This is a genomic window from Blautia sp. St.27G3 (assembly GCF_059728505.1).
Map to the genome: position 1 here is coordinate 1670903 of NZ_BAAGFO010000001.1, position 57671 is coordinate 1728573.

The 57671-nt window shown below is 47.5% G+C and carries 53 protein-coding genes and 1 other annotated feature (2 of these 54 running past the window's edge); of the genes, 11 read left to right on the top strand and 42 right to left on the bottom strand.

What is annotated here, in order from left to right:
* The 4 genes from AC6I2O_RS07810 to AC6I2O_RS07825 form a co-directional block, all read right to left on the bottom strand.
* Positions 1–373, bottom strand: the start of a protein-coding gene (locus AC6I2O_RS07810; RefSeq protein ID WP_120391264.1) for a ribonucleoside triphosphate reductase. 2081 nt of this gene lie to the left of the window's left edge; only the first 373 of its 2454 coding nucleotides appear in the window; it begins with the start codon at positions 371–373; the stop codon falls past the left edge of the window.
* A gap of 269 nt (positions 374–642) precedes the next feature.
* The gene (gene hflX / locus AC6I2O_RS07815; RefSeq protein ID WP_497742315.1) at positions 643–1890 is read right to left on the bottom strand and encodes a GTPase HflX; all 1248 of its coding nucleotides are present in this window, start codon (positions 1888–1890) and stop codon (positions 643–645) included.
* 76 nt (positions 1891–1966) lie between these two features.
* Positions 1967–3085, bottom strand: coding sequence for a tetratricopeptide repeat protein (locus AC6I2O_RS07820; protein ID WP_497742316.1), 1119 nt, complete (start codon positions 3083–3085; stop codon positions 1967–1969).
* A gap of 80 nt (positions 3086–3165) precedes the next feature.
* A complete protein-coding gene (locus AC6I2O_RS07825; RefSeq protein ID WP_497742317.1) occupies positions 3166–4530 on the bottom strand; it encodes an MATE family efflux transporter in 1365 nt (454 codons plus the stop codon).
* Positions 4531–4775: 245 nt separating this feature from the next.
* Between AC6I2O_RS07825 and AC6I2O_RS07830 the strand changes: the two genes are divergently transcribed.
* Complete coding sequence (locus tag AC6I2O_RS07830) at positions 4776–5717, top strand: peptidoglycan-binding protein (RefSeq protein ID WP_497742318.1); 942 nt, start codon at positions 4776–4778, stop codon at positions 5715–5717.
* A gap of 65 nt (positions 5718–5782) precedes the next feature.
* Here AC6I2O_RS07830 and AC6I2O_RS07835 read toward each other — a convergent pair whose 3' ends face one another.
* The 7 genes from AC6I2O_RS07835 to AC6I2O_RS07865 all read right to left on the bottom strand — a co-directional run bounded on the left by AC6I2O_RS07835 (position 5783) and on the right by AC6I2O_RS07865 (position 12026).
* Positions 5783–6949, bottom strand: a complete 1167-nt coding sequence (locus tag AC6I2O_RS07835; RefSeq protein ID WP_497742319.1) for a hypothetical protein — start codon at positions 6947–6949, stop codon at positions 5783–5785.
* A gap of 56 nt (positions 6950–7005) precedes the next feature.
* Entirely contained in the window at positions 7006–7419 is a 414-nt protein-coding gene (locus AC6I2O_RS07840; RefSeq protein WP_120391269.1) for an HI0074 family nucleotidyltransferase substrate-binding subunit, read from the bottom strand.
* On the bottom strand, positions 7400–7876 hold the full coding sequence (locus AC6I2O_RS07845; RefSeq protein ID WP_497742320.1) for a nucleotidyltransferase family protein: 477 nt from the start codon (positions 7874–7876) through the stop codon (positions 7400–7402). Before AC6I2O_RS07845 ends, AC6I2O_RS07840 begins: the two co-directional genes overlap by 20 nt.
* A gap of 239 nt (positions 7877–8115) precedes the next feature.
* Positions 8116–9183, bottom strand: a complete 1068-nt coding sequence (locus tag AC6I2O_RS07850) for a sulfate/molybdate ABC transporter ATP-binding protein (protein WP_497742321.1) — start codon at positions 9181–9183, stop codon at positions 8116–8118.
* An 18-nt stretch (positions 9184–9201) separates the two neighbouring features.
* Positions 9202–10044: a sulfate ABC transporter permease gene (locus AC6I2O_RS07855; RefSeq protein ID WP_120391370.1), complete on the bottom strand. Its 843-nt coding sequence runs from the start codon at positions 10042–10044 to the stop codon at positions 9202–9204.
* Positions 10045–10136: 92 nt separating this feature from the next.
* On the bottom strand, positions 10137–10985 hold the full coding sequence (gene cysT / locus AC6I2O_RS07860) for a sulfate ABC transporter permease subunit CysT (RefSeq protein WP_497742322.1): 849 nt from the start codon (positions 10983–10985) through the stop codon (positions 10137–10139).
* 12 nt (positions 10986–10997) lie between these two features.
* Positions 10998–12026 (bottom strand): sulfate ABC transporter substrate-binding protein, encoded by a 1029-nt coding sequence (locus AC6I2O_RS07865; RefSeq protein WP_497742323.1) that lies wholly within the window; start codon positions 12024–12026, stop codon positions 10998–11000.
* A gap of 330 nt (positions 12027–12356) precedes the next feature.
* On the opposite strand from AC6I2O_RS07865, the gene AC6I2O_RS07870 reads away from it, so the two are divergent.
* On the top strand, positions 12357–13394 hold the full coding sequence (locus AC6I2O_RS07870; RefSeq protein WP_497742324.1) for a LacI family DNA-binding transcriptional regulator: 1038 nt from the start codon (positions 12357–12359) through the stop codon (positions 13392–13394).
* 146 nt (positions 13395–13540) lie between these two features.
* Here AC6I2O_RS07870 and AC6I2O_RS07875 read toward each other — a convergent pair whose 3' ends face one another.
* The 9 genes from AC6I2O_RS07875 to AC6I2O_RS07915 all read right to left on the bottom strand — a co-directional run bounded on the left by AC6I2O_RS07875 (position 13541) and on the right by AC6I2O_RS07915 (position 24075).
* The gene (locus AC6I2O_RS07875) at positions 13541–14419 is read right to left on the bottom strand and encodes a methylenetetrahydrofolate reductase (RefSeq protein WP_497742325.1); all 879 of its coding nucleotides are present in this window, start codon (positions 14417–14419) and stop codon (positions 13541–13543) included.
* Positions 14420–14457: 38 nt separating this feature from the next.
* The gene (locus tag AC6I2O_RS07880) at positions 14458–15081 is read right to left on the bottom strand and encodes a methylenetetrahydrofolate reductase C-terminal domain-containing protein (RefSeq protein ID WP_497742326.1); all 624 of its coding nucleotides are present in this window, start codon (positions 15079–15081) and stop codon (positions 14458–14460) included.
* 1 nt (position 15082) lies between these two features.
* Positions 15083–17047: an electron transport complex subunit RsxC gene (rsxC, locus tag AC6I2O_RS07885; RefSeq protein ID WP_497742327.1), complete on the bottom strand. Its 1965-nt coding sequence runs from the start codon at positions 17045–17047 to the stop codon at positions 15083–15085.
* A gap of 201 nt (positions 17048–17248) precedes the next feature.
* Entirely contained in the window at positions 17249–18061 is an 813-nt protein-coding gene (locus tag AC6I2O_RS07890) for a hypothetical protein (RefSeq protein ID WP_120391275.1), read from the bottom strand.
* 51 nt (positions 18062–18112) lie between these two features.
* Positions 18113–18748 (bottom strand): hypothetical protein, encoded by a 636-nt coding sequence (locus tag AC6I2O_RS07895; protein WP_120391276.1) that lies wholly within the window; start codon positions 18746–18748, stop codon positions 18113–18115.
* Between the two features lie 5 nt (positions 18749–18753).
* Entirely contained in the window at positions 18754–19206 is a 453-nt protein-coding gene (locus tag AC6I2O_RS07900) for an RNA polymerase sigma factor (protein ID WP_497742500.1), read from the bottom strand.
* A gap of 4 nt (positions 19207–19210) precedes the next feature.
* Positions 19211–19342, bottom strand: a complete 132-nt coding sequence (locus AC6I2O_RS07905) for a hypothetical protein (RefSeq protein WP_497742328.1) — start codon at positions 19340–19342, stop codon at positions 19211–19213.
* A gap of 143 nt (positions 19343–19485) precedes the next feature.
* Entirely contained in the window at positions 19486–21231 is a 1746-nt protein-coding gene (locus AC6I2O_RS07910) for a S8 family peptidase (protein WP_120391278.1), read from the bottom strand.
* Positions 21232–21504: 273 nt separating this feature from the next.
* Positions 21505–24075 carry an FAD-dependent oxidoreductase gene (locus AC6I2O_RS07915; protein ID WP_497742329.1) on the bottom strand — a complete coding sequence of 857 codons (2571 nt, stop codon included), beginning with the start codon at positions 24073–24075 and terminating at the stop codon, positions 21505–21507.
* 236 nt (positions 24076–24311) lie between these two features.
* Between AC6I2O_RS07915 and AC6I2O_RS07920 the strand changes: the two genes are divergently transcribed.
* Positions 24312–25277, top strand: coding sequence for a LysR family transcriptional regulator (locus AC6I2O_RS07920; RefSeq protein ID WP_497742330.1), 966 nt, complete (start codon positions 24312–24314; stop codon positions 25275–25277).
* Here AC6I2O_RS07920 and AC6I2O_RS07925 read toward each other — a convergent pair.
* The 4 genes from AC6I2O_RS07925 to AC6I2O_RS07940 form a co-directional block, all read right to left on the bottom strand.
* Entirely contained in the window at positions 25274–26260 is a 987-nt protein-coding gene (locus AC6I2O_RS07925) for a S66 peptidase family protein (protein ID WP_497742331.1), read from the bottom strand. The genes AC6I2O_RS07920 and AC6I2O_RS07925 overlap by 4 nt on opposite strands.
* A 134-nt stretch (positions 26261–26394) precedes the next feature.
* Positions 26395–27003: an ATP-binding cassette domain-containing protein gene (locus AC6I2O_RS07930; RefSeq protein ID WP_497742333.1), complete on the bottom strand. Its 609-nt coding sequence runs from the start codon at positions 27001–27003 to the stop codon at positions 26395–26397.
* Between the two features lie 32 nt (positions 27004–27035).
* Positions 27036–27467, bottom strand: a complete 432-nt coding sequence (locus AC6I2O_RS07935) for an ABC transporter permease (protein WP_497742334.1) — start codon at positions 27465–27467, stop codon at positions 27036–27038.
* The gene (locus AC6I2O_RS07940; RefSeq protein ID WP_497742336.1) at positions 27421–27780 is read right to left on the bottom strand and encodes a hypothetical protein; all 360 of its coding nucleotides are present in this window, start codon (positions 27778–27780) and stop codon (positions 27421–27423) included. The genes AC6I2O_RS07935 and AC6I2O_RS07940 overlap by 47 nt, the downstream gene beginning before the upstream one ends.
* Positions 27781–28043: 263 nt before the next feature.
* On the opposite strand from AC6I2O_RS07940, the gene AC6I2O_RS07945 reads away from it, so the two are divergent.
* Complete coding sequence (locus AC6I2O_RS07945) at positions 28044–29426, top strand: M20 metallopeptidase family protein (protein ID WP_497742338.1); 1383 nt, start codon at positions 28044–28046, stop codon at positions 29424–29426.
* Between the two features lie 137 nt (positions 29427–29563).
* Positions 29564–30358 carry a M55 family metallopeptidase gene (locus AC6I2O_RS07950; RefSeq protein WP_497742339.1) on the top strand — a complete coding sequence of 265 codons (795 nt, stop codon included), beginning with the start codon at positions 29564–29566 and terminating at the stop codon, positions 30356–30358.
* 252 nt (positions 30359–30610) lie between these two features.
* Here the strand turns inward: AC6I2O_RS07950 and AC6I2O_RS07955 are convergent, their stop codons facing one another.
* The 12 genes from AC6I2O_RS07955 to AC6I2O_RS08010 all read right to left on the bottom strand — a co-directional run bounded on the left by AC6I2O_RS07955 (position 30611) and on the right by AC6I2O_RS08010 (position 43465).
* The gene (locus AC6I2O_RS07955; protein WP_497742340.1) at positions 30611–31039 is read right to left on the bottom strand and encodes a hypothetical protein; all 429 of its coding nucleotides are present in this window, start codon (positions 31037–31039) and stop codon (positions 30611–30613) included.
* Positions 31040–31310: 271 nt separating this feature from the next.
* Positions 31311–32249, bottom strand: coding sequence for a GDSL-type esterase/lipase family protein (locus AC6I2O_RS07960; protein ID WP_120391285.1), 939 nt, complete (start codon positions 32247–32249; stop codon positions 31311–31313).
* 55 nt (positions 32250–32304) lie between these two features.
* Positions 32305–32946 carry a cytidylate kinase-like family protein gene (locus tag AC6I2O_RS07965; RefSeq protein ID WP_120391286.1) on the bottom strand — a complete coding sequence of 214 codons (642 nt, stop codon included), beginning with the start codon at positions 32944–32946 and terminating at the stop codon, positions 32305–32307.
* Positions 32947–33135: 189 nt separating this feature from the next.
* Positions 33136–33846: an ABC transporter ATP-binding protein gene (locus tag AC6I2O_RS07970; RefSeq protein WP_120391287.1), complete on the bottom strand. Its 711-nt coding sequence runs from the start codon at positions 33844–33846 to the stop codon at positions 33136–33138.
* Positions 33847–33859: 13 nt separating this feature from the next.
* On the bottom strand, positions 33860–34621 hold the full coding sequence (locus tag AC6I2O_RS07975; protein WP_497742341.1) for an ABC transporter ATP-binding protein: 762 nt from the start codon (positions 34619–34621) through the stop codon (positions 33860–33862).
* A 1-nt stretch (position 34622) separates the two neighbouring features.
* Positions 34623–35675: a branched-chain amino acid ABC transporter permease gene (locus tag AC6I2O_RS07980; RefSeq protein WP_497742342.1), complete on the bottom strand. Its 1053-nt coding sequence runs from the start codon at positions 35673–35675 to the stop codon at positions 34623–34625.
* 9 nt (positions 35676–35684) lie between these two features.
* Entirely contained in the window at positions 35685–36569 is an 885-nt protein-coding gene (locus AC6I2O_RS07985; RefSeq protein ID WP_497742343.1) for a branched-chain amino acid ABC transporter permease, read from the bottom strand.
* Positions 36570–36664: 95 nt separating this feature from the next.
* On the bottom strand, positions 36665–37810 hold the full coding sequence (locus tag AC6I2O_RS07990) for an ABC transporter substrate-binding protein (RefSeq protein ID WP_120391290.1): 1146 nt from the start codon (positions 37808–37810) through the stop codon (positions 36665–36667).
* A gap of 176 nt (positions 37811–37986) precedes the next feature.
* Complete coding sequence (gene proS, locus AC6I2O_RS07995; RefSeq protein ID WP_120391291.1) at positions 37987–39426, bottom strand: proline--tRNA ligase; 1440 nt, start codon at positions 39424–39426, stop codon at positions 37987–37989.
* Between the two features lie 131 nt (positions 39427–39557).
* Positions 39558–39755: a binding site (T-box leader), on the bottom strand.
* Between the two features lie 32 nt (positions 39756–39787).
* Positions 39788–42085, bottom strand: coding sequence for a xanthine dehydrogenase family protein molybdopterin-binding subunit (locus AC6I2O_RS08000; RefSeq protein WP_497742344.1), 2298 nt, complete (start codon positions 42083–42085; stop codon positions 39788–39790).
* On the bottom strand, positions 42082–42549 hold the full coding sequence (locus AC6I2O_RS08005; RefSeq protein ID WP_497742345.1) for a (2Fe-2S)-binding protein: 468 nt from the start codon (positions 42547–42549) through the stop codon (positions 42082–42084). Before AC6I2O_RS08005 ends, AC6I2O_RS08000 begins: the two co-directional genes overlap by 4 nt.
* A 106-nt stretch (positions 42550–42655) precedes the next feature.
* The gene (locus tag AC6I2O_RS08010) at positions 42656–43465 is read right to left on the bottom strand and encodes an FAD binding domain-containing protein (RefSeq protein WP_497742346.1); all 810 of its coding nucleotides are present in this window, start codon (positions 43463–43465) and stop codon (positions 42656–42658) included.
* 196 nt (positions 43466–43661) lie between these two features.
* Between AC6I2O_RS08010 and AC6I2O_RS08015 the strand changes: the two genes are divergently transcribed.
* From AC6I2O_RS08015 to AC6I2O_RS08040, 6 genes are all read left to right on the top strand, one after another.
* A complete protein-coding gene (locus AC6I2O_RS08015; protein WP_497742347.1) occupies positions 43662–44702 on the top strand; it encodes an ABC transporter substrate-binding protein in 1041 nt (346 codons plus the stop codon).
* Positions 44703–44748: 46 nt separating this feature from the next.
* Complete coding sequence (locus AC6I2O_RS08020; RefSeq protein WP_497742501.1) at positions 44749–45690, top strand: FecCD family ABC transporter permease; 942 nt, start codon at positions 44749–44751, stop codon at positions 45688–45690.
* Positions 45687–46475: an ABC transporter ATP-binding protein gene (locus tag AC6I2O_RS08025; RefSeq protein WP_497742348.1), complete on the top strand. Its 789-nt coding sequence runs from the start codon at positions 45687–45689 to the stop codon at positions 46473–46475. Before AC6I2O_RS08020 ends, AC6I2O_RS08025 begins: the two co-directional genes overlap by 4 nt.
* A 30-nt stretch (positions 46476–46505) precedes the next feature.
* Positions 46506–46844, top strand: a complete 339-nt coding sequence (locus AC6I2O_RS08030; RefSeq protein WP_497742349.1) for a winged helix-turn-helix domain-containing protein — start codon at positions 46506–46508, stop codon at positions 46842–46844.
* A complete protein-coding gene (locus tag AC6I2O_RS08035) occupies positions 46774–47469 on the top strand; it encodes a nucleotidyltransferase family protein (protein ID WP_497742350.1) in 696 nt (231 codons plus the stop codon). The genes AC6I2O_RS08030 and AC6I2O_RS08035 overlap by 71 nt, the downstream gene beginning before the upstream one ends.
* 65 nt (positions 47470–47534) lie before the next feature.
* On the top strand, positions 47535–48263 hold the full coding sequence (locus AC6I2O_RS08040; RefSeq protein WP_497742351.1) for an anaerobic ribonucleoside-triphosphate reductase activating protein: 729 nt from the start codon (positions 47535–47537) through the stop codon (positions 48261–48263).
* Positions 48264–48274: 11 nt separating this feature from the next.
* On the opposite strand, the gene AC6I2O_RS08045 is transcribed toward AC6I2O_RS08040, so the two are convergent.
* The 6 genes from AC6I2O_RS08045 to gdhA all read right to left on the bottom strand — a co-directional run.
* Positions 48275–49438, bottom strand: a complete 1164-nt coding sequence (locus AC6I2O_RS08045) for a hypothetical protein (protein ID WP_497742352.1) — start codon at positions 49436–49438, stop codon at positions 48275–48277.
* 55 nt (positions 49439–49493) lie between these two features.
* Entirely contained in the window at positions 49494–51077 is a 1584-nt protein-coding gene (locus AC6I2O_RS08050; protein WP_120391301.1) for a sensor histidine kinase, read from the bottom strand.
* Positions 51064–51774, bottom strand: coding sequence for a response regulator transcription factor (locus AC6I2O_RS08055; protein ID WP_120391302.1), 711 nt, complete (start codon positions 51772–51774; stop codon positions 51064–51066). The genes AC6I2O_RS08050 and AC6I2O_RS08055 overlap by 14 nt, the downstream gene beginning before the upstream one ends.
* 178 nt (positions 51775–51952) lie before the next feature.
* Positions 51953–54895: an AAA family ATPase gene (locus AC6I2O_RS08060; RefSeq protein WP_497742353.1), complete on the bottom strand. Its 2943-nt coding sequence runs from the start codon at positions 54893–54895 to the stop codon at positions 51953–51955.
* A gap of 80 nt (positions 54896–54975) precedes the next feature.
* Complete coding sequence (locus AC6I2O_RS08065; protein ID WP_497742355.1) at positions 54976–56166, bottom strand: exonuclease SbcCD subunit D; 1191 nt, start codon at positions 56164–56166, stop codon at positions 54976–54978.
* A gap of 213 nt (positions 56167–56379) precedes the next feature.
* On the bottom strand, positions 56380–57671 hold the 3' portion of the coding sequence (gene gdhA, locus AC6I2O_RS08070) for an NADP-specific glutamate dehydrogenase (protein ID WP_497742356.1). It continues 46 nt past the right edge of the window; only the last 1292 of its 1338 coding nucleotides appear in the window; its start codon lies beyond the right edge, outside the window; its stop codon occupies positions 56380–56382.

The following is a 57671-nucleotide window of genomic DNA, read 5'->3' on the forward strand; positions in this document are numbered from 1 at the left end:
CGGTCGAATTTTCTTTTACGCGCCAATCCTCTACCTGCACATAGCTATTTACGATTTCTTTATAATCCAAAATCGTGGACTTCATATTGCGGATTTTTTCCCGCTGTTTGCGGTACAGAATATAAGCCTTTGCCACATCTGCATAACCTGCCTGGATCAGCACCTGCTCGACGCTGTCCTGTACACTCTCCACATCAATCAGTCCATCTTTAATTTTTTTCTGAAAATCTGCAGTCACCCGAAGTGCCAGCAAATCCACCATATCGTTGTTGTATTCCATCTGCCGCGCCTCAAATGCCTTTGCAACTGCACCGCTGATTTTTGATAAGTCAAATTCTGCAATCTCTCCGTCACGTTTTACAACCTTAAACACTATATAGTCCTCCTGTTGTTACATATATCACTATATCTTGTATCTCCAAGTTACGGTACGGCTATCAGTATAGCACTGGCCCTATGCGAAGTCAATGACAAAACCACCATATATATGTTTCAAATTTATTACAGACAGCTATATATAGCATGCAAAAATACCGCAAAGCCCGATACTCCATAGCTTTCACGGTATTCACTGCATTTTGTATTTTTTTTATACAAAAACATCGTCTGCTCTCTTCTGCGCCTCATACTGTTTCTGAATTTTCACACACTCATGTAAATACTCTCCGGAACATATGCACGCACAAAAATGCCATCCTCCTGATATTTTTCCTCCAAGAGCTCTCCTTTTTTCCGGATCAACTGAATCAAACCGGCCTTGTCATACGAATATAGGCGTTCAATATAAATCTTCTGCGCCCGCAGAAGGTCACTGATTGCCTGACGCAGCTCTTCCATCCCCTCACCCGTATGCGCAGAGCCTGAAATACTTTGTTCTGCACGGTAATCGCGAAAACCGTGTTTTTCCTCCAATAACAACAAATCCTGCTTGTTAAAAACTGTTATCACCGGCTTTTTATCTGCCTCCAGATCCCGCAGCGTCTCATAGACCACATGCATCTGCGCCTCCATCTGTACGCTCGCAGAATCCACCACGTGCACCAAAATGTCCGCACAGCACACCTCCTCCAGTGTACTCTTAAATGCGTCCACCAGATGATGCGGCAGCTTGCGGATAAAACCAACTGTATCGGTCAGCAAAATCTCCTGACTACCTGAAATCCGAATCCCACGCGTAGTCGTATCAAGCGTCGCAAACAGTTTTGCATCCTCCAGCACGTCCGCCCCTGTCAGAGTACGGAAAATTGCTGACTTTCCGACAGAAGTATACCCCACCAGTGCCACAATCTTCTGTTCTGTCTTTCTTCTCTGAGAACGAATCAGCTCTCTGTGACGGATAACTTCCTCAAGCTCTTTTTTCAAATGGCTGATTCTGGTTCGGATCATACGACGATCCATTTCCAGCTTTTTCTCACCCGGTCCCCGCGTGCCAATGCCACCGCCAAGACGGGAAAGTGAATTGCCCAGGCCTGCAAGCCTCGCTGCACGATAACGCAACTGAGCCAGCTCCACCTGGATTTTCCCTTCGCGCGACACAGCATGACGCGCAAAAATATCAAGAATCAAAAGCGTCCGGTCCATCACCTTACAGTCCAATTCCTGTTGCAGATTGTTCATCTGTGCCGGGCTGAGTTCATCGTCGCAGATAATGCCTGTCGCATCCAGCTCCCACACAAGCTGGCGCACCTCGTCAATCTTCCCTTTTCCGATATAAGTCCCCGGGTGAATATTTTCCCGGCGCTGGATGACCTGACCAACCACCTCTGCCCCGGCCGTATCCGCAAGCTCACCCAGCTCACGCACCGACTCTTCCGTATCATCTCCGGCCACCTGCTGCACGCCAACCAAAATAACACGCTCCCGAAGCTCCTTAAATTCCGTCATCTCCATAAATTATAATCCTTTTCTCCTATAGACCTCACATTCCTGATTCAAAGTTCCTGTCTTCGCTCCTGCGTTCCAGCAATCACCTAGTAGATAGAAACATCCACTCTTTCTGTCCTGCTTCATCGCCCGGATATTTCTGTACGTATTCCTGCGCCTTCGCTTTTGCTGTCCCAAAATCCAGCTTCTTTTCATAAACTATAATTTCATTGAAATACAGCTCCTGTTTTCCGCTCGTCCCTTCCAGAGCAAGTCCCTGCGCGATGTAAGAAAGCGCTGCATCATAATCACCACTCTCGATTGCACACAGCGCAAGCCCGTTGAAAGAATCTGCATCCGCGCCAAATTCCGACTGTATCTGCTGATAAACTGCCCGCGCATGCTCGTAGTCTCCCAGCTTCAGGTATACCTTTCCGATCAGATTCATGGCCGGCTGGTACTTTTCCTCCACCGGACCGATCAACAAGCTCTGTGCCTCTTCATAATTTTCCAGATAATAATGAATACGTCCCCGGTTATAATAGTGTTGCAGATCCCCGCCCGGAATATTCAATGCAGTCTGCAAATATGCCGCGCCAAGCCCTGACAGACTCCGGCTGCGGTAACACTCATAAATATTCAGATACAAGTCGTAATCCTCCGGACTCAGCTTAACCGCAGCGTCAAAATCCTTCTTTGCTTCCTCCTGGTTTCCCTCATAAAGATAACTGGCTCCGCGCAGAAAATATGCGTCTGCATTCCCTTTTGATTCTTCCCTCAGAATATCGTCGCAGGTCGTGATGGTATCTTCGTATTTTTCTGCGCGATACTGGACCGTCGCAAGATACAGCCGGATATCCTGCACATTCTCTGTCATCCGGTTATCCGTATATTCAAGCGCTGTCCGAAACGACGCCTCTGCCTCCTCGTACTTTGCCAGCCCCATATACGCCATTCCGAGTCCGCGATAAGCCACCACCTTCTGTTCGCCCTCCTGCACTGCTTCCTGGAAAAACTGCTGTGCCTGCTGATAATCTCTTTCCTCCAACGCACTGTTTCCCTGGACCGTCTTGTTCCCGGCTCCGTTTCCCATTCCGCAGCCTCCAAGAAACAACACGCCTGCCAGTACAACACCTGTACAAAATACTCTATAGCTGTCTGCACGTGCTTTTCTTACTTTTTTTTCCCTTTCAATTCTTTTTTTCATTCCCCTTTTTAACATACCCGTCCTAACTCCCGGCCTTTCTTCTATACTTCTGTGCCATTTTTCTTCATCATATCATAATCCTGCTTTTTCGTAAATTAGTTATGCGTCTCCATAATCCGTTTCTGCTTATAAATATAATAACAAATCATCGCCACAGCAGTCACAGTCCATGTAATCGGATAACATGCGACAAGCTCTCCCAGACTCCCCTGCGGCACAATCACCATCACCCACACGATACGCAGCAGACAGACACCTGTAATAGTCAGAAACGTTGTTACCAGAACACTGCCCTGCGCACGCAGAGAGCCGGAATAAATCTCAATAAAACCATAAACCCAGTAGAGAGGCGAAATAATCTGCACCATCTTCATCCCGATCGCAATCACTTCTGTATCAGAGGTAAAGATTGTAAACAAAGGGCCGCCAAACACTGTAATCAGAAAACTCAAAACCATCATGGAGCCAAGCGCCATCAGCAGGCAGTCCCGCGTCCCTTTGCGCACGCGCTCCCACTTCCCTGCCCCGAAGTTCTGTCCGACAAAAGTCGTCGCCGCAATTCCAAATGCACCGCAGATCATCCAGACAATGCCGTCTATCTTCCCAAACGCCGCCCAGGACGCCATAGCATCCACACCGAATTTATTCAGGGCAGCCTGGACAATCACATTTGAAATACTGTACATACTGGACTGGATTCCGGTCGGCAGACCGATTCTCAGCATCACGATCAGTATGTCTTTCTGAAAGCTTATCCTTTTCAGTTCCAGCTTCATCTCCGCAGTCCGGAACATCAGCGTCCAGGTCACCAGCACCGCACTGATTGCCTGCGAGAGCAGCGTCGCCAGCGCCGCGCCCAGAACGCCCATATCAAACACCAGTACCAGAAGCAAATCCAACACCGTATTAATTCCGCAGCAGACAATCAGATAGTACAGCGGGCGCTTCGAATCCCCGATTGCCCTCAAAATTGCGGAACCCATATTATAGACCAGCACAAACAAAAGGCCTGCAAAATAAATGCGCACATACAACGTAGAATCCGCCATGAGTTCCTGTGGCGTATTCATCATATCCAGAATCGCAGGCGTCGCAATCACACCACCGATTCCCACGATTATACCGAAAACAAAAGAAAAGGCATATGCCGTATGCAGCGCCTTTTCCAGCTTCTTTCGATTTTCCGCACCGAAATACTGAGAAATAATAACCGTAGCCCCGGCAGACAGACCGGTAAAAAATCCTACCACAAGATTGATAATCTGGCTCGATGAGCCACCGACACTGGAGAGCGCTTCCTTTCCTGCAAAGCGCCCGACTACCACAGCATCCACGGTATTATAAAGCTGCTGAAAAAATGTCCCGATCAGAATCGGAACAAAAAAGATCAAAATCTGCTTCCAGATCACTCCCTCTGTGATCCGGTTGCCCGTATGTTCTTTTCCACCTGTTTTTTGCATTTTTTGTTCCCCGTTTTCTTCCAAATTCTCTTCTCTTTTTCGCACATAAAAAATGCCGCGCCTGTTTTTTCGTAAGATGCGACATCAGGCTATCACACGAAGGGATATTTTGCAAGAAAAAAGAAATTGCAGTTTACATATTGAGAAGCTTTTACTCTTTATCAGATGAATCGCCGGTGATTCAAAGCCAAAACCCCAGCCCATCGGCCGGGGAACAAAATAATAAGAAAAGGAGATAAATAATTATGGCAACAGCAAATGATATTCTACGCGTCGCAGCCGCGGAGATTGGCGTGACAGAAAAAGGCGGGCAAAACCATGTCAAATACAACATAGAATTTTATGGGTATGACGCCGCATATCCCTGGTGCGTTGTATTCGTCTGGTGGGTATTTAAGCATGCCGGGGCATCCAATCTTTTCTGTGGAGGTTCCAAAATTGACAGTACACTTGGTGTGTACAACTACTATAGTAATCAGGGAAAAGTTTATCGCACTCCAAAAGTTGGCGACATTGTTGTATGTTATGACCCAACTGAATCGATTCCTTACTATCATACTGCAATTGTAAAATCTGTATCTGGCAACCGCTTCGCAACAATTGACGGTAACTCTAATGACAAGGTTGATACAAAGGAGGATCGAGAAATAACATCTACAAAGGTTACGTACTACTTCTGCCGTCCGGCATATGGCTCCAGCAGCAGCGGAGACACTGGAAGCAGCGGCAATCTCTCCATGGGTTCGACTGGTGAAGCTGTCCGTGACATGCAGAGAAAGCTGATCGCTCTTGGCTACTCCTGCGGCTCTGCAGGTGCGGACGGTGATTTTGGCCAGGGTACCTACAACGCAGTATGCGCCTTCCAGCGTGCGAACGGGCTGGATGTAGACGGCGTGATCGGACCGGCGACAAAAGCTGCGATCAATGCTGCTTACTCCGGTTCAAGCTCAGGAGGCTCTTCTACTTCAACTCTTTCTATCGGTTCCTATGGTGCCGATGTGAAGGATATGCAGAGAAAGCTGATCGCTCTTGGCTATTCCTGTGGCTCTGCAGGCGCAGACGGTGACTTCGGCCAAGGTACTTATAATGCGGTATGCGCCTTCCAGCGTGCGAACGGACTTGACGTCGACGGTATTATCGGGCCGATGACCCGTTCCAAAATCAATGCTCTTTACAGCAGACTTTAATCTGAACGCGCTATCTTTTTGACAGACATACGCAGCGGGCAGCCAGTAAATGGCTGCCCGTCTGTTTATCCTGTTTTGCCTAATCCAATAAATAAGGGATTATTTTCACTTCCCATGTAACATACTCTCACATTATGACCTACCTGAAACCATTCCGGTATACATGGAATGTATACTCCAAATTCATCCTTTATATATTCGCCCGATTCGTTCCGACAATAGTCCTCAAATCTTAAATATTCAATATTTCTTGAGTCCATTGTCCAGATTTTCCCATTGGTGTCCTGTACTTCCATTACATTGTCAGTCTTTGATACTATAACTCCTTCAAAAAAATGTTCTTCCAGTTCCGGTTCTCCGCTCTCTGTCAACTTTTCTATGCGAATTACATCGCCGCCCTGATAGGAAATCTTCAGTTTATCTCCTGGATCAAATTTATATGGCGTCTTCTCTGCCTTGCCAAAGTAAAATTCATATAATTCACATTCTTCAGTCCACAGATATATGATATCGTCATCTTTTTCAATATCTCCACCCACAAAAATACCAGTTAGTGTCCCCGAAGCTTCTTCAGGAAGAGTTTTTCCATCCATCGCTTCAACCGCAGGATTCCCCGACGGTTCTGTACCTTCCACTACCACATGCTCCGCAATCCATGAAACATCAAAATACATATCGAGCCTATCAGCCGATGCATCATCACTGCTCTCATTCGTATCCAATTCTATTCCGCACAGCAGATAATAACCGTCGTCTTTTGTACCTATAACAGACTCTATGCCAAAATTACGGATTGTCTCACAATACTGCTCTTTTATAAAATAAATGCCAAATACATATCCCCCGCCTTTTCTAGCTATACCCGGTGCATAATCCCCACCTTCCCCATCCTTTCTCCAAAATCCCACATATCCATCTGAACTGGTAACATCATAACGCCCCTCCCAGGATGATGGCAGAGTGATTTTAAGATCTTTATATTCGTAAACAATATTTCCCTGCTCATCGTATGTCTCTGGCCTGCCGGTTTCTGTCTCCGGTGAAATAATATCCGTTATTATTTCCGTTTCTCTTTCCTGATCGAAAGTCCCCTTCTCATCGGATCCCTCCAAGTGCGATTCCCGGCTGTTTCCTTCCTGCACATTCTCCTGCTCCTGTTTTTTCGTACAACCAGTTCCCAGAATCAGCAGCGTACTGATAAAAATCCCTGTGGTAATCCATCTTCGTTTCACACTCATGCCCTCCTTTTTCTTTTCGCCCGCATAATACCCCAAAGATTTCCACAGAATTAGCCCACACTTTGCTTATAATATACTTCAACACGTTCTGCCAATTTTTCAAACAGCGGATAATATACTTTTATGATATTTTGAAACATTTCTGCCGCAAAGGTACCGTCATAATCATGAGCCAGCTGGTTTCTTACCCGAAGCATCTGCATCCACTCATCATTGTCAATGATTCCGTTCATAAAAGCCTGCTTCAATGTCTCCCGCGGCGATCCAATTGCAAAATCAAGAATCCCCAGTTCCTTTATCAATATATCCTTCATTACTTTCCAGGAAATGTCAAAGGTAAGATTAAAATTCAAGACCGTTCCTTCCAGTACAAAATCCGCATCCGGATCTGCATTTACACTTTTACTCAGATTTTGCAAACTTTTGCAAAATGAATGATAACGGTTAATAGATTTGCTTTCCATATTTTTTAATATCCTCCAGTCGCTGTACATCCTCACATCCATAAACCACAAAGTCTATATCACTCGTTGAAGCTGCCGTGCCTGTTGCAAAAGAGCCAAACAGCTCCAATCGTTTTACACCATGTGCTTTACATATTGCCGCCACTTTATCAATTACTTCTGCAACCGGCATTACTCTGCTTGTCATCTCTTTTTGAATCGTTTCCAGTTCTTCCTCTGTTACATCAAACAGCTGTTTTAAGCTTTCAGGTTCAGCTCCTTTTTCCAATGCATGCCATATCAGTTCACTTCGGCCTCGGATTATTCCTTCTCTTATACCTTCCTCACGGCTTGCTTCGCGTTCCTGACGTATATGCTTTTCCTGATCGTACTCATAGATACTCACCTTTATCCCCTCCGCTCTGTTTTTACTGAGAAATTCTGCAAGAATTCCTTCCTCAATGCATTCCGATACCATTTTCCGAAATCCCCTGCTTTTCTGTGAATTGAAAGCATTGAGATTTCTGAATATTTGATGGGCCACTGAAAGGATATCAGATGCGGGAAATACCGCTGTAGAATTTAGAAAAATAATGCTTTGTAAATATTCTAACACAAAGGCATGCTGGATTCTATCGCTTTTTTTGCATGTTTCAGTGCAATTTTTTACAGATTACAGATCCATGAAATTATATTTCTGTGATAAATACATTTATCCTAAAGCGCTTCCACGTCAATTCCCTTAAGCAGCTCATTTTTACGTATCTGCGCGCCGCTTTCATCGAACAGATACACACGGTATAAAAGTACGCACATCTTTTCACCGATCTCCACATGTCGCCGTTCGAGTGAACGGTGCGTCGTCAGACGGACGCCCTTTACACGAAGCGTCAGCTCCAGATAGCTTCCGCGAAATACGATGCTTTCAATGACTCCCTCTTCCACAGCATTCATCATCTTTGCAAACTTCTGATTATCGCTCTTAAATGCCTCTACAAATTCCGGACGGACGATCACCTTTTTCCCATTTGGAATATCCTCATACCCTTTAAATCCCAAAAGGCTGTCCAGAATCACAGAGGTTCCTATGAATTGTGCCACAAAAGGTGTCTTCGGATTTTTATAAATGTCAATCGGACTTCCGATTTGCTCTAATTTTCCTTCATTGATAATCAAGATGTCATCTGCGACCTCGACCGCCTCTTCCTGGTCATGCGTAACAAAAATACTGGTAATACCAACCTTTTCGATCATTTCCTTTAACCATCTGCGCAGCTCCTTGCGAACCTTTGCATCAATTGCGGCAAACGGCTCATCCAGAAGCAAAAGCTGAGGATTCGGCGCAATCGCTCTTGCAAACGCTACCCTCTGACGCTGCCCCCCGGAAAGCTGGTTGGGATACCGTTTTTCCAGGCCCTCGAGACCGATCAGAGAAACCATTTCCTGCACCCGCTCGCGGATTTTCTGTTTTTCCATTTTCTGAACCTTCAGACCAAAGGCAATGTTATCATAGACGGTCATGTAGCGAAACAGCGCATAATTCTGAAATACAAAACCAATGCCCCGCTCGCTTGCAGGGACGTCATTTACCACCCTTCCTTTTATCATAACATCCCCGCCATCCTGCTGCTCCAGTCCGGCAAGTATCCTCAGAATGGTTGTCTTTCCGCTACCGCTCGGGCCAAGCAGCGCTGCCAGCTTCCCCTGTTCGATTCCGAAGCTGATATTTTTTGCCGCTTCATAGTCTTCAAATTTTTTATTTATATTTTTCAGTTCTACGTACATGACATCCTCCCCGTTTTCCTATCTGTCGTTTCTTTTTCCCCTGTATTCCACGATATTTTTCAGAATCAACATGATGAGCGCCATCCCTACCAGAAGTGACGAAACGGCAAATGCCTGCGTAATCGAATCTGCGCTTCCCGCCATATAGAGCGCGTCAATTTCCAGCGGAAGCGTAAAGGTTTTGCCCCTTGCTTTCGATACGGCATAGACTGCGCCAAATTCCCCGAATGCCCTCGCCGCACACAGAATCATCCCATAAAGAAGCCCCCATCTGATATGCGGAAACGTAATTTTTCGAAAAATCGTGAACCCGGAAGCCCCCATCATTGCAGCCGCCTCCTCTTCCTCTCTTCCCTGTGTATACAAAACCGGGATGATTTCTCTGGAAATAAAAGGAAAGGTAACAAATATGGTAGCAAGAACAACAGCAGGAACAGAAAACACAAGCGCAATGTCCGTTCCAAGGGCCTCGTTGATTCCGTCGATCACAGGCTTGGCCCAACCGCTCCGCCCAAATGTCATTATGTAGGCAAGTCCGGCAATTACTGGAGAAATGGAAAAAGGGATGTCGATCAGGGCAGATAGTACATTTTTTCCCCGAAAATCAAATTTTGTCACAAGCCACGAAGCAACAAGTCCAAACACCGTATTGACAGCAACCGCAATCACAGTAGCAATCAGTGTCACCTTCAAAGCTGACAGTGTATTTTCTGCCGTAAGCGCCGCCTGATACGACTGCAGGCCGTCTGCCAGAGCCCGAACAATCACTTCAAGCAGCGGCAGCACAAGCATCAACAGAAAAAACAAAACGCTGATTCCAATCAAGATCCATTTTACAATTTTCTGGCTGTTCTTTTTCATAAAATCTCCCCATTTTTCTACAAATATATCATGGTTCTCCTGTAGATACATATCTCCCCAATCTTTTGCGGATACCTTTCCCCGCAGATACATTAAACATTTGTCCGGCGGCTCGCGATATGCTGAATAAAATTGATTGCAAACAGCATCACAAACGACAAGATAAGAAGGACCAGCGCAATTGCCGCAGCGCCTTCGTAGTCCACATTGCCGGAATTTAGCTTCTGCATAATCACATACGAGACCACCTGCGTCCCGTTTTTCTCACTGTTTCCCGATATGTAAATGACGCTGCCATATTCCCCGATTCCCCGCGCCAGTGCCAGGCCAAATCCGGTCAGAAGCGCCGGGCGGATTTCCGGAAAGATCACCTTCCAGAAAATAGTAAGCCGGGAGGCGCCAAGCATCCCTGCGGCTTCTTCATAAGTCGCGGGCAACTTTTCCAGTACTGGCTGTATCGCTCTTACAACAAATGGAATCCCGATAAATACCATCGCAATGATAATGCCTGTCCTGGTATAGGCAATCTCGATTCCAAGCTTCTCAAACGCCCTGCCAATAGCTCCCGTATCGGAATACATTTTTGTCAGTGTAATTCCCGCAACCGCAGTGGGCAACGCAAAAGGCAGCTCGATCATACCATCCATCAGACGTTTTCCCGGAAATTCATACCGCACCAGCACCCAAGCGAGAATGGTTCCAAAAATACAGTTCAGTACTGCCGCCGCCAGCGCACAGCCGATGCTTGTGACAAATGCCTGAACGACGTTCGGCCGCACCATCAGTTCTGCAAATTCCGCGCCGGACAGCCGGAAGGAGTACGCCAGAACAGACGCCAGCGGAATCAGGATCAGCAGCGATAGCATGGCAACCGTAATTCCCATAGAAAGTCCGAATCCCGGAATAATGGATTTACGCTTTTTTATCTGTGCCCGTTTCAATGGCGCCGCCTCCTATTTTCTGTAAATTTCATCAAAAATCGCATCGTCTGCAAAAAAGTCCTGATATGCCTGATCCCAGCCTCCGAAATCATCAATCGTACAAAGATTTACAGACAGATCAAACGTATCGGAAAACTCTTTTAAAATTGTCTCATCCGACGGACGGTAGTAATGCTTTCCGGCCAGCCTCTGCGCATCTTCCGTATACAGATAATCCAGATAATCCTTTGCAATTTCCTCCGTTCCATTTTTCTCTGCATTTTCATCCACAATTGCTACCGAAGGCTCTGCCAGAATGCTGATACTCGGAGTAATCAGCTCATATTGCTCCGGATATTCTTCCAGCGCCAGAAGCGCCTCGTTTTCCCATGCAATCAGGACGTCGCCCTGCCCGTTTTCCACAAACGTCGTCGTCGCGCCCCTCGCCCCAGAATCCATAACCAGCACGTTGTTATAAAGCTTTGCCAGAAAATCTTTCATCGCAATTTCATCGTCCGCAAACTGCGTTTTTGCATACTGCCATGCAGCAAGAAAGTTCCAGCATGCCCCGCCGGATGATTTCGGATCGGGGGTAATGATCTCGACACCGTCTTTGATCAGATCCTCCCAGTCATGAATGTCTTTTTCGTTTCCACTACGCACAAGAAACACGATCGTTGACGTATACGGCGAGCTGTTTTTATCAAATTCTGCCAGCCAGCCTTCCCCAATGAGACCGGCTTTTTCAATCGAAGTAATATCATGCGCCAGAGCCAGCGTTACCACGTCCGCATCATTACCTTCAATCACAGAACGCGCCTGCGAACCGGAGCCTCCATGCGACTGTACCAACTCAATTTCTTTTCCTGTCTCTTCTTTGTAATGCTCTGCAAACAGTTCATTATAGGCCGCATAAAATTCCCGCGTCGGGTCATAAGAAACATTCGTAAAAGTAAGTACCCCATCCTCTTTTTTCCCTCCGCAGCCAACAACAGATACCACAAGACATGCAGCCGCCATTGTTAATGCCGTTCTTTTGAACATACTGTTTTTTCTTTTCATCTTTTCTTTCCCCTTTTTTCTAAACTTGTAACTATCCCCTTTGTTAATGCAAACGTTTGCATCACATTTCCATCACATTTCCAGATAAATTCAGTCATTTTCGGATTCACATAGATGATATACGAAATTTTCATCTTTTGTCAATCCGATTTCATGCAAACGTTTGCTTATCAAAAACCATACGCTTTCTGTTGCTTGTTCCGCGGTTCTGCCTTATACTTAAATTGTTACAACTACGAAACCATCGACTTATATTTATAGAAGTGTTGCTCTCAGGCACTAGATCCGTTTCGTTATCAGTCAAACACCCCGGATAAAAAGGAGAATTTTATGTCGCTAAAAAGAATTGCCGAAATGACAGGCGTATCCCCCTCAACCGTATCAAGGGTTCTGAACAACGTCTCCTCCACCTGCGCCTCCAAAGAAGTAAGGGATAAAATTTTTGCTGCCGCAAGGGAAATCGGGTATCAGCCAAACCAGAATGCACGGAATTTAAAAAATCCTTCGAAGGTATGCGAACCAGGCCGCCATGTCAGCATCGTACTGGCACGGATTAAATCTTTGGATGACGACCCTTTTTTTTATGAACTGTTCCGCAGCCTTGAAATTACCCTGTTTGAAAACCAGATGACGATCGACCATATCGTATACGCAGAAGAAACGCTCTCCAAAGACTCCACCGAACATGCGAAGAAAAAGAGGCATATTCTCAGTGATATTGCAAGCGCTCAGGGAGTCATTATTCTTGGCCGCTGTTCTACACAGCTGCTGACACAGATTTTGTCATTCAACGGCAATGTCGTCGGTATCTGGCGAAACAGTATGAACTTCCATGTTGACGAAGTCATCTGCGACGGCCAGAAGGCCGCTGAGCTTGCTATGAATCATCTGCTTTTACTTGGACACAGGAAAATTGCGTATATCGGCGACTGTTCTTACGAAAGCCGGTACGTCGGCTACTGCAATTCCCTGATCAGTCACAATCTTCCGATTAATTACGACTGGATCAGGCCAACCGACCAGACGGGTGAATCTGCAGCTTCCGCTTTTTCCGGACTAATCGACGAAGCCGGGGACTTCACGGCAGTGTTCTGCGCAAACGATGTAACTGCCATTCAAGTCCTGAAAATATTGAAGAAAAATGCACGAAAAATAAAACGAAAAGTTTCTGTCATCTCGATTGACGACATTGAAGAAAGTGAAAATACCTCGCCGTTTTTAACGACGATTCATATTCCCAGAAAAGAAATGGCCCATATGGCTGTTACCCTGCTTCTGGATCGAATTGCAAAAGGTCATACGGAAACTGTCCGAATTGAATTTCCCTGCCGCATTGTGAACCGAAGCAGCTGTTATCCGGAAATTTAAAAAAGAATGCGCAAACGCACATCCTGACGGAGACTTTTTATCATATAGGCGGCGAAGTTTCTTATTAGATAAAGTATGATAAAAAAGCTGCACGCTTTCACGACTCAAAAATCGTGAAGCTGCAGCTTCTTTTTTAATATTTTGGATTAAATTCCAGCCTGTTTCAGAAGATCCGGAACTTTGGATTCCCAGCCTAATGCCATGATATGTACACCCTGGCAGTACGGTTTGCATTCCTTGATAATGCGCGCCGCAATTTCAACGCCTGTAATACCAGCTTTTGTCTTTTCCTTATCTGCCTTCAGTTCCTCAATCATCTCATCCGGCACATGAACACCGGCTACATTGTTGTTCATGAACTTCGCCATTCCAGCTGATTTCGGAATAATGATGCCAACCTGCACCGGCTTGCCAAACTGTTTTGCTTTCTCCATGAATTTGATGAATTTCTCCGGCTCAAAAACTGCCTGTGTCTGGAAATAATCAGCGCCTGCTGCAACCTTGCGTTCCATCTTTGCAAGCTGTGCATCCACGGAGTCGCTGCACGGAGACACAACAGCGCCCTTTGCAAATTTCGGCGGTTCGCCAACCAGCTCGTTTCCGCCAAGGTCAACGCCTGCCTCCAGCTGCTTAATTGTATGAAGCAGGGAAACAGAATCCAGGTCAAATACCGGTTTTGCCTGCGGATGGTCTCCCATCTTTGTATGGTCTCCGGTCAGACACAGAACGTTGTCAATCCCCAGCATCGCTGCGCTCAGAAGATCTGACTGCAGTGCGATACGGTTCCGGTCACGACAAGTCAGCTGGAAGATCGGGGTCAGTCCCTCATCCTTCAATGCTTTACACGTTGCCAGAGAACCGAGACGCATAACGGATGACTGGTTGTCTGTTACGTTCACTGCAGTAATACCGCTTAAATAGGTCTTTGCCTCTTCCAGTACATGTTCAATATGAATTCCTTTTGGCGGTCCTACTTCTGCAGTAACTACAAATTCACCACGATCAAATAATTCACTAATTTTCATTGTACATTGCTCCAATCATTTATAAATTTTAACAGCTCCTATTTGGATACTTCCTCATCTGTTGCGTAATTGCGTACCTGCGTCGGGCATTTCAATACATCCAGGCGGCCCAGCTGTGCCAGCCGTCTGTAAATACGCTCCCAGCCGCATTCCATGTTACTGTCCACTTCGCATTTTCCGTCTTTGGAACCGCCGCACTGTCCGTTTACCAGACTCTTGGAGCAGGCAGTAATCGGGCAGATGCCGCCAGTGATATTCAGATAACATTCGCCGCACTGTTTGCAGTCATACTCTAACGGTGTGACGCCCTGGAATCCAGGCAGTGGATATGTATCGCAAGCCGCATAAACAGGCTTATCTCCCAGATACTCAGCAATCGTCTGAACGCCAACGCCGCAGGAGAATACGAGTACCGCATCAGCAGCCTCAATCGCGTCCATATATTTCTGAATGCGCAGCTTCAGGTTTTCCGGATTGCAGATGTAATCCTTTGTCATGATACCGGTCACATTTCCGCTGTCAGCCAGTTCCTTCTGGAATTCCGCTGCTTCTTTTTCCGGGAAATGAACCTCTTTGCATCCATGGCAGTTAATGATAAAAACTTTTTTACCGTCTACCAGTGATACGATCGTTTCTTTTGATTTCAATTCAGTAATTAACATATCACTTCAACTCCCTTACAGCAGCTTTCCCAGCTTTAATCTTGGTTACAATCGGAATCTTGGAGGAACAGATGTATTCGCAGCTTCTGCACTCCACACAATCCATGACATTTTTGTCCTTCATGCCCTGCCAGTTCTGCTCATCCGCATATTTCGCGAAATACAACGGCGAAAGCTCCATCGGGCAGACATCGACGCAGCGTCCGCATTTAATACATGCTACTGGCTCTGTCTGATCTGTCTCAATGGCAATAATTCCATTAGAGCCCTTCATCATCGGTACATTTACATCAGAAAGAGCAAATCCCATCATCGGTCCGCCCATCTTGATCAGAACATCATCGTCTGTCACGCCGCCGCAGTAGTCGATCAGTTCTTTTACGCTTGTACCGATCTTAACAATGAAATTGCCCGGATTCTTAATCTTTTCGCCGGTCACAGTTGCAACACGCTCAATCAGCGGCATGCCCTTCTGAATTGCATCAGAAATTGCTTTTACTGTACTGATATTGCTTACGATACAACCAACATCTGCCGGCAGCCCTCCGCTCGGCACAACTCTACCGGTCACACGCTTGATCAGCGTCTTCTCAGCACCCTGCGGGTATTTTGTTCTTGCAGGGAAAACCTCAATATTATCAATATCTGCAACCTTGGACTGAAGAAGCTCAATTGCATCCGGCTTGTTATCCTCGATTACAATCAACCCCTTTTCAGCGCCGGTCGTCTTCAGAATCGCCTTAAGGCCATAAATGATATCATCTGCAAACGCAAGAAGCACTCTGTGGTCTGCTGTCAGCATCGGCTCACATTCACAGCCATTCAGAAGAATGGTATCCACCGGCTTTGCAGGTTTCAGCTTGACACACGTCGGGAATCCGGCGCCGCCCATACCTACAATACCTGCTTCACGGACAATATCAATGATCTCATCTGGCGTAAGCTCATCTAGATTGCCCTTCGGCTGTACAGACTCATGCAGCACATCTTTTCCGTCTGATTCAATGACAACGGACGTCATCTCACAGCCCCTCGTTCCATGCATACGCGGCTCAATCGCAACAACCGTACCGCTGACGCTGGAATGAACCGGAGCGCTGATAAAGCCTGCCGCTTCTCCGATCTTCTGTCCGACTTTTACGTAATCGCCAACCTGTACAATGGGATTGGCCGGAGCCCCCAGATGCTGAGACATCTGAATCACGACAGTCTTCGGTTCCGGGAATCTTGTAAGAGCAATGTGTTCGCTGAACTCTTTCCGCTCTGACGGATGAACACCGCCATAATAGCCTGCGAATCTTTCTTCACGGATTGCTTTTACATATTCGCTCACAACTTTAACATTTACTTTGGAATAATCGCGTACCTGCACAGGCTGATGCAAAAACTCTTCCAGACGTCCCTGTTTTTCCAGCTTCTGATAAATCTTCTCCCAGGCACAGTCCTTATTCGGGTCCACTTCACATTTGCCGTCCTTGGCGCCGCCGCACTGTCCGTTGACAAGACTCTTAGAACAGTCAACGATCGGACAGACACCTCCGGTTATATTCAAATAACATTGTGCACATGCATCACAGCTTTTCTTTGTCAGGGCCATACCGTGATGTCCCGTATAATTCAGTGTATTACTCGCTGCATATACAGGTTTCTTCTCCAGATCTGCAACAGTCTGAACACCCAGTCCACAGGAGATTACAAAAACATGTTCCGTGCCTTCCGGAATCATATCCTGCAATTTTTTCTCAGTCTGGACTTTGTTGCACAAAAAATCAACCTTTGCACTGCCCGTGATTGTTTTTCCGTTTTCGGCAGCGAGTTTCTCAAATTCGCCACAATCCGGTTCGTCAACGGTCTCAAATTCCTTGAAGCACTTATTACAAGCAATTATGAACACATTGTCCTTATCGGCCAGTAGCGACACCAGTTCATCGTTGCTTTTCAGTTTATACTTGGTATAGTTCTCCAATCGCTCACCTTCCTTATGAAATTGATCTGCACACCTTTTATTTATCTGCTTTTCTTCTATTTTTTCAGCCTGTGCACTCTGAAAAAAGGAATCATCGGCAAATAAGTCAGTGGCTAAATACATACACCTCAAAGTATAACACACGATATCTGCGTAATCCAGTCAAAATATCTGTTTTTTGAGCAAAATTCAATCATTTTTTTAATTTCCGAAGAGATATTCCGCGGCCTTTCCAAGAATATCCTGATCTACAATGCCGTGCGTGTTTTCCTCGACCTTATCTCCAAAATAATTGATTGAATTTTCCAGCAGTCCTCCTACAATCTCATCCAGAAGTGCGTCCTTATCATTTGATTGCCCATTCTCATACTGCTGGCCATTCTCGTACTGCTGGCCGTTTTCGTACTGCGCCATTCTTTCCTCATAACGTGCCGACGCTTCCTCAAACGTTTCCAGATAGCAGTATATTTCCGGGTTTTCCAGGGCAAATCCGGCTCCGTAAGAAAAGCTGTACAGGTTTTCATATGCCCCCTGCGGATCCTGTGCGTATTCCGGATAGCACAGATAGTTTGTCCCTTCCCCGTCTATATAATACTGTACATTGGTTACCTGTCCTGCTTTTGCCTGTATGGTTTCCTGTACACAGATATTAAATGGCCAGAGCACGAAATCCGGCGTATATACGTTTTCCGAATTGACCAAAACGGCCTGAATCGTCTTTCCGTCTGACTCTCTTACCAGATCAAAATAGAACTGCGGGCTGACATAGTAATCTACCGTATCGGAATTTACAAGCTGTACATCCAGCACATACCCTTTGGAAGGCGCGCTCTCATCCAGAGTTCCTTCATATCCTTCGATAGGTGTGCACCTTGCAGTTCCCACGACTTCCCAGCCCTCAATTTCTTTGCTGGAAGAATCTGAAGCTGCCTGTGCGGTATTCTCCCCTGCTACCATTGTCATCATACCAATCATAAGCATTGCTGCCGCCTGTTTCATTGCTCTGTTCATCATAGCTTTTCTCCTTTTGTTTTTGTATATATGTTTCTGATTTTCCTCTTCCCTTTATAATACAGACAAAGAAAGTTCTATCTTCCCGCCCAGGCTGGTGAATTTTGTCTGATACAGTTCTGCGCTTTCCACATAATTCAGCGTGGAAAGTGCAAGAGCAACAGTATCTCCGGGATACTGGAAATCTGTAAAGCTGGAAATATAACGATTTACATCTGCCGCAGCATAGATTCCCCTTGACTGTTCATCCCAGCCCAACGCGCTAAAATACGGTTCTCTATTTTCATTGGTTCCCTGGCACAGACTGTTCATAATAAAAACAAGACTTTCTTCTGTAAAACCTTGTTCCGGAATATTCTTCGGCCCATATGCCAGCACATACAGCAATTCCGCTTTATTCAATCCGCCTTCCATAAACTGTGAAAAATCAAGCTCCTGGCTGTTCTCTACGGTGGGCACCGGGAGAGGTGCAGCCTCTGATTCTGTGGTAAGTTCTGAAACACCCTCTGTTTTTCTCTGATCCCGCTCCTGAAATGTTTCAGATTTCCGGCTATTATGCTCCTTCCACTGCATACCGCCATAAAATGCTCCGCCTGTCACACAGACCGCGGCTACGATCGCCGTTATCTTCCCTGCTGCAGTTTGTATAAATCCGGTTTTCACGGCTTTTACAGCCGTCTTTTCCGCCACACGCGTTACGTTTTTCTGCTGTATTGCTCTGCTTTTCTGCCTTTTCCAGGTTTGCAGAATTTTCCCTTCCAACGCCTTTTGACCCGCCGCGGCGCCCGCAAAGGAAGCCTCCTCATCGGAATGCACATTCTCTGTTCTTCCGAAAGAGAATCTATCAGTTCATGTACCAGTTCCCTCGTTTCCTCTCTCGTATAGGCAGTCTCCGGCTGATTTTCCAGATTCTCATCTTCCACTTCGTATGTAAATCCTTCCCCGTCTTCATTCACCGTAAGATCGGTAAATAAAACCGGATTTTTCTTTGCCAGCGCGTTTTTGGCTGTATTTGCAACGATCACGCCCAGCCATTTTTCAAAAGCCTCCGGTTCCTGAAGCTTTTTCAAATTTGTAAATGCTTTCAGATACGCATCCTGGAGCACATCTTCTGCGGCCTCTTTATTCTTCATATACTGAAGCGCCAGATAGTCATTGCTTTTCTGTCATCATTTCCGACTTCCGAACGCCAGCGCCCGTCAGCGGAAATTCTCTTTCTCCTGCAAAGTAACTCATATCCAACCGAATCAGTCGGACAAACCACTGCATAACTTTGCTTTTCATAGGTATCACCTCTGTTGATTATAGATAACAGGACTTCATTGGTCAATCAATAATTAAAATACATGTGGAACCCTCCTTTTTCTGTTCTCTAAGATACAGACAGGAGCAGGCGGCAAAAAGTTTTATCAAATACTCATTTTCGTCTAAATCGGCAGACTATCCCCCACACAAAGCGCCCCATACCCCAGCTGTGAATTAGGCCAAACCACAAACCCCGGCAGCTGCCTCGCCCCTCTTCTCAAATAGGCTTTTACCTTCTCCCCATACAGATACGGGTCATTCCCCTTCACAATCCCCCACTGCATCATCAATGCAGCGCCCCCCGTCACAAACGGAGTTGCAAAAGAGGTGCCTGTCACACTGACATACCCTCCTCCGGCAGAAGCCGTCGTAATCGAAACTCCCGGGGCAACGAGATCCGGCCGTACCGGATAATCGGAATCCGGCCATCCTCTTCCGGAAAACGAAGCGTACGCATTCTGTCGGGCATCGTAAGCTCCCACAGCAATAATACGGCCAGCCGTAGAAGGAATCGTCAGCGTGGCTTCCGGCGAAGGCCGGAGGAAACGCGTCGTGCTGCTGCGTGCGCGGGAATCCGGCATCCAGATTTCATAGTCGCCGGTCACAATTCGTTCCGGAGTCAGAATAAGACTCCAGATTCCACTGTCCAGATACGTATTCTCTGGAATAAAATCAATAAAAATCTCCTGCTGAAGCTGATAGGGTGATGGGGAACCATAATAGACCAGCAACGTTACATTTCCCAGCTGATAGCGGTAAGCGCCATTTTCCCGACGTATCAGTGTTACTTGCTGTCCATCCGGATGTACCAATGTGATCCCGAATTCGTCAACATAATTCTTCCAGAGCTGAAGATTCATCGTTGTCTCAAAATCACCGATGATGAACTCTATCTCCTGTTCCCCGTTTCTGTCCTCCGTCAGCCGACCAGATACATGTCCCGCAGCGTTCCCCTCATTTCCGGTCCCGACCGCAATGACACTCCTGCCGCGGTCCGCCAGCTGGTCAATATATTCTTCCAGAAGCGATGTGCCCCTGTGGGAACCGTATACATTTCCAAAGCTGAGATTGACCGCCACTGGTTGCTCCAGACGCTGCGCCGTCCGCATTACATATTCAAGCGCCTGCATCAGCTCAGTCGTTCTGGGAAAGCCTCCCTGCCTTGGTATGCCAAGCTTCACAATCAGAAGATCACTTTGTGGGGCCACTCCCCGATATCTGCCGCCGGAAGCCCTGCCGCTGCCTGCAGCAATGCCGGCTACCTGCGTCCCGTGGCCACTGCTGTCACGCTCCGGCACAATCGCATACGCAGCTTCGCGGCTGTTCTGTGCAAGTGCCCTGTTCAAATCTTCTTTTGTATATTCGGCGCCAATCGTAAATCCTTCTGGCGGTGTGCCCACAGCACGTTCTGTCTGATCCCACAATGCCACAATACGGCTCGAACCGTCCTCATTCCGAAAATCCGGATGAAAATAATCAATTCCGGAATCAATCACTGCTACCAGTACCCCTTCCCCGAACAGTCCCATTTCTGGCGTCTGAACAGCGGAGATACACGAAGCTGCCCGTCCCTGATCCACTTCAAAATAAAGGCGTTTTGGTTTTTCCACATATTCAATCTGTGGAAGTGCAGCCAGCAATCCTACCTCTTCGGCCGGAAGCGTGACAATCGCATAACCTCCGGAGAGCCTCACCACCTGCCAGGAAGGTCTGACTACCTCCTCCAGGTTTCCGCTAAAACGTACAATTACCTCCCATGTATCATCCTCTTCATCGTATCCTGTTTCCAGAACCGGAGATTTCTCCCTCTCTTCCTGTGTGGCATCCATTGACAAATTCAGTAGATTCTCAATTTTCTGATCATCCATAAACCATTTTCCTTTGATATAAAAAACTGCCGCACAATACAATTTTCAAGACAGACAGTACCTTTCCAGAACTCTTTATGAATAGAAAACTTTCCCTCATCCTTTCATAAAAGAGTATCTGAAATTCTGCCTGTCTCAAAACATATGTATTGTACGACAGTTCTCTTCCTTTTTATAAAGTTATGTCAGATGTGATCAGAAAATTCCTTTCACGGTGCATACAGATCACGCAAAACAGATCTGCACACAGCGAACAGAAATTTCAATCATGTTCTAACACGTAGCTCCACCGATTACCGTCTTTTCAAGAATTTGCTTCTTGTCAATCTTGCTGTTCAGCAATTTATCCTGTACATAATCAAAACCCAGTCTGGCAATTGTGTCTGCAAAACGTTCTCCGGAAATACCCTCGTCACGGAAGAACAGAATTGCACGTTCTACGACATCGACAACCTCTTGCTCTGTCGCAAAAATCTGATCCAGCGGACGACCTTCAGCCACTTTTTTACCCCAGCGTCCGCCGATATATACCTTATAACCAGTCATTGATTCATTGACAGCTCCAAACGGGCACCTTCCCACACAGCGTCCGCAGTGATTACATGCTTCTGGTGCAATCTGAATCTTTCCATCCTCCACCTTTGCAACCTTGACCGGACAATTATTCTGAACCTGGCATTTCTTACAGCCCTTGCATTTCGACAGATCAATCTCCGGCACTCTCTGTCCGATAATACCAAGGTCATTCAGATCTGGCTTCACGCAATTATTCGGACAGCCGCCCACTGCAATTTTGAACTTATGCGGCAGAGAAACACCATGATAACCAATATAGTACAGCTCGTGCATCTTTTCAGAAAGCGCAAACGTATCAATCAGGCCATACTGACACGTTGTTCCCTTACAAGATACCACTGGACGTACCTTTGAACCAGTTCCTCCGGTCTCCAGGCCGGCTTCCTCGAGAAATGCAAACACTGCTTCGAGATTGTCATACGGCACTCCCTGAATTTCCAGCGTCAGCCGGGCTGTCATTGTCACCTCACCGGACCCAAACTTTTCGGCTGCCTCCGCAACCTTTCGCTGCTCTTCTGCGGTCAGTTTTCCATTGCGTGTGATCACACGTACATTAAAGACATCTTCGTACCGCTTGTCTTGCAGGCATCCTAATCCTTTTACACGCTTAATTTCTTCCGCCGAAAGCTTCTTTCCATTACGCGGAACCTTTACATCATTGAAAAATACGCCGCCCTCCAGAACTCTTGTATTGGTATAGCCATATGCTTTCAGACGGTTCTGCAAAAAGTAACCTCTTTTTCCCTTCGCACACACAAGAAGCAGCTTTGCATCCTTCTCTAATCCCTCAATTGGTCCCGTAACAGAGGAAAGTTCAATCCAACGTGCATTCGGAAGTGCCGCTACCGGCTGTACATCAAGTACCGTATAATCCTTTGCCGCGCCGGCCGCATACTCTGCCGGACTCATTGAAGAAAACATACCGTCTATTTTATTTTCCAGAATATAACATGCCGTCACAAACGGATGAATAGCTGTAGAAAACGGCGGAGCATAAGAAAAATCAAGCGTATCAAAATCATCCAGCTTCATTCCCTGCGCAATTCCCACTACTGCAATATCCGTCAGCTTATCAACTGCTCCGCCGCCAAACACCTGCAACCCCAACAGCTTTCTTGTGGAGGTCTCTGCAATCAGCTTGATCGTGAAAGAAGAAGCGCCCGGATAATAATGCGCCTTGTCATCCACCACACAGATCACAGAAGTAACCGCATAGCCTGCCGCCTTTGCCTGCATCTCTGTAAGACCCGTACGCCCGCCGTTAAGCCTCGGAAGCAAACGCACCACACCGGTTCCAAGGCAGCCGCCATATCCATTTCCAGCGCCAGTCATAGCTTTCGCCATCGCGCGGGCTGCCAGATTTGCCGTAGATCCCATCGCAGACCACTGTGCCTGGCCGGTCAACGCATTTTTCACCATTGCGCAGTCTCCGACTGCGTAAATATCCGGCAGATTCGTCTTCATCTGCCCATCCACCAGAATCGTACCTTTAAACATCTCAAGTCCGGAATTTGCCAGAAATGCAGTTGCCGGCCGCACACCGATCGCCAGAATCACAAGATCAGCCGCCAACACCCCGTTCTCAGTAATCACCTTTTCCGCCCGTTCGGTTCCCATGATGCTTTTGAGACTTGTAGAAGTCAGAACACGCATTCCTGCTGCTTTCAACTGTTTTTTCGCGTAATCTGCCATCTCTTCATCGTACGCATTCGGCATAATCTGAGGCGCTGCATCAATCACTGTCACTTCCATTCCCTGTGCCATCAGATTTTCTGCCACCTCAAGTCCGATAAAACCTGCCCCGCACACAACAGCTTTACGACACTTTTTTTCTTCCACATAAGCACGAACAGCCACAGCATCATCCGGTGTACGTACGCAGAACACACCCGGAAGCTGCACCCCATCCACAGGCGGTGCAAACGGCGTTGCACCGGTAGCGATGATCAGCTTGTCATATGTTTCTGTAAAAGTTTCACCGGAAACTTTCTTCAGACAGACGGTCTTGTCTGTACTGTCAATCTCCGTCGCCTCACAGCCTGTAAAAATTTCCGCCCCTGTCAGCCCGGCATATTTCTGCGGTGTATTGACAATCAGCCCTTCCCTGGAAGGAATGTCCCCGCCTATGTAATAGGGAAGCCCACAACCAGCATAGGAAATATCCTCCCCCTTTGTGTACACTTTTACCACTGCGTTCCGGTCACAGCGCTTTAATTTGGCAGCCGCTTTTGTCCCTGCGGCTACGCCGCCAAGAATCACATATTTCATACCATTTTTTCTCCTTTCCTGCTCGTGCTTATGTACGCCCTCGTACTTCATTTGCTTTTCTCCCATTATAATACTTGCGATCCATAAAAGAAAATCGTAAAATATAATCTATCATATCGAAAAAATCTATATATGATGAAAGATCAGACGCTCAATTACAATACAAAAACAGCGTTATGGCTTCAAAAACTCAAATGCTACCATCCATACACTACTATTTTATGAGGAAAACAGACATGACAATCCGACATCTAAAAATATTTATCGCCGTGGCAGAAACCGGCTCCATGAGTGCCGCCGCCAACCGGCTTTATCTGACTCAGCCAACAGTCAGCCAGGCAATCCGTGATCTGGAAGACCATTATCATGTACAGCTGTTTGAACGGTTTCATAAAAAGCTGTTTATCACGGACGAAGGTCGCCAGCTGCTTAATCTCGCCCTCATGACCGTCGGTACTTTTGACAGTCTTGAACGGTCTATGCAGCATTTTCAGGAGCGGACACCCCTGCGCATCGGCTCATCTTTAACCGTCGGGACCTGCCTGATGTCAAACGTAATTACAGATATGGAGAAGGCTTATCCCAAAATAGAAATCTATTCTTTTGTCAGCAACACGACAGAAATCGAGCAAAAATTGCTCCGGCACGAATTGGATGTCGCAGTGGTGGAAGGCATCATTGAATCTCCCGAGCTGTCTGTCCTCCCGGTAGTAGAAGATTCTCTCGTTCTTGTCTGCGGAAAAAATCATGAATTCTATGGAAAAAATACAATATATGCCTCCGAATTGGAAGGCCGTAGATTTGCCATACGTGAAAAAGGCAGCGGTACACGGAAATTATTTGAACAATATCTGTCTGCCCACAACATTCACATACAGGTGGCCTGGGAGGCAAATTGCCCCCGCACAATCATAAATGCCGTGATCCACAACAATGCCCTTGCCGTTATGTCGGAAAGGCTGATCAAACATGAATGCCGCCAGCAGTCCCTGAAAATTTTCCGTTACGAAACAGGAGAATGGGAACGCTGTTTTAAGCTGGTTTATCGCAAAAAAGGAACGGATACCACGCAGAATCTCTGCCGTCCCACAGGCAGCACCCCATCCTCACCAAGCATCGAAAATCTGCGTACCGTACTGGAACGCTACCGAACCCTGAATCTTCCGGATGAAATCCCATCCTGTATCTTTAAAGATGATTAATACACCGAAAAACAGATTCTGCACCGATCGGCATCCATTGTACAGATTGTTCCCATCGGAATCGTCCCCATTGGGCGGCTGTGACCGCTGCACACATTTGCAATTACCGGTACCCGATACCCAGAAAAACGATCCTTTAGGAACTGCGTAATCTCATAGCTGGCATCATATCGTTCGTTGCTGCAATCCGCAAAATTCCCAAGCAAAATACCGCCGACCGCTTTCGTCATACCGGCCTGCTCAATCTGTGTAATCATACGGTCCAGCACAGGAATGCTCTCCTCTACATCCTCCAGAAACAGAATCTTCCCCTTTGTTTCCGGCTGGAAAAAGGTACCTGCCGAATTTGCCAGCAGCGTTAGATTTCCTCCCGTGATTATTCCTGCCGCCTGTCCCGGATGCAGCATATACATAGGATCTTCTTCAGGATTATAAAAATCATACGCTGATTCTGTCCCGCAGAGGTCAAGCGCTCTGTTCAGACTGCTTCTGCTGTAATCATCAAACCCTTTCAGCATATTGCTGATTATCATCGGCCCGTGAAACGTTACAAAATTACAGAATTTGTTGAAAATAGAGTGAAAATGTGTTGCATCACTGAAACCGATAAATACCTTCGGATGTGCCCGAATCATGTCCAGATCGAGATATTCCATCGTATGGCAGCTGCCGTATCCGCCTCTTGCGCAGATAATTCCGTCCACCTCTGGATCTGCAAACATGCTGTTTATCTCTTTCGCCCGCACGTTTCCATCTCCAGCCATAAAACCGTGAAAACTTAGCAGTTCATCCACCGTTCTTCCCAGTCTGACTTTATAACCTGCTTCCTCCAGATATGCAACTAACGCCTCTTTTTCCTCCGGTTTCACGGGCATACTCGGCGCAACCACCCCCAGCGTATCGCCTTTTCTGATTCGTTTCGGCATCCGCAGCGCTTTTTGAACCATCGTCGCTCCTTCTTTCTCTCTATATTTACTATCCACTTCTCACTGCCTGCATACACATTTCCAACTGCAAAGCGCAAAGCCAGTCTTCTTTTTGATACAATTGAGGGCACTGTAAACCGTTCAATAACTATACATAACCGCCGGAAATCCGCCGGCTATCTACCTGAGATTTACTCCGACAATGCCTCACCATAAAGATGACACGCCACATAATGCTCTTTATTGATTTTTTTCAGCTCTGGTTTTTTCTGTTCACAGATTTTCAGGCACTGCGTATATGGATGCAGCATGTGTTCATAAAGCTCATCCACCTGTGCAGCCTTGCCCTGCATGATGTCAAGTGCTTCCAGCGGTTCCCCAATAGTCGCTCCTACCGTTTTTCTCGGATCAAGGCTCGTATACGGATCTTGGAAAATCATCTGCATTCGTTTTCGATACGAACGCATCTGCTGATCATTCAAATGGCTGATATCCGTTCCGTCAAAAAAGATTTTCCCCCCTTCTTCGATATCATACAGCCTGAGCAGTGCCCGGCCCAACGTCGTTTTCCCACAACCACTCTCACCTACCAGGCCCATCGTGGTTCCTGTTTCGATGGAAAAGCTTACACCATCCACAGCTTTCAAAAAGCGCTTCTTTTCAAAAATCCCCCTGACCGCCTGCACATCACCTGATATTGTGCCAAATGTCGTTCTCAAATTTTTAATATCCAGGAGCACAGACGTCCCTTCTCCTTGCGTCCTGTCAACTTTTATTCTGGAATCTTGACTGTCTGCCATAACCTATTCTCCGATTTTTCCATTATATTCTATTATTTGTTAATCCTTGGGTCCAGCGCATCCCGTAGCCCATCCCCGATAAAATTAAAAGCAAAGATTGTAATGCTGATCGCCAAAGCCGGAAAAATCATCAGCCAGGGCTGCTGCGTCAGATACTGGATCGCATCGTTACACATCGTACCCCAACTTGCCTTTGGCACCTGAATACCGATTCTGAGGAAGCTTAAAAATGCTTCCTCAAAGATAGCGGACGGAATCAAAAACGTACCTGTCATCAGCGCTGCCACCATTGGTCCGACGTATGTGATTACAGGAAGAATAGAATTCTTCAGCGCATATTTTGTGATCACAGCAATTTCCAGAATTCCCTTGCTGCGTTCTGTCCGGATAAAATCCTGCCGCATCGTTTCCAGCATATTAGAACGCATCAAACGTGTAATGTACGCAACCTGCCCGAAGATCATACATCCCACTGGAAGAATATAACATGGCCAGCACACAGAGTACAAAACTGGGCACGGAAACATCTATTGTTGCGATCACCATCGAAATCCCATCCGCCAGATTATTCAGATAATTTCCATACTGCACAGGAAGCGGATCATTGAGCCCATACTGATCCTGGATATTTTCCAGCACTTCCGCTGGAACTTTGCGATACTGTTCCGGACTGAAAGGGCCTCCCGGAATCACATGCATCAGAAAAAATGTCAATGTAATCAGCATAAATAGAGAGAAGAACCCAGCAATGACACGCTTAAATATGTAACAAACCATATTCCCCACCTTTTCTACCACAGGTAATTGTGAAATAATTATGAAAAAAATCCCGCCGTCAGAACATTTCTATGATAAAACCTATATCCCAATCCTACCAAAAAGGGGCGCCGATATTCTGGCAGCCTTCGTCCGATTATATATATTTTAAAGGGTTCAGGAGCTGCCAATGTTTTTATTGTTATTTTGCCTGAAATGTTTTAAGATGATTACTGTTCACACAAACCTTTGTATTTCCTGTAAAGGCTGTTAGAAGACGATGGATGAAAAAGAGCCATTGTGCAGAGGCAATTTTTCTCATCTTGTTCCACCTGATGTCGCTTCTAATGAAGCACAACTTTGCCGCTTTACGAGTATACTGGAATACCTCGAAACATCCTATAAAAATTCCGGAGGTTTGCAAAATCATGGAACAAATCAGACAGGAAATTGAATCGCTTTTCCCCGAACTTCTTCAACTCCGCCATACCTTACATGAGCATCCTGAAAGAGGCACTCAGGAATTTATTACCGACAAAATCATTACCGACTGCCTCGAAAAATGGGGCATCCCATACCGTATGATTGCTGATACGGGTATCCTTGCCGAGTTAACCGGAAAATGCCCCGAAGCTCTTTCTTCTAGCTCTCACACATATGGCCGTGTGATTGGACTTCGGGCAGATATTGACGCACTGCCAATTCAAGAACCGCAAACGCATATTTGCCACTCAGCAAATCCCGGAATGATGCATGCCTGCGGTCATGATGCACATACCGCAATCTTGCTTGGAACGGCACGTCTGTTACAGCTTCATCAAGACGAATGGAACGGAACCGTAAAACTGTTCTTCCAGCCCGCAGAAGAAACCATTGGCGGCGCGCAGCGTATGATTCAGGCCGGTTGTATGGAACAGCCAACCGTTGACTATGTGGCGGGGCTTCACGTTATGCCGCAATATCATACCGGACAGATCGAAGTCAAATATGGTAAAATGAATGCCTCAAGCGATGAAGTACTCATTGATGTTTACGGAAGTGGAGCCCACGGCGCCTATCCGGATCAGGGAATCGATGCAGTCGTGATAGCATCGCATCTCGTTTTATCCCTACAGTCTCTCGTTAGCCGCAAGATATCTCCGCTAAACAGTGTGGTGTTGTCTTTCGGAAAAATCCTAGGTGGAACTGCCGGAAACATTATCTGTGATCACGTCGCGTTATACGGAACTCTGCGCACGCTCGATCCGCAAACACGCGAAGCTGCCAAACAGTATATCCGCACACAGGCTGTCGCAATCTCTGCTGCATACGGCGGCCGGGCAGAGGTCACCTTTCATTCCGGTTATGACGCATTAATCAACGACGATACACTGACTGCACTGGTAGAAGAAAATGCAGCCAGAATACTTGGCAAAGAAAATATTTTTTATAAAGAATACCCCAGTCTTGGCGTTGAAGACTTCTCCTTTTTTCAGGAAGCGGCAAAAGCCGGAGTTTTCTATCATCTCGGCTGTACCAAACCAGGACAAAGGGAAATCTACCCGCTTCACACAGCACAGTTTGAAGTGGATGATGACTGTCTGAAAGTAGGTGTACTGCTGCAATACACATTGACACGCCGCCTGCTTGAGTATACTCTGCCTGAGCCTGAAAATAACTTATCTTAAAGGTTCACAAAGATCATTAATTCAAAATAAAATAAAAGCCACAATATTTCGGCATAAAAAACGGTAACTCATTTGTGTAAACCATAAATAGGATTTCACAAATCCTGATAGAATCTCAAAAGAAAGGACATTGTACTATGAAAGTTTACATCAGCGTTGACCTGGAGGGACTTACCGGCTCGACCTCCTGGGAATCTACGAATCTCGGAGACCTGGAACACCGCGCCGTAGCAGAACAAATGAAACAGGAGGCTCTGGCCGCAGCCCTTGGCGCAGTCGATGCCGGAGCCAGTGAAGTTTATATCAAAGACGCCCATGACAGCGGTCGCAATATGGACATCACCGGTTTCCCTGCACAGTGCCGTTTTATCCGTGACTGGACGAACAGTCCGGAATCCATGATCGGAGGAATTGATTCCTCATTTGATGCCCTGCTTTTTGTTGGCTACCACAGCCCGGCAGGCATGGATGGCAATCCACTCAGCCATACCATGAATCGTGGCAACAACTACGTTAAATTTAATGGACAGCTTTGCAGTGAATTCCTCATGCATGCACTGTATGCCGCAGAACTCGGAATCCCGTCTGTATTCCTAAGTGGAGACGAAGCACTATGCGAACATGTACATACGTGGGATTCCTCCATCCGTACCGTCCCAGTCAAAAAAGGACTTGGTTACGCCACAATCAGCATCACCCCTGAGGAAGCCTGTCGGCAAATACGTAGTGCAGCCTGCGACGCCATCTTGCACAGAGACCAATGCCATCTGGAACTTCCTGAAACTCTGACCATGGAAATCTGTTATAAAGACCACGCCTGCGCCCGCCGCGCCAGCTTCTATCCTGGCGTAAAACAGACCGGTCCCTACACGGTAGAATTTACCGGAAACAGTGTCAAAGAAGTGGCTGCTGCGCGGATGTTTATCCTGTAAATTGCCCTATTCAGGTTGCTTCCATCCGTCTGTTGACGCTTGGTCCTACAAACAGCAACAAAAACAATCGTACATCACCGTGGTATGCAAAAGTCACGAAAAGACCTAGACTCAGCCTCTTTACAGGTGATGACTTCCACATTTGGAAGGAAAGATATCATATATAATTATGATCCGCGAAAACGCTTCATAACCTTATATGGTATCTTTTTTATGCAGCGATTGACTGTATATTTGAACATTTGTTGATTTTTACTCTTCCAGCAGTGTGTTGATCTTTCGGAAACTGCTCTTTCTCTGCTGTTCCATCCTGTCCCAGAGCTGTTCGGCAAGTTCTGCCAGCACATTCTCATCAAATTCGATACTGCCTTCATAGACAACCATCCCTTCCGCGATCGCCTGCTGCGCCTCCCGGTAATCCTCATAATGTTCATCCCCTTCATAAAAATCACCGCGTACGTCAATTCCGTACTGTTCACCAAAAAAAGCCGCCAGCTCTTCTTCCGTCTCCGCTGCCTTTTTTCCAAAAAAGACAGGGCCAAGCAACTCATACAAGATATCCTTTTGGCACTCTTCCAACTTCGCATCCCGTGCAAGTAAATAACTGCTGCCGTGTGTAGATGGTATCTCCTTTGTCAAGTCCAATTTTTTCCACTTCTTTTTATTTTGCATCTCCCTCATGTTCTCCTCATACATTTTATGATTATACTCATATATTATATATACTGTATCATATTGTTTGTAATTGGTCAATGTTTTTTTCTATTCACGAAATCACAATCGGTTAATCAGACCCTTTGCAGGCACTGATCAAATATTATCGCTATCTTCTCGGAACAGTCTCCTCCAAATCAAAAAAGATACCGTACTTCATCCCATCGGATGATAATACGGTATCTTTGTTTTAATCACTTATTATTATGAAATACTTTACACTGTAAATAACTGAATACTATTTACTCTTCGTTGTTTTTCCTTTGCGAAGCGCAGACTTAATCACCTTTCCCCAAATCTGGTATGCCTTTGTACTTGGATGAAGATCATCATCCGCATATAAACTAGGTCTCAGTCTATCTCCCTGCCAGTAATAAGATTCCAGGTCAATATAGTGCAGATTCTTCTTCCCAGCACAATACGCTTCCATTCTTCGGTTACAGCTTTCAATATCATCCCATGCATTGCAACGCCGCAGCGTCGGACAAATTGAAACATAATAAATCTGCGTATCTGGCAGCTTTTTCTGCAACTTTCGAATCAATTTCTGTGTCTGCTTTGCTGTCTGATATCCGCTCAGACCATCGCACCCGTTTCCGATATCGTTCGAACCGACATACAACACGATTGCTTTTGGGTTGTAGCGCACAATCAGACTTGAATAAAGCTTCTCCCAGTCAGAAACCGTCGTTCCAGCCACGCCCATATTCATGACCTCATATGGTGACAATGCAGAAGATGCACTCTTCCAAAATTCAATAGACGAACTTCCTGCAAGAATCACCTTATCCTGATTCTTAGAAACGGTAAACTGTTTCCTCAATTCTGACGGAAGATAACTTTTCGTCGCTTTATAAACCTTGACTGTACAACGATACGTTTTCCCTTTATATTTCGCTGAAATTTTACAAGTGCCTTTTGAAAGTGCCAGTACCTTTCCACTCTTGGAAACTGTGGCTACTGACCGATCTGAAGATTTCCATGTAACAGTTCCATTCGCATTCTTAAGACGAAGCTGCACGACTCGATCCACGGTTGTGGAAACCTTTGTTTTATTCAGCTGTATTTTCTTTGTGGCCGCCCCCGATGTAAAGGTAAAAATATTCATTGCACAAAACAGCATCAGCAGAAAAATTCCTGTCCTAAGCCTGCGTTTTGTCCTCTTTGTGTAATCCATCTCTCTTCCTTTGCTCCCCTTTGTTCCTCTTATTTAATACTGTACGTTCCGTGAATCACTCGTTCGGAAGCTTCCCAAAACGCACCTTGATATACGCTTCAATCGCCTCCATCGTCCCCTCAAAACCAAGCCGCTCACTGTTCAGGCATAAATCGTAATTTCTTGCGTCCGTCCACTCCTGTCCTGTATAATAGCGGTAAAAATCACTGCGGTATTTATCCGTTTTTTCTACGAACTTTTCCACGTCCCTTCCCGTGTAAGCCCGTCGTTCTACCGCCTGCTGTACACAATACTCCTTCGATGCGTGTACAAAAACGCTGACCACATTCGGATGATCCTTCAGCACAAAATCTGCGGCACGTCCAATAATCACACAGGACTCTCGCTCTGCCAGCTCCCGGATCACCTTTGCCTGGTAGTTAAAAAGATTGTGATCACTGACAAACTCATCACTGTCCGGAGCAATCAGCTTCCCTGTATACTCCGGCTGTTTGCTCTTTCCGAAGAAAAGCGGCGTCCGTTTCAGCTTCTCATCAGCCTGATTAAACAACGCCTCATTAATCCCACTTTCTTCTGACGCCATCTTGATAATCTGCTTCTCATAGCAGTTGATCCCGAGATCCTTCGCCAGCATCTCCCCAACTGTCTTACCACCGCTGCCGAAATGCCTCGCGATGGTCACAATGACATTCCCCATAAAACACTCCTCCCCTGATTATTTTTAATAAGCAATTCTTTCGAGACTACAAAGCACCGCCGCAGAGCTTCTGCGCGGTGCCCGCTTTTTTCCATTATATCACAACTACCTTTACCCGGCAAATACAAAATACATTTCTTTTCCGCAAAATAAATTAGTTTTTGCAGTAACTTTTTAGAAACTTTTTGACTACTCGCCGAGATACGCTTTCTTGATCGAATCATCATTCATCAATTCCTTCGCATCTCCCGTCATGACGATATTCCCAGTCTCCAGCACGTACGCGCGATCTGCAATCGAAAGCGCTTTCTTTGCATTCTGCTCTACAAGCAGAACCGTCGTGCCACTGGCACTTACACTCTGAATAATATCAAAGATCTCATTTACGAGAATCGGCGAAAGACCCATCGAAGGCTCATCCATCAGGATAATACGAGGATGCGACATCAGTGCACGCCCCATTGCCAGCATCTGCTGTTCACCTCCGGAAAGTGTCCCTGCAAGCTGATTTTTTCGCTCTTCCAAACGCGGAAAACGTTTGTACACTGTTTCCAGCGTTTTTTCCAGCTCATCCTTGTCTTTTCTTGTATATGCTCCCATTTTCAGGTTCTGATACACGGAAAGCTGTGCAAATACACGACGCCCCTCCGGCACATGAGCCATTCCAAGGCTTACGATTTTGTGCGCCGGAATCTTTGTGATCTCTTTCCCCTCAAACAGAACACTTCCTTTCTTCGGAGAAAGAAGACCCGTGATCGTATGCAGGATTGTTGTCTTCCCCGCGCCGTTGGCTCCGATCAGCGAAACAATTTCGCCCTCGTTTACCTCGAAGGAAATTCCCCTGATCGCCTGAATCATACCATAATAAACTTCCAGATCTTTTACTTCAAGCATTGCCATCGTTCTTTTCCTCCTATTCCCCAAGATATGCCGTAATAACCTGCGGATTTGAAAGAACGTCCGTCGTCTTTCCCTGACAGAGCACTTCACCGAAGTTCAGCACAGTCAGCTCTTCACAAATACCGGATACAAGCTTCATATCATGCTCAATCAACAAAATTGTCATGTCAAAATTATCGCGGACGAAATGGATCGTATTCATCAGCTCTTTCGTCTCATTCGGATTCATGCCGGCAGCCGGCTCGTCAAGCAGAAGGAGCTTCGGTTCTGTAGCCAGTGCCCGCGCGATCTCAAGCTTACGCTGTTTTCCATACGGAAGATTACACGCCAGATAGTCTGCGCTGCTATCCAGATCAAACACCTTCAAAAGCTCCATCGCCCTCTCGTTCATTTCCTTTTCTATCCTGCGATACGCCGGTGTCCGGAAAATGCCGGCAAAGGTCGAATATTTATGATGATTGTGCAATCCGGCCTTTACGTTATCCAGCACAGACATCCCTTTAAACAGACGGATATTCTGGAATGTTCTTGCAATCCCGGCTTTATTGATCTCTATGGTCGGCCGGCCTGTGATATCCTGTCCGTCCAAGGTAACGCTGCCCTCGCTTGGCTTATAAACGCCGGTCAGCAAATTGAATACCGTCGTCTTTCCGGCGCCGTTTGGTCCAATCAAACCGTAAAGCCTTCCTTTTTCAATCGTCAGATCAAACGCATTTACTGCACGAAGTCCACCGAAAGAGATTCCGAGATTTTTTACTTCCAACATTACTGCCATCTTACTCGCCCTCCTTCACAGACTTTTTGAAAAAACGACCCAGATAGCGTTCCCGCCATTCAAGCGCCTTCGGTGCCCAGTTAAAGAGCATCATAACAATAAGCACGATTGCATAAATCAGCATACGGTAATCTGCCAGTCCACGCAACATTTCCGGCAAAGCTGTCAGTACAACCGCAGCAATCACAGAACCTCTGATATTTCCGATACCGCCAAGCACAACAAATACAAGAGCCAGAATGGACGTATTGAAATTAAACTTGGATGCCTGCAGCGTTGCCAGATTATGGGAATACAAAGCGCCTGCCACACCGGCCAGAGCTGCGGAAACAGTAAACGCCATCAGCTTATACTTTGTAATATTAATACCAATTGATTCTGCGGCAATCCGGTTGTCACGGATAGACTTAATTGCACGACCATCCCTGGAATCAATCAGATTCAGCACAATAAACAAAGTCACTAAAATCAGAATAATACCGATCAGAAACGTCGAACTTTTGGTCACGCCCGTAATCCCCTGCGGACCGTTCAACAGTATCACACCGTCCACTTCCATTCCAAGTGAAAACTGATCTTTCATGGAAAAATGGAAGCCGTTACTGTCTTTTCCAATATAAAATACATTAATGACATTTTTAATAATCTCACCAAATGCCAGGGTGACAATCGCAAGATAGTCGCCGCGCAGACGAAGCACCGGAATTCCAATCAGGATACCAAATACGCCCGCCACTGCCGCACCGATCAAGATGGCTATAAAAAACCTTACCCCTGTATTTGCAATCACATCCGCCGTTGCCTTGGAAAAAAATGCGCTTGCAAACGCACCGACACACATAAATCCGGCATGCCCCAGACTCAGCTCGCCTGAAATACCAACCACCAGATTCAGAGAAACTGCCAGAATCACGTATACGCAGATCGGAACAAGCAGTCCCTTCATCAAACTGGAGAGGTTGCCTGTGTTCTGCAAAATCTGCACAAAAATATACGCCGCGATTACAATTCCGTATGTTATCAGATTACTTCTCAGATTTTTATTTTTTTTCATTATGTTCACCTACACTTTCTCCCGAATCTGTTTGCCAAGCAAGCCTGTAGGTTTCACAAGAAGCACAACAATCAAAACAGCAAACACGATCGCATCTGCGAGCTGTGAAGAAATATATGCCTTGCCGAGAATCTCGATAATGCCAAGCAGAATTCCGCCGATCATTGCCCCCGGAATCGAACCGATTCCGCCAAATACAGCAGCAACAAACGCTTTGATGCCAGGCATGGAACCTGTATACGGCGACAGGGAAGGATAGGAGGAACACAGCAGGACGCCTGCTACAGCAGCCAATCCAGAGCCAATCGCAAACGTCAGGGCAATTGTTCCATTTACATTAATCCCCATCAGCTGCGCTGCGCCTCTGTCCTCTGATACCGCCAACATAGCCTGGCCTGCCTTCGTCTTATTGATAAAGGTAGTCAGAGCTATCATGATTACGATACAGCTAATAATTGTAACAATCGTCTCTCCCGTAATCATCAGCGCTCCGTCCGCCAGCTTCAAATCCGGAAGCGGAACGACAGACTGAAAATTCTTCGGATTGGAACCAAAAATGAGAAGCACAATATTCTGCAGGAAATAGCTGACACCGATTGCTGTAATCAGAACTGCCAGCGGAGAAGCCGCTCCACGCAGAGGACGGTATGCGATTGCTTCAATCGTAATACCCAGCACTGTACATACCACAATCGCTACAAGAACCGCAACGAATGGATTCGCACTGTAACTTAACATCATGGTAAGAGCTGCATATCCTCCCACCATAATGACATCTCCGTGGGCGAAATTCAGCATCTTGGCGATACCGTAAACCATGGTATAACCCAATGCGATTATGGCATATACACTGCCGAGGCTGATGCCGTTAATCAAATACGATAAAAAACTCATAGGACACCTCAAATCTTGTCACACATTCTAAAACAGGGGGTTGCCTTTGCAACCCCCTGCCAGGTCAACTAATTAACAGGTCTGAAAACGCTGTATTACTCCATTCCTTTGTAAGCACCGTTTTCAATTACTACTGCCTTCGGAGCCTTTGTCGGTTCGCCGCTTGCATTCCAAGTCATGCCTGCGCCGGTAAGACCGTCAACGGTAATCTCTGTCATTGCAGTTTTCATAACGTCGCACAGATCGCTTGCTTCCATATCCGGAGTAGCGCCGGCTGCCTCAAGAGCTGCCTTCATGATGTAAACGCCATCGTATGCGTCTGCTGCGAACTGGTTCGGAACCTCTTTATACATTTCCTGATATTTTGTTACAAAGTTTACAGTCAGATCGTCCTGTGCATCTGCAGAGAACGGTGTCAGCAGCATAACGCCTTCTGCCAGAGAAGTATCAAATCCTTTTACAGAAAGGATACCGTCCATGCCGTCCACACCGAAGAAGATCGGAGCGAAATCCATGGATGCTGCCTGTGTCAGTACGAGGGAAGCCTCGTTGTAGTAGAACGGAAGGTATACAAGCTCAGCGCCTGCATCTTTTGCCTTCTGAAGCTGTACTGTAAAATCTGTCTTGCTGTCAGCTGTAAATGCTTCCTCAGCAACGATTTCGAACGGCTGATTTGCTGCCTCTGCCTTGAAGGTTGCATAGATACCGGAAGAATATACGTCTGAGCTGTCATAGATAGCTGCTACTTTGCTTGCAAGATTGTGCTCGCCGATGTATTTTGCAGATGCAGCACCCTGATCTGGATCAGAGAAACATACACGGAATTCATTATCGCCTGCTGTAATACAGTCAACTGCAGAACCTGACGGTGTAAGCAGGAACATATTGTCATTTACTGCCTCAGCTCCAACAGCAATACACGGTCCGGATGTAACGGTACCCAGCAGAAGCTGCATCCCCCAGTCTTTCAGTGTATTGTATGCATTTACAGATTTCTCCGGATCATGCTCGTCATCCTGCGGATTGAGCTCAAGCTGGTATCCGTTTACGCCGCCTGCTTCGTTAATCTCATCTACTGCGATCTGAGCTGCGTTCATTACGGCTGTACCGTAAGCTGCCGCTCCGCCGGTCATCGGTCCGATCGCACCGATCTTGAATGTGTCACCTTCTGCAAAAGCTGTTGTGGAAAGCAGCATCGCTGATGCAAGTGCAAGACTTGCCGCTTTAACAAATTTTTTCATAATACCTTACCTCCTGTTTTTTCTTGGTGCAGCTGTCAAATTCCTTTACCGTACATTGGCATTGCAACACTGTAATGGGTTAAACTGCGCCATACTGCAAATAATACTCACTTCGTCGACGTTTGTCAAGCTATTTTGCACATTTTTCAAATACATTTGTCCGTGTCGGGCGGATATCAATATGCTTTGCCCCAATATACGAGTTTTGACGCCGGTTTACCGCAAAATACACAAGTTTCAGCAATTTTTTCCTGCTCAAACGGCATACATCTTGAGGTCACTCCAATCTCTTCCTTGATCGCATCCTCACATTCCTGGCAGCCGCACCACATTGCCCTGATAAAGCCTGGCTTATGGTCTGCAATATCCTTAAATTCTTCCTTTGTTACCGCTGTATACGTATGCGCCTCACGATGCGCACGGGCACGCTCCAGCATATCCTTCTGCATCTGATCCAGAACCTCAGAAACCTTCTGTGCCAGCTCTGCAATCGGCGCTACCACTTTTTCACGTGTATCGCGGCGTACAATCACAGCCTGCCCCGCCTCGATATCCTTCGGTCCCAGCTCGATGCGAACCGGTATGCCGCGCATCTCCTGCTCAGAAAACTTCCATCCCGGACTCTTCTCTGAATCATCAAGCTTCGCACGAAGCCCAGATGCCAGAAGCGCCGCTTTTATCTCTGCTGCTTTATCCAGCACACCCTCCTGCTGCTGGCGGATTGGAATCACCATCACCTGTGTCGGAGCGATTCTCGGAGGAAGCACCAGTCCGCTGTTGTCACCGTGTACCATGATGATCGCACCGATCATGCGCGTCGTCATCCCCCAGGAAGTCTGATGCACGTGTTTTAACGTATTGTCTTTATCTGCAAACTGAATACCGAATGCCTTTGCAAAACCGTCTCCGAAATTGTGGCTCGTACCGGATTGCAGCGCTTTTCCGTCATGCATCAGAGATTCTATTGTATAAGTAGCTTCTGCCCCCGCAAATTTCTCTTTGTCTGTCTTGCGGCCTTTGATCACCGGAATCGCCAGCACTTCCTCACAGAAATTCGCATACACGTTCAGCATCTGAATCGTTCTTTCCTCTGCTTCCTCGGCGGTCGCGTGCGCCGTATGGCCCTCCTGCCACAAAAACTCTCTGGAACGCAGGAACGGTCTTGTCGTTTTTTCCCAGCGCACTACGGAGCACCACTGATTGTAAACCTTTGGCAGATCGCGATAAGACTGAATGTCATTTGCATAAAAATCACAGAACAGCGTCTCTGAAGTCGGTCTTACACAGAGCCGTTCCTGCAGCGGTTCCAGCCCGCCATGTGTGACCCAGGCTACCTCAGGTGCAAAGCCCTCCACATGATCCTTTTCCTTTTGCAGCAGACTCTCAGGAATAAACATCGGAAGATACACATTCTCCACGCCTGTTTCCTTAAACCTGCGGTCCAGCTCATGCTGAATATTTTCCCAGATTGCATACCCGGCCGGCTTGATCACCATACAGCCCTTTACGCTCGTGTAATCAATCAGCTCCGCCTTTTTTACAACATCCGTATACCACTGTGCAAAATCCTCTTCCATCGAGGTGATCGCTTCTACAAGTTTCTTTTCCTTTGCCATTGTTTTCCTCCTTAATTTTCCTGCCTTTGCTCTGCCGTGCGGCGAACGCAATTGCGCCTCGCTAGGCTTTTATCGTATGGGAGACGAAGTTTCCTAATACGATGAAAAAAACCGCTGATATTCCAATCCCTGCAAGGGACCGGAATACCGGCGGTACCACCCTTTTTAACAGCTTCGCTGTTCTCTTTCTTTTTCGTTAACGCCGAAATGCGCTGTGGTTTCCCACAGATGCTCCAAAGCCGGTTCATCCCCGCCGCCTGGAACCTCGCACCACCCGGTTCCTCTCTGAAAGGCACTCTGAGACTACTAATCTTCTTCCTTGCACAACTACTGTCGATTGTAAAAGAGGCGTAATCGTTTGTCAAGTGCTGATTTTACGCTTTTCCATCTGTCCAAGTACAATCTTCTCAGGCGTAATCGGAAGCTCCCTGAACCACACTCCACAGGCATTATGTATGGCAGCGGTCACTGCCGGAAGCGGTGTGTTAATCACAACCTCCCCGATTGACTTGGCTCCGAACGGTCCCAGCTTTTCATAGCTGCTCTCAAACTCCACCCGGATATGTCCGATATCCTGACGCGTTGGAATTTTATACTGCATCAGAGAATTTTCCAGTACCTTTCCGTCCTGATTGTACGTGATATTTTCCGTCAGAGTCATACCGATGCCCTGTAAAATACCGCCCTCCGCCTGCACGCGGGCCAGATTCGGATTAACCGGCGTTCCGCAGTCAACAGCTGCCACATACTGAATCACCTGCGTCTCACCCGTTTCCAGATCAACCTCCACCTCTGCGGCGCCAGCCATAAAAGGCGGCGGAGAAGTCGGGCACGAATGCGTATAACTGCTCTCCAGAGCAATCGTGTTGCCACACTGGGAAGCTGACGCAATCTCCGCACGGCTTACGCTTCGGCCATCCAACTCACATAAAACCCTTTCTCCGTCAAACGAAACTGCCTGTGCCTCACATCCGAGCATCCGTGCTCCAAGCGCGCAGATCTTTTCCCGCAGCTCTGTCGCCGCGTATTCCACGGCTTTCCCTGTCACAAACGTCGTACTGGAAGCATACGAACCGGAATCGTACGGTGAGGCGTCCGTATCTGCACCAAAAACAGTCACCTCATCCACACTGCATTCCAAGACTTCCGCCGCGATCTGCGCGAGAATCGTATCACATCCCGTTCCCATATCAGCCGCGCCAATCCGCAAAGTATAAAAGCCTTCATCATTGACTTTCAGTGCGGCTGAGCCGACATCCACGCCCGAAATACCGGAACCCTGCATTGCAAGCCCGATTCCGACTCCGCGCACCTTTCCGTTTCCCATGTCGCGGCACGGATATTTTTCATCCCATCCGATCATTTCTTTGACCCTTGCAATACAGCGGTCCAACGCACAGCTTGTATTTGGCTCTCCATAATATGCCATCATGGTATCCCCTTCCCGGACGATATTCTGCTCCCGCAGACGAATCGGGTCCATACCGAGCTGCTCTGCCAGCTCATTAACAGCTGTCTCTACTGCATAAATTCCCTGCGTCGCACCGTATCCCCGGTACGCCCCTGCCGACATCCGGTTTGTGTACACCACATCACTCTCAAATCGAAACGCATCCAATTTTCCATACAGGGAAATTGATTTGTGCGCGCTCAGTCCGACCGTTGTCGGCCCGTGCTCCCCATAAGCACCCGTATTGGAAAGCGTATATAAATCAATCGCCCGGATGTGCCCATTTTTCATTGCGCCAATCCGCACCTGCATTTCCATCTCATGACGCGGCGAGGAAGCAGTCATGCATTCCTTCCGGCTGAAAATCAGTTTGCTTGGTTTTTTTGTTTTCCACGTCACAAATGCGGGATAAATTTCCATCACAGCAGTCTGCTTTGCGCCAAAGCCGCCTCCAATTCTCGGTTTTTCCACACGGATCTTTGATTTCGGAATCCCGAGCGCCTTTGCCACAATACGCCTGCAATGAAAGACAATCTGCGTCGAGCTGACAATGTGCAGTCTGCCATACGTATCAATCGAACAGAACGCTCCGAAAGGCTCCATCATCGTCTGCTGGCACGCCTTTGTGTGATAGGCCCGCTCCAGGACTACGTCGCACGTGGCAAGCACTGCGTCCACGTCACCCTTCTGATCGGCATCCCGGGCGCAGAGATTCCTTTTATTGTCCGCTCCCACGTCGCACAAAGCCTCCCAGTTTTCTTCCGGATGAACAAGCACCGGATGATCCTTTGCTGTCCGAAAATCAAGAACCGCATCCAGCACCTCATATTTTACTTTAATCATGCGCAGCGCACGGTCCACACACCGCTCATTTCTGCCGGCCACAATCGCCACCGGATCTCCGACGAACCGCACATGCCGGTCAAGCAGCAGACGATCCTGCGGACTTGGCTCCGGCCACGTCTGCCCCGCCAGCGTAAAGCGCACGCCATCCTGCGGTACATCCTTCCATGTATAAACAGCCTCAATTCCTGCTGCCCTCTGTGCCGCCTCTGTATCAATTTCCGCGATAAGCGCATTCGGATGCGGACTGCGCAGCAGCTTCACTACAAGGCACTCCTCCGGCGCAAGGTCATTTACATAGACCGGCTGACCGCCAAGCAATTGCATGGCATCCTTTTTTTGAACCGGCTGATTCACTGTTTTCATGATGCACCTCCCCGCTTCTTCCATTCCAGAAAGTTTTTGATTCCACGAAGCTGTCCTTCATATCCGGAACAGCGGCAAAGATTCCCGGCCAGATATTCTTTTATCTCTGTCTCATCCGGATCAGAATTTTCCCGAAAAAGAGCCAGCGCGTTCATCACAAAGCCTGGGTTACAGAACCCGCACTGTTCTGCGCCCTGATCTGCAATAAAGGCTGTAAATTCCTTTGCCTCTTCTTGCAGTCCCTCCAGAGTCGTCACCGCATGGCCGTCTGCACGGGCAGCCAGAAAGGAGCACGACAGAATCGGTCGATCGTCCAGAAATACGGTACACAGCCCGCAGTTTGAGGTTTCGCAGCCGCGTTTTACACTCTTGCAGCCATGCGCACGCAGGAAATCAAGCAGAAGCGTATCAGGGGCAATTTCCTCGCAAATGGGGATGCCGTTTAAATGTAAAGTAAGTTGCATTGGTGTTCTCCTTATGTATTGAAATGGTTTAGAGGACGCCCCGCGGGGCTGAATTTTGAAAAAGGTTTCATATAATAAACATTTGCTATGAGTTTTATTTCCTGATTTAATTTCTGTCTGCTTCCAGGCAGGCGCGTTTTACGAGGACTTTGATAAGCTGTCGACGGTATGCGGCGCTGCCGCGCAGATTTGTTCCAACGGAAATATGTTCGGCGGCATATTCACTGAGGTATTTTGCAAATCTTTCCTCGGGCTTTATTGTTTCAGGATTCCTTTCGTGTAGCAGAGCTGGCTCTTTTACGGTAAGCAGCATTGCTCTGCCCGGTCGGGCGCCTACAGAAATATGCCAGGTATCGTTATAACAGGATACAGCGGCAGCCAGGGTTGGGAAATCGGTGCGGGTATTCCGTGCAGACTGGTATGCAAATGTTGCGGGTGTTTTTCGTATGATAACCCGGACCAGAACGTCGCGGTCCCGGCTACGGTTTACAAACTCATTCAGCGGAATGCATCCGCCTTTGTACAGCTCGACGTAACTGTCCATTGCAAGCAGCATTGTAAGAATATCTGAAAATCCAAATCTTCCAAATACGCTGCCGCCCACAGTGGCTCCATTTCGAAACTGTACACCTACTATATGACACACGCTTTCCCGGATCGCTCCGTTCGTATAGCGGTTCAGTCCCTCATGCTGTTCCAGCTGGCGCAGTGTTGTCATACAGCCAATTCGAAACTCCTGCTCGGTTTCTTCGATCTCATTCAGTCCAAGCCCGGATAAATCAATCACAGTCCGGACGTTTCGGTGTCCCATTTTTACCCAGAGCATTCCGCCGATCAGAAGGTTGCTCTTTTTCTGATTCAGCTGCCACGCCTCTTCCAGTGTTTCTACTTTCCGGTATTCTTTGCAGGTGAACATTTTTTCCTCCTGTATTCTCTACTTTTTAGCGTTCGGACGTGCCGGCCATACGGTATCATCCCCCTTCTCCGGCAGCCCTTTTCACTGTCTGAAATCAGTATAGCAAATCATTGCCTAAATTCCAATCATCTGATATAATATGCGTTGTATTTTTCAAACTATAACGCATGAGAAAATCAGAAAAAGGAGAACTGATATGCACATTTTTTCATCTAAACTACGGGCAGCTATGCTTGGTCTGTCTCTTTCGTTTTCCACACTGTTAAGCCCTGCTGCCTTCCCCGACATTCTAGTTGTATCGGCTCAGGAAACCGCCTGGCCGGTCACTGTTACGGATCAGCTTGGCCGTGAGGTAACTATCACAGAGGAACCTCAGACGCTTGTCAGCGGATATTATATTTCTACAAGTCTTCTGGTCACACTTGGTCTTACTGACAGACTCGTCGGAATCGAAGCAAAGGCGGATTCACGGCCGATCTATTCTCTCGCTGCCCCGAAGCTTCTGGAACTGCCATCGGTCGGTACAGCAAAAGAATTTGACTTGGAGGGCTGTGCAGCCCTGAATCCCGATCTCGTCGTTGTTCCGGCCAAACTCAAAGATCAGATTCCTGCCATGGAAGAGTTGGGGTTGACTGTCCTTGCTGTCCGGCCCGAAGATGAAGCAGCTCTGCTCGATGCAGTAAACCTGCTTGCTGACGCAACCGGTACGCAGGAAAAAGCAGAAGCTCTGAATACTTATTATACAGAACAGGTTGAAAGCCTTACGAAAACGCTTGCAGACTGTGACACACCTTCTGTTTATCTTGCAGGTGTCGGTTCTGTTCTCCGGGTTGCCGGAAGTGGTATGTATCAGAACACACTGATCGAGCGAAGTGGCGGTACGAACATTGCTGCTGAGCTCACTGATTCGTCCTGGGTTGATATTTCCTATGAACAGCTTCTTTCCTGGAATCCAGATGTAATTCTTCTTGCCGCAGAAGCAGAGTACACCGTAGAGGATGTTTTGAACGATGAAACACTCTCCTCCCTGACGGCTGTTGCTGACGGCGCCGTTTACCAGATTCCGTCTGCGTTCGAGGCATGGGATTCTCCTGTTCCCGGTTGTATTCTCGGTTCTTTATGGTCAGCTTCCATTCTGCACCCGGAGCTTTTTGCCCCGGAGACCTTCCAGGCTGAGGTCATTGATTTTTATGAAACCTTTTACGGATTCACTCCGGATTTGAACAGCCTGCCCTGATTTTATGCAAACAAAAATTCACGTACACAGAACCTTTTTTATTCTTATGACAGCCCTTGTTTTTACAGGGGCTGCCTTTTTCCTGTCACTTTGCACCGGGAAATACCCGCTTTCCCTTACAGTACTGTTTTCCGGTAATGAAGCGGCCCTCCGGGTTTTCCAGACGCTTCGCCTGCCGCGCACGGTCATGGCGCTCTGCGCCGGCTTCTGTCTTGGCTGCGCCGGAATGGTTTACCAGATCATTTTTCAAAATCCCCTGGCCTCCCCGGATATCATCGGTGTGTCCTCCGGAGCCAGCGTCGGGGCAGCGTCGGCCATTCTCTTTTTCCACGCTTCCCCGGCAGGTATTACTGGGTGGGCATTCGCAGGGGCACTCAGCGCGGTCTTTCTGGCATTCGCGCTCACCTCACTGACCGGACAGAAAAATCTCGCCACCATGGTGCTATCCGGCATTGCAGTAAACGCGTTGGCTCAGTCTGTACTTATGATGCTGAAATTCACAGCCGACCCGGAAAAAGAGCTGGCCTCCATCGAATACTGGATTATGGGAAGCCTCGGAAGTATCACGGCATCAAAAATTCCGGTTCCACTGATCGTCTCTGCAAGCGGAATTTTCCTGTTGTTTTTCTTCTGTCAAAAAATGCTGCTGCTCTCTTTATCTGATGACGAGGCTCGTACCCTTGGTGTCCCGGTCACGCTGCTACGCCTGTTCCTGCTTTCGCTTGCTACCCTCGTTGTCGCCGCAACGGTCAGTGTAACAGGACTGATCAGCTTTATCGGCTTGCTCGCGCCACATACTGCACGGCTTCTTCTGAAAACCAACGGTCGAGCCACCCTTTTCCTGTCCGGCCTGCTCGGAAGCGCCCTGCTCCTTACCGCTGATCTTATCGCACGCAGCACTGCCACAGAACTGCCGGTTAGTATTCTGACCTCTGTACTCGGCGCGCCATTTCTGCTTTGGATTCTTTTTCGGGAGGGGAGAACATGAAACTTGAAGTTACCGGATTTTCTGCCGGATATAAAAAACCGATTGTTTCCAACGTTTCATTTACGCTCAGATCAAAAACACTGACTGCACTTCTCGGTCCGAACGGATGTGGAAAAACAACCTTAATCAAAGGGCTCTGCCACCTGATTCCATCCTCCGGCTCCTGCATGTTGCTTCCTGATAACGGCCACGCCACGTATAATCTAATGCAGCTTAGCAGCCGGAAACTCGCACAGCACATCAGCTATATTCCGCAGAAAAGCAGTCTCTGTGCATCACTGCCGGTGTTGGACGCCGTCCTCATGGGTTTTCAGCCCTTCCTCCCCCTTCTCTCCCGAACCGGCAAATCTCACCGCGCAGCCGCTCTTTCGGCACTCGAAACAGTCGGTATGCAGGACTTTGCCACACATGATTTCTGTACTTTAAGCGAAGGTCAGAAACAGCTCTGTATATTGGCGCGAACGCTTGTCCAAAATACGAATATCCTGTTTCTTGACGAACCGGACAGCGCGCTCGATTACCCAAACCGCAACAAGATACTTAACATCCTCCAGAATATCGTGTATGATAACAACAAAGCCGGTCTTCTGATCCTGCACGACCCCTGCACAGCCCTCAACCACTGCAACCAGCTCCTTCTCATGAAAGAAGGCCGTCTCGTCAGCTCTGTGTACCCCGGTCGGGATTCTGAATCAGTTCTGTCGAAAGCACTCTCCCGACTCTACGGTCCAGTACAGGTATTCCGGCAGCACAACCAGTTTTTTCTATATCCCTTGCAACAATAAAGAATCTGTCATGTAATTAAGGAGATTTTTATGCAGCCCAAAATTCATTTGTTTCTCTGTGACGATACCGGCGAACGCTTCTTCGGCGAAGGTCCTTATCGGCTTTTGCTCCTGATTGAACAAACCGGTTCCCTGCGAAGCGCTGCCTGTGAAATGGGGATGGCTTACACAAAAGCATGTAAGATCATCCAGAGAGCGGAATCAAATCTCGGTTACTCGTTAATCGAACGAAAAACAGGTGGAAAAGGCGGCGGCGGAAGCTGCCTCACCGATCAGGCAAAGGAGCTGATGCACCAATATGAACTCTACAAAACCAGATGCCATGAGGCTAACCTCCAAATTTTCTCAGAATGTTTTCCCGGACAGTGACAGCTGTACTGCCCCAGTCGGTATTGTGGTCATGGCCTCCGGCAAAGGCCGGCGCTTTGGTACAGACGGCAAGCTCTTCGCCGATTTTCATGGCCGGCCGCTCGCTGAGCCTGTCTTGAACGCTGCACTTGCCGCCCCGGCTGTGCGCAGAATTGCTGTTACGAGATCACCGGATTTCTCGCAGCTCTGCCAAAAGCTTGCCTTTCCCTGCCTCCTGCACAATCTTCCTGGCTTAAATGATACCATAAGGTTGGGACTGTCTGCGCTTATGAATTACGCGCCTTTTCCGCGTGTTTCTTCCATGCAGCTTGACGGATGCTTATTTTTGCAGAGTGATCAGCCGTTTTTAACGGCCAGCAGTATCAAAAAAATAATTATCGCCTTTTCCCGCGAACCACGCTTTATTTACCGGCTCGCCTGCGGTTCCGACGTCGGCAGCCCCGTATTGTTTCCCTCAAAGTTTTTTCCCGATCTGCTGTCGCTTCCAGATAACTGCGGCGGTAGCTTTATCATCCGAAAGCATACAACTCTTGTCCGAACTGTGCAGGCGGCAACCCCTTACGAACTGCTCGATGCAGACACGCAAGAGGAACTCGACGCGCTCAAAACCCTCCCATGGCAATAACTTTGTTGTCATCCACAACACTGCTTTTTGCTCATAAAAACTAATCATCACAATAAGGAGTAATCATGAAAATTCTCGGCCTTCAAAAGCTTACCCTTCTGGATTTTCCGGATCATATGGCTGCCATCGTATTTCTCGGCGGCTGCAATTTTCGCTGTCCCTTCTGTCAGAACAGTTCTCTGGTTCTTACGCCAAATACGCTTTCTGCCATCAGCCAGGAAGAATTTTTTGCCTTTTTACAAAAGCGTTCCGGTATTCTGGAAGGTATCTGCGTAACTGGCGGTGAACCGACGCTTTACCCAAATCTTCCGGATTTTCTGGCTTCCATAAAATCAGCGGGATACCTGGTCAAACTGGATACAAATGGCTCGAACCCGAAAATGCTGGAAGAACTACTGCGAAAAAAACTTGTCGACTATGTAGCCATGGACATTAAGGCCGGACGCACAAACTATGCCAGGGTCTGCGGACTTACCGACAGCGCCCGAGCCTCCTGCCTCCTTGAAAAAGTTTCCCTTTCCGTGGAACTTTTAAAAAGCGTTGCCACTGACTACGAGTTCCGCACCACCGCAGTCAAAGGACTGCATACCAGGGCAGACTTTGAAGACATCGGCGTCTGGCTTTCCGGCTGTAAAAAGTATTATCTGCAATCCTTCCGGGACTGTCCGGAGATTCTGTTGCAGAACCATTCCTTTGCTGCCTTTTCCCAGCCCGAACTTCTGGAATTTTTGAGCTGTCTGCAAAAAGAAATCCCCCAGGCCTGCCTGCGGGATCCCCAACCGGATAACATTTAACTTCAAACGTTCTAACTGTTACACTTTCTCAGATTGCTGCACCAGTAGCCGAACAGCTTACCACACTCCAGCCTTTTTGACGGCTTAAAATGCTCAAATCCAAACATCCGCGCCATATACTGCTCCTGTGAATTCTGGATACCCGGAACACCGAGGACGTACTCTCCATCCTCCATGATGCCGAGCAGTAAATGGCGATACTGGTAAAATCCATGCTGTAAAAAGCTGCTTCTTCCCACCTGCCATTTTTCCTGCTGCAAACGTGTAATATCACAGGGAAGAATCATAACGCAGTCTGTAAGCTCCGTATCCGTAAATGGCTGAACATGTGAACGAATCTGAAACAGCTCACTCATTGCATCCAGTCTGACGCCAGTCTCTTTCTCCTCATCCCTCTTTTCTACGATTGGAGTATTTTCCCGGAAATCATCCCTGACCTGTCCTTCCCTCGGCATGCATGTTTGCATGAACCCTTCATTTTCGCTTGGCTCTTCCTCTAGCCTCTCCTGCATGAGCCCTTCATTTTCGCTTGGCTCTTCCCCCAGGCTCTCCTGCATGACGCCTTCATTTTCGTTTGGCTCTTCCTGCATACGCGCTTCCCTCTGCTCCCCCGCTATGCTTTCCTGCATAACTTCTTCGCTCTGCTCTTCGCGCACGCTCTCATTGCTTTGTTCTTCGGGCAGCACAACCATCGGTGTTACCGCTTCAATCCTGCCTTCCAGTTCGGCCTGCATCAGCTCCGATTCCGTGTTTTCCTGCTCTTCTTCTGACGGTTCTGCCTCCGGCAGTTCCAAAACAAAGTGCTCTGGTTGCAGCTGCTCGTCATCCCATACAGTCCAGATGCTGCGTCCGCTTCCATCCATTATATGGATTCCCGACAAATCCTCGAGACCGTAACCATTTTCTCCGATCGGTGCATTGGCACGATAAGCCCAGTCCTCCATATTCTGCCTCTCCGGATGGATTCTACCCATTGGCACGCCCAACAGCAATTTGTCCACTCTGACAAAACCATACACCTGTATCGGCTGATCCAGCAAGATTCCTGTATTCAGCCGAAACAGAAGGCGCCACATTCCATTTCTCAGCTCTACCTTGGCAAATCCGGCATTTTTCTGCCTTTTTCCATCTATGTACTCATAAAAATAAGCAATAAAACGTTTGTATTCCGACACCAGCGCTCACATCCTTTCCCTAGAATGTATGACGCCCTCGCAGAAAAAATGTCTTTTATTTTGTATCTCCTGCTTTCGGAATCCCGAACCAGAACTCCACGCCGTTTCCCTGATTCTCTGCACCGCAGACTCCTCCGTGCTGCGCCACAATGCTTTTTACAATATAAAGGCCAAGCCCCGTTCCCTGTCCGCTGCTTTCACTTCCCTGATAGAAGCTGTCCCAGAGCCGTTCCATATCCTTTTCGGAAATCTGCGAACCCTCATTGTAAACAGAAAAAATAATATAATTTCCACTCTCTGCAACCATGACTTTCACGTGACTCCCCTTCGGCGCATACCGGTAAGCATTCATCAGAAAATTGTTCATCGCCCGGCGCAGATTCTCCTGGTTCCCCTGAATCATACAGGCTTTCCCGCTTCCGGCACCGGCAAAATCTCCCGATTCTCCACAGCCGTTCTTCGCCTCTATGCTCTGTTCGTTCTGTCCTTCTGCTCCGCTCTCTTTGTCTGCCTCAAACTTTGCCCGGAGCTCCTGCCGTACAAACAACGGCATAAAATCTGCAAACGCCTCCTTTGCAAGCCGGCCCAAATCAAGCTGCTCCATTGAAATATCCTCAAACCCTTGCTCCACGGAAAAAATCTGCAGCATACTTTGAATCATATCATTCATCCGTCCGATTTCTTCCATAACTGAGTTACAGTAATCCTCTCTTTTTCCAGAATCATGAATCATGGGAAGCATTTCCACCTGCCCTGAAATAATAGCAAGCGGTGTCTTCAATTCATGCGAAACATTATTCACAAAACGTTTCCGGTGCTGTTCCAGCTCTACCCGCCGCAAATTCTCCTGCTGCAAAAGCTGATTAAACGTTTCCAGATCCCGAATATAATTCTGAATCTGCTGCGACATCAGATTAATACTGTCACTCAATTCATTCAGCTCACGATACTTTGTTGTCTTTTCCACACGCTCTGAAAAATCTTTGCTTGCGATCTTCCTTGCGGCCCGGGCCGCCTGCTCCACTGGCAGCCCTATACCTCTCGAGATAATCCGCACCAAAAAAGCGCCCAGCACAAGAAAAGCCAGAAGTACCAGCAAAAGTACCTGCTGTGCATATTCTGTACTGCGATTTATCTGAGTAGCTGATTCCGTAATCAAGATATAATAGGTCGCTCCATTCCAGACATGTTTTCCTCTGAGTACAACACGCCCTCCAGTTACGTTTTCATCATATTCTGCCTTCGGTTTTTCCGAATACAGCTTCATAAGATGGCTGTTCTGTGCCGTATCATTCTCCTTGCTTCGAACCTGGGCCGTTTTATTTGTCGCATATAAAAGCTCGTAGTTCTCATCCCGGATTCGGAAACGAAGATTTTTATTTTCATATTCCTCCAGCAAACCGCCGGAAAGCTCTTCCCATTCATCCTCTGCCGCCTCGTTTTTGAGCCTGTTTTCCCGCTCGCAAAGCTCCGGTATATTTTCCTGTAAAAGCAGACCATATACCTCCTCCAGCGTTTTTTTCTGCTCAGAGATATAAAGCGCCCGGGCGCCATACGCATAAAGAATACCCGCTCCTCCTGACATTACGGTAAGGAGCAGGACAATCATTACGAAAAGTCGTCTGCTAATTGTATTCATCCGCTTTTACCTCAAACCGATAGCCTGTACCATAGATTGTATCAATGTAACGCCCCGCTTTTCCGAGCTTGAGCCGAAGCTGTTTGATAATCGTATCAACCGAACGGTCCGTTCCATTATAATCAATCCCCCAGATCTCATCGAGCAGTCGGTCTCTGGTAAGTACAATCTTTTCATTCGTTGCCAGAAAAACCAGCACCTCGTATTCTCTTGGCGTCAAAATCAGAAGCTCTCCCTCCAGATATACCTTGTGTGACTTCCGGTCAATTGCCAGAATGCCGTAGGTCTTCCTCTGGCTTCCTCCGCTGGTCCGGCGCAAAAGCGCTTCTATATGAGCTTTCAGCACAGACAGCAAAAACGGCTTCACCAGATAATCGTCAGCACCAAGTGAAAATCCCCGAAGCTGATCCTCTTCGCTGCACCGCGCCGTCAGAATAATCACCGGAACATCCGACTTCTCCCTTATTTTTTCCAGTATTTCAAAACCATCCACAAACGGCAGCATAACATCCAGCAAAATCAACTGCGGCCAGTTCTCTTCCCCCTGTCCGAACAGCTCCATCGCGGCTGTCCCATCCTGCACAGCCTCCACCTCATAACCGTTCATTTCGAGATAATCCTGAATCGTAGTCCGCAGTTTCTCCTCATCCTCTACCAGCAAAATTCTGATATTTTCAAATTGTCCTTTATTCTCCATCCCATTCCCTCGCTTAGAAAATTCAGCCCATAACTTTACTTTATTGAAAAACTTTTGTAATCATTCTGTAATTAATCAAACATAAAATTGTGATGGAAATGTGATATCATAGCATTTTTTTAAAAACGGTCCATTTCACAGATAGGCACGCAAACATATTCCCGGCGATATATCTCCATTACACAGACAACTCCACCCGGCTTCCATGCATCCCTTTCTTTACATATATTTTCCGTTCGATCCGCTCCTTTAATTCGTCCACATGCGAGATAATACCGGCCAGACGCCCGCCCCCCGTCAGCTCCTGTAAAATGCGGACTGCCTGATCTAACGACTCCCGATCCAGCGAACCGAAGCCTTCATCAATAAAAACAGCATCAAGCTGCACACCTCCTGCATGCTGCTGTACAACATCTGCCAGCCCCAGGGCAAGGGCAAGCGACGCTTTGAAGGATTCTCCACCTGAAAGACTCTGCACACTGCGCAGACGGCCTGTATAATAATCAAATACATCCAGTTCCAGTCCGGTCTGACTGCGCAGGCTGTCTGCTGTCATCCTGCGTTTCAGATAATAGCGTCCACCAGACATTGTTCCAAAACGTTTATTCGCTTCCCGGATTACCTGACTGAAGTAAACAGTCTGAATATACTGTTCGAAGGCCAGTTTTTGTCGTCCCTTCAACTCACCGTTTGCCGTATCGGACAGAGAAGCAAGCATCTGGTAAGATTCCTGAATCCGTCCCAGCTTCTTTTTACTCTTTCGCAGCTGCGCCAGAATCCCTTCATCAGTCTGAAGCAGAACATGACCGATTTCCTGCTGCCTCTCAAGCGCTTCTTTTTCATGCAGAAGCTTTTCCTTCTTCTCCAGAAGCTTTTCCTTCTTCGGCCGCGCTTCCTTCTCTGTCTGTGCTTTCAAGAGCTCCAGAGCATGTGTTTCTGCCTGAATCCTGCTCTGACACTTCTCCAGTGCGGTCCGGGCGACCGAAATCCGCTCCATAATCTGACTGCTTTTTTGCGCAAGCCTTTGCACATCTTTTTCCGCTTCTGTGCGATTCTCATAAAAAAGACTGCTTTTCTGTTCCCTCCACTGCAATTCTTTTTCCTGCCTCTGCGCACGACACCGGATCAGCTCCTGCAAACACAACTCCTGCTCCTTCTGAAGCGTAGTGCTTCTTTCCTTCAGCTGCAAAAGCTCTTTCTCCAGCGCCTTTTTTTCCGTCAGAAGCAACTGTAATTCCTGCTTTCTGACACGATGCTGCTGCATAATTCCGTTCAGTTCCCAAGACTGTTCCTGCAAATATCCCCGGGCCTCCTGTTCCAGTGATTTTACCCTTCCTTCTAAAACACCTTCTCCTTCCCGGCTTTCACGATCTTCCAAATTCCAGATTCCTTCCTGGCTACACCATGTCTCCAGTGCGTTACAAATCTGCTCATATTTTCCATTTTCACTTGCCGCAATATCAGCAGCCCTCTCTGTATTAGAAAGTGCCGTATCTCTTTGCTTTGCCAGCTTTTTGAGCTCCTCCTCCGACGGTACACAAGTCTCCGCCTTTGCCGGAACCGGGTGCTCCTTCGCCCCGCACACAGGGCACGGTTTTCCTGCCTCAAGGCTCTGGGCCAGAATCCCCGCCTGCCCACTTAAAAATGCTGCTTCCAAATCTACATATTTCTTTCCGAGAACCGTACTCTCCTGCCTTGCCTGCGTAAATTCCTTCCGCGCCATGTCCCGGAGATACCCCTGCTTCCCAGCCTCCTGCAGCATTTCCTCCAATTGTTGAAGCCGCTGCTGCCGCAAAACTGCCTTTTCTTCTTCCATTTTCAGAAGGTACAGACTCTCATCAGGCCTCCCGATCGACTGAAGCCGCGATTCTCCATCTATCACAGACTCCTGAATCCTCTGCAATGTAATTTCCTGCTTTTTGATTTTCTGCTCTTCCTGCTCCTGCACGCTCGTAAGTGATGCAATAGATTCCCCCAGCTTTTCAAAAGCTTCATAGCGATTCATCTGTTCTGTTAAAACTGCCAGCCGTTCCTCCGCCTGTCTTGCCACCGGCTCCTCGCCAAGGGCTTCCTCATACTGTACCTTATATACTGCAAGCTCTTTCTGAAGCGCTTCTAAAAGTACTTGTTTTTCCTTGCGCTGTGCCTCTGTCTGCTCAAGCAGCTGCCACCTGCCAAGCTGCTCCTGAAGCATCATCCGTTCTCCTTCCAGCCCACTCAGCAGCTCTTTTCTCCTGTCCTGTCGCTTTCCTTCCTCTTGTAGCAATCCTTCAAGCGCCCGCTCCACCTCACCAACATAATAAACGGCATTCTCTTTCTTCAAAAGCGCGCGCAGCTCTTCTGCCCAACTCTGTTCTTTTTCCGGAATTCCTTCTTTCACTTCGAGCCCTTCCTTTACCCGAATCGCCTCTGTTGTCGGAGCCTGCTCCTTCCCCCCAATTTCCGCGTTCTCCGCAGCAGTCTCCTCACACTCAGGGAGCAAAATCCCCCTGATATACTGCTCTGCACTTCGCTGCAGCTCTTCATATCCACGTTTCGTCTCCAACAACCGTCTTTTCAGTTCTTTTGCAAAACTTTCATAACAGCCTGTATCAAAAATTTTCCGAAAAATCTTTCCCCGTTCCTGCGTCCCTGCGAGCAGAAGCTTCTGAAAATCGCCCTGCGCAATCATTGCAATCTGTACAAACTGACTGCGCTCAAGCCCAAGCAGTTCCTCCACTGCTTTCGTTGTCTGACGACTCCCGGAGACTACCCTGCCATCCGGATACACCAAAGAAGCATCTGCCCCCTCTTTCGTCATCCCTTCCCCCCGTGCTTTGGGGCGGATATATTCCGGATTGCGCCGGACAGTATACTGCTTTCCTCTGCACGTAAAAACAAGCTCCACATACGTTTTCTCTGTCGGAGCTGCAAAATCGGAGCGCAGCATGTCCGGCCTGCGAATATCTCCGCTCGCCTCTCCATATAAAGCAAATACAATACCGTCAAAAATTGTTGTTTTTCCGGCTCCTGTATCACCGGTAATCAGATACAAGCCATGATCTCCAAATCTTGAAAACGGTATCTCCACGCTCCCGGCATATGGTCCGAAAGCGCACATCGTCAGATATTCCGGTCTCATTTTTCTGCTCCTTTATTCCCTTTTTCTCTATTCCCTTTTTTCTTTCTTGCCCTTATTGTTTCCGCTCCCGCACGATGAAATCACAACAATGTCTTTACAAGCCGGCTTTGTTCCTCACTCATCTCCCTGCCGTTTTGCAGCATGAAAAACTCCGCAAAAAGCTCTTCCGGAGTCTTCGCATCCAGAAAAACCGTCTGTGGTCCATCCTCCATTGCCATATGATTCTTTTCAAAATCGAGCCTCATAATATTCGGATATACCTCCCGAAGTCTCCCCATTGCATCCAGTACTTCCTCCTGATCAGTCAGCGTAATATGCAGGTAATCCTTTTGATCAGCTGCCTCGTATACCGCTTTCTCCAACAGCCTGTCGATCGGCCCGCGAATTTCCCGCAACTCCCGTTTCGGCATTAATGCAATCGTCCGGATTGACACATCCTTTCCCTCACCTGCCTCAACAACCGTAACCGATTTCTGATATCCTGCCTCTGAAAAAGAATATTTTAACGGTGACCCACAATAGCGTATCGTCTCCCGCCCAACCTTCTGCGGACGGTGCAAATGTCCAAGCGCCACATAATCAAACGCATTTACGGCAGAAGCAGCCACCTGATCCAGCCCTCCTACCGAAAGCTCTTCGGAATCACATACAGACGCTCCCGCCAAAAACTGATGCATCACCAAAATATGAATCTGTTTTTCCGGTAGTTCAGCTCCGGCAAGTACGGCCTCAACCGCCTGCTGCGTCGTCTCGATTTCTTTCTCAGGAAAAAAACGTCGCACCTGCGCCGGACGCAGATATGGCAGTAACCAGATACAGACTTGCTCCATTTCCCCTGTCTGTTCTCCGAGCATACCAGCCTGCTCCATTGCCTTAGTAATCCGGCAGATTTCCTTTTTCCGCCCCTCAGCAGATTTTCGCACACAGTAACCCTGCAACGCTCCATCAAACACACGATTCATATAAATTCCGGCGTGTTCCAGCATCCCGCTTCCATAGGCAACACGTTCCGGCGAATCATGATTTCCACTGATCGCCCATACCGGAATCTCCCGTATCGCAAACTGTGACAAAAACCAGTCCACCAGCTCTACCGCCTCCGCTGATGGCAGCGGCTTGTCATACAAATCACCGGCAATCAAGATTCCATCTGGAGTATTCTCATCCGCCAGCTCTAAAATCTGCTGCAAAATATATCTCTGGTCTTCCAGCATGGAAAATCCATTTACACGCTTTCCTATATGTAAATCTGAAATGTGAAAAAATTTCATACGCACCTCCTGCTTTCTTCATCCTAACATATTTTCATGCATTGATAAAGCATAGCGTTTCAGAATGAAACCGTCAGCTAATTTCTTCTTTACGAGCTGCGTATTCTGTCGGAAGCTTTTGTCGTATGAGGAGACAAGTTCCCTATACGACAAAAAAACTGCTACGGGCCTGTGCCCGCAGCAGTTATCTAATATACTATTCTATATCTGTTTTTACAGTGCTGTTCCCTGTGCCAGCATCGCATTCGCAACCTTTTCAAAGCCGGCAATGTTTGCGCCCGTCACATAATTGCCCTCTACTCCGTAGCGCTTTGCCGCATCAGAAATTTTGATGTAAATGTCGTTCATCATACGCTGAAGCTTCTCATCCACTTCCTCAAAGGTCCAGCTCAAACGCATACTGTTCTGGCACATCTCAAGTGCGGAAGTACCAACACCGCCTGCATTGGATGCTTTACCAGGCAGGAAAAGAATTCCCTCCTCCAGGAAGAAATCGGTCGCTTCACGCGTACTCGGCATATTCGCGCCTTCCGCAACTGCAAAACAGCCGTTTGCTTTCAGGGTCTTTGCATCATCAAGATTCAACTCATTCTGCGTTGCACACGGAAGTGCAATGTCACATTTGATATTCCAGATGCCTTTTCCTTCTGTATAAACTGCACCCGGCACCATCTCCGCATACTCTTTGATTCTGCCACGCCGAACTTCTTTGATTTCCTTTACAAGATCAAGTCTGATTCCCTCCGGATCATAGACATAACCATTCGAATCGCTCATCGCTACAACCTTTGCGCCGAGCTGCTGCGCCTTCTCCGTCGCATAAATTGCAACGTTTCCAGACCCAGATACAACCACAGTCTTTCCTGCAAGCTCCTGATCATGTTCCTTCAGCATTGCGTCCAGAATGTACACAAGACCATAGCCTGTCGCCTGCGTACGTACAAGCGATCCGCCCCAGGTCAGCCCCTTGCCTGTCAGAACACCCTCATACAGGCCTCTCATTCTCTTATACTGTCCATAAAGATAGCCAATCTCTCTTCCGCCTACACCGATATCTCCGGCCGGAACATCCTGGTCTGCCCCGATGTATTTGGAGAGTTCTGTCATAAAGCTCTGGCAGAATGCCATAACCTCACGGTCAGATTTACCCTTGGGATCAAAATTAGAACCACCCTTGCCACCGCCGATTGGAAGTCCTGTCAGAGAATTTTTAAAGATCTGCTCAAATCCAAGAAACTTCAAAATACCCTGATTTACAGACGGATGGAAACGAAGCCCTCCCTTATACGGTCCGATTGCACTGTTGAACTGTACACGGTATCCCTTGTTTACCTGTATCTTTCCACTGTCATCTACCCACGGAACCTTAAAGGAAATCACCCGCTCCGGCTCAACCAGTCTCTCAAGCAGGCTGGCTTCACGATACTTCTCCTCATTCGCGTCAATGACAAGCTTCAGAGAATCCAGCACTTCCTTCACTGCCTGATGAAACTCCGGCTCACCCG

What these genes read in the sequence shown, in the direction of transcription:
- AC6I2O_RS07980 (WP_497742342.1), bottom strand. Translation starts at nt 35,675, where the DNA reads ATGAAAAAAAATAAAAATCTGAGAAGTAATCTGATAACATACGGAATT.
- AC6I2O_RS07875 (WP_497742325.1), bottom strand. Translation starts at nt 14,419, where the DNA reads ATGAAAATTAGTGAATTATTTGATCGTGGTGAATTTGTAGTTACTGCA.
- AC6I2O_RS07940 (WP_497742336.1), bottom strand. Translation starts at nt 27,780, where the DNA reads ATGGTTTGTTACATATTTAAGCGTGTCATTGCTGGGTTCTTCTCTCTA.
- AC6I2O_RS08000 (WP_497742344.1), bottom strand. Translation starts at nt 42,085, where the DNA reads ATGAAAACAGTGAATCAGCCGGTTCAAAAAAAGGATGCCATGCAATTG.
- AC6I2O_RS07910 (WP_120391278.1), bottom strand. Translation starts at nt 21,231, where the DNA reads ATGGATGATCAGAAAATTGAGAATCTACTGAATTTGTCAATGGATGCC.
- AC6I2O_RS07965 (WP_120391286.1), bottom strand. Translation starts at nt 32,946, where the DNA reads ATGGGGAATGTCATTGTGACCATCGCGAGGCATTTCGGCAGCGGTGGT.
- AC6I2O_RS08050 (WP_120391301.1), bottom strand. Translation starts at nt 51,077, where the DNA reads ATGAATACAATTAGCAGACGACTTTTCGTAATGATTGTCCTGCTCCTT.
- AC6I2O_RS07975 (WP_497742341.1), bottom strand. Translation starts at nt 34,621, where the DNA reads ATGGCAGTAATGTTGGAAGTAAAAAATCTCGGAATCTCTTTCGGTGGA.
- AC6I2O_RS07920 (WP_497742330.1), top strand. Translation starts at nt 24,312, where the DNA reads ATGACAATCCGACATCTAAAAATATTTATCGCCGTGGCAGAAACCGGC.
- AC6I2O_RS07880 (WP_497742326.1), bottom strand. Translation starts at nt 15,081, where the DNA reads ATGTTAATTACTGAATTGAAATCAAAAGAAACGATCGTATCACTGGTA.
- AC6I2O_RS07915 (WP_497742329.1), bottom strand. Translation starts at nt 24,075, where the DNA reads ATGAAATATGTGATTCTTGGCGGCGTAGCCGCAGGGACAAAAGCGGCT.
- hflX (WP_497742315.1), bottom strand. Translation starts at nt 1,890, where the DNA reads ATGGAGATGACGGAATTTAAGGAGCTTCGGGAGCGTGTTATTTTGGTT.
- AC6I2O_RS07905 (WP_497742328.1), bottom strand. Translation starts at nt 19,342, where the DNA reads ATGAAAAGCAAAGTTATGCAGTGGTTTGTCCGACTGATTCGGTTGGAT.
- AC6I2O_RS07955 (WP_497742340.1), bottom strand. Translation starts at nt 31,039, where the DNA reads ATGAGGGAGATGCAAAATAAAAAGAAGTGGAAAAAATTGGACTTGACA.
- AC6I2O_RS08055 (WP_120391302.1), bottom strand. Translation starts at nt 51,774, where the DNA reads ATGGAGAATAAAGGACAATTTGAAAATATCAGAATTTTGCTGGTAGAG.
- AC6I2O_RS08005 (WP_497742345.1), bottom strand. Translation starts at nt 42,549, where the DNA reads ATGCAACTTACTTTACATTTAAACGGCATCCCCATTTGCGAGGAAATT.
- AC6I2O_RS07960 (WP_120391285.1), bottom strand. Translation starts at nt 32,249, where the DNA reads ATGGATTACACAAAGAGGACAAAACGCAGGCTTAGGACAGGAATTTTT.
- AC6I2O_RS07990 (WP_120391290.1), bottom strand. Translation starts at nt 37,810, where the DNA reads ATGAAAAAATTTGTTAAAGCGGCAAGTCTTGCACTTGCATCAGCGATG.
- AC6I2O_RS07850 (WP_497742321.1), bottom strand. Translation starts at nt 9,183, where the DNA reads ATGTACGTAGAACTGAAAAATATAAATAAAAAATTTGAAGACTATGAA.
- AC6I2O_RS07945 (WP_497742338.1), top strand. Translation starts at nt 28,044, where the DNA reads ATGAAAAAGAGCCATTGTGCAGAGGCAATTTTTCTCATCTTGTTCCAC.
- AC6I2O_RS07825 (WP_497742317.1), bottom strand. Translation starts at nt 4,530, where the DNA reads ATGCAAAAAACAGGTGGAAAAGAACATACGGGCAACCGGATCACAGAG.
- AC6I2O_RS07855 (WP_120391370.1), bottom strand. Translation starts at nt 10,044, where the DNA reads ATGAAAAAGAACAGCCAGAAAATTGTAAAATGGATCTTGATTGGAATC.
- AC6I2O_RS08040 (WP_497742351.1), top strand. Translation starts at nt 47,535, where the DNA reads ATGAAAATTCTCGGCCTTCAAAAGCTTACCCTTCTGGATTTTCCGGAT.
- AC6I2O_RS08065 (WP_497742355.1), bottom strand. Translation starts at nt 56,166, where the DNA reads ATGAAATTTTTTCACATTTCAGATTTACATATAGGAAAGCGTGTAAAT.
- AC6I2O_RS07845 (WP_497742320.1), bottom strand. Translation starts at nt 7,876, where the DNA reads ATGGTATCGGAATGCATTGAGGAAGGAATTCTTGCAGAATTTCTCAGT.
- AC6I2O_RS07930 (WP_497742333.1), bottom strand. Translation starts at nt 27,003, where the DNA reads ATGGCAGACAGTCAAGATTCCAGAATAAAAGTTGACAGGACGCAAGGA.
- AC6I2O_RS08035 (WP_497742350.1), top strand. Translation starts at nt 46,774, where the DNA reads ATGAACTCTACAAAACCAGATGCCATGAGGCTAACCTCCAAATTTTCT.
- AC6I2O_RS07820 (WP_497742316.1), bottom strand. Translation starts at nt 3,085, where the DNA reads ATGTTAAAAAGGGGAATGAAAAAAAGAATTGAAAGGGAAAAAAAAGTA.
- AC6I2O_RS08025 (WP_497742348.1), top strand. Translation starts at nt 45,687, where the DNA reads ATGAAACTTGAAGTTACCGGATTTTCTGCCGGATATAAAAAACCGATT.
- AC6I2O_RS07935 (WP_497742334.1), bottom strand. Translation starts at nt 27,467, where the DNA reads ATGATCTTCGGGCAGGTTGCGTACATTACACGTTTGATGCGTTCTAAT.
- proS (WP_120391291.1), bottom strand. Translation starts at nt 39,426, where the DNA reads ATGGCAAAGGAAAAGAAACTTGTAGAAGCGATCACCTCGATGGAAGAG.
- AC6I2O_RS08060 (WP_497742353.1), bottom strand. Translation starts at nt 54,895, where the DNA reads ATGAGACCGGAATATCTGACGATGTGCGCTTTCGGACCATATGCCGGG.
- AC6I2O_RS07890 (WP_120391275.1), bottom strand. Translation starts at nt 18,061, where the DNA reads ATGATGAACAGAGCAATGAAACAGGCGGCAGCAATGCTTATGATTGGT.
- AC6I2O_RS08010 (WP_497742346.1), bottom strand. Translation starts at nt 43,465, where the DNA reads ATGTTCACCTGCAAAGAATACCGGAAAGTAGAAACACTGGAAGAGGCG.
- AC6I2O_RS07950 (WP_497742339.1), top strand. Translation starts at nt 29,564, where the DNA reads ATGAAAGTTTACATCAGCGTTGACCTGGAGGGACTTACCGGCTCGACC.
- AC6I2O_RS07830 (WP_497742318.1), top strand. Translation starts at nt 4,776, where the DNA reads ATGGCAACAGCAAATGATATTCTACGCGTCGCAGCCGCGGAGATTGGC.
- AC6I2O_RS07970 (WP_120391287.1), bottom strand. Translation starts at nt 33,846, where the DNA reads ATGGCAATGCTTGAAGTAAAAGATCTGGAAGTTTATTATGGTATGATT.
- AC6I2O_RS07840 (WP_120391269.1), bottom strand. Translation starts at nt 7,419, where the DNA reads ATGGAAAGCAAATCTATTAACCGTTATCATTCATTTTGCAAAAGTTTG.
- AC6I2O_RS08020 (WP_497742501.1), top strand. Translation starts at nt 44,749, where the DNA reads ATGACAGCCCTTGTTTTTACAGGGGCTGCCTTTTTCCTGTCACTTTGC.
- AC6I2O_RS07985 (WP_497742343.1), bottom strand. Translation starts at nt 36,569, where the DNA reads ATGAGTTTTTTATCGTATTTGATTAACGGCATCAGCCTCGGCAGTGTA.
- AC6I2O_RS08030 (WP_497742349.1), top strand. Translation starts at nt 46,506, where the DNA reads ATGCAGCCCAAAATTCATTTGTTTCTCTGTGACGATACCGGCGAACGC.
- AC6I2O_RS07865 (WP_497742323.1), bottom strand. Translation starts at nt 12,026, where the DNA reads ATGAAAAGAAAAAACAGTATGTTCAAAAGAACGGCATTAACAATGGCG.
- AC6I2O_RS07870 (WP_497742324.1), top strand. Translation starts at nt 12,357, where the DNA reads ATGTCGCTAAAAAGAATTGCCGAAATGACAGGCGTATCCCCCTCAACC.
- AC6I2O_RS08015 (WP_497742347.1), top strand. Translation starts at nt 43,662, where the DNA reads ATGCACATTTTTTCATCTAAACTACGGGCAGCTATGCTTGGTCTGTCT.